At 62.4% G+C, this 42,860-nt stretch carries 39 protein-coding genes and 3 pseudogenes; 16 read left to right on the forward strand and 26 right to left on the reverse strand.

Translation table 11 applies throughout. From position 1 onward, the window contains the following. Positions 1-4 precede the first annotated feature (4 nt). The 3 genes from BJQ17_RS22995 to csiR all read right to left on the reverse strand — a co-directional run bounded on the left by BJQ17_RS22995 (position 5) and on the right by csiR (position 2,824). The gene (locus BJQ17_RS22995; protein WP_014859286.1) at positions 5-1,396 is read right to left on the reverse strand and encodes a HAMP domain-containing sensor histidine kinase; all 1,392 of its coding nucleotides are present in this window, start codon (positions 1,394-1,396) and stop codon (positions 5-7) included. Next, positions 1,374-2,054 (reverse strand): response regulator transcription factor, encoded by a 681-nt coding sequence (locus tag BJQ17_RS23000; protein WP_003248078.1) that lies wholly within the window; start codon positions 2,052-2,054, stop codon positions 1,374-1,376. Before BJQ17_RS23000 ends, BJQ17_RS22995 begins: the two co-directional genes overlap by 23 nt. Before the next feature lie 74 nt (positions 2,055-2,128). After that, entirely contained in the window at positions 2,129-2,824 is a 696-nt protein-coding gene (csiR, locus tag BJQ17_RS23005) for a DNA-binding transcriptional regulator CsiR (protein WP_003248079.1), read from the reverse strand. 195 nt (positions 2,825-3,019) lie between these two features. Here csiR and glaH point away from each other — a divergent pair, with 195 nt between their 5' ends. From glaH to proP, 6 genes are all read left to right on the forward strand, one after another. Beyond that, positions 3,020-3,997 (forward strand): glutarate dioxygenase GlaH, encoded by a 978-nt coding sequence (gene glaH / locus BJQ17_RS23010; protein WP_003248080.1) that lies wholly within the window; start codon positions 3,020-3,022, stop codon positions 3,995-3,997. 114 nt (positions 3,998-4,111) lie between these two features. Further along, positions 4,112-5,362: an L-2-hydroxyglutarate oxidase gene (gene lhgO, locus BJQ17_RS23015; protein ID WP_003248081.1), complete on the forward strand. Its 1,251-nt coding sequence runs from the start codon at positions 4,112-4,114 to the stop codon at positions 5,360-5,362. Positions 5,363-5,512: 150 nt separating this feature from the next. Continuing rightward, positions 5,513-6,904 (forward strand): GABA permease, encoded by a 1,392-nt coding sequence (gene gabP / locus BJQ17_RS23020; protein WP_012052530.1) that lies wholly within the window; start codon positions 5,513-5,515, stop codon positions 6,902-6,904. Between the two features lie 87 nt (positions 6,905-6,991). After that, the gene (locus BJQ17_RS23025) at positions 6,992-7,885 is read left to right on the forward strand and encodes a PA4780 family RIO1-like protein kinase (protein ID WP_054888994.1); all 894 of its coding nucleotides are present in this window, start codon (positions 6,992-6,994) and stop codon (positions 7,883-7,885) included. Positions 7,886-8,080: 195 nt separating this feature from the next. Beyond that, positions 8,081-9,055 carry a porphobilinogen synthase gene (hemB, locus tag BJQ17_RS23030; protein WP_010953815.1) on the forward strand — a complete coding sequence of 325 codons (975 nt, stop codon included), beginning with the start codon at positions 8,081-8,083 and terminating at the stop codon, positions 9,053-9,055. 158 nt (positions 9,056-9,213) lie between these two features. After that, on the forward strand, positions 9,214-10,716 hold the full coding sequence (proP, locus tag BJQ17_RS23035; RefSeq protein WP_060544962.1) for a glycine betaine/L-proline transporter ProP: 1,503 nt from the start codon (positions 9,214-9,216) through the stop codon (positions 10,714-10,716). Here the strand turns inward: proP and BJQ17_RS23040 are convergent, their stop codons facing one another. The 4 genes from BJQ17_RS23040 to BJQ17_RS23055 all read right to left on the reverse strand — a co-directional run bounded on the left by BJQ17_RS23040 (position 10,717) and on the right by BJQ17_RS23055 (position 15,344). Further along, a complete protein-coding gene (locus tag BJQ17_RS23040; RefSeq protein WP_003248091.1) occupies positions 10,717-11,418 on the reverse strand; it encodes a YoaK family protein in 702 nt (233 codons plus the stop codon). Positions 11,419-11,427: 9 nt separating this feature from the next. Next, complete coding sequence (locus tag BJQ17_RS23045; protein ID WP_003248093.1) at positions 11,428-12,057, reverse strand: riboflavin synthase; 630 nt, start codon at positions 12,055-12,057, stop codon at positions 11,428-11,430. A gap of 172 nt (positions 12,058-12,229) precedes the next feature. Continuing rightward, positions 12,230-14,296 (reverse strand): maltose alpha-D-glucosyltransferase, encoded by a 2,067-nt coding sequence (gene treS, locus BJQ17_RS23050; RefSeq protein WP_004576705.1) that lies wholly within the window; start codon positions 14,294-14,296, stop codon positions 12,230-12,232. A 130-nt stretch (positions 14,297-14,426) separates the two neighbouring features. Next, positions 14,427-15,344: a LysR family transcriptional regulator gene (locus tag BJQ17_RS23055; RefSeq protein ID WP_004576704.1), complete on the reverse strand. Its 918-nt coding sequence runs from the start codon at positions 15,342-15,344 to the stop codon at positions 14,427-14,429. Between the two features lie 120 nt (positions 15,345-15,464). Between BJQ17_RS23055 and BJQ17_RS23060 the strand changes: the two genes are divergently transcribed. From BJQ17_RS23060 to BJQ17_RS23070, 3 genes are all read left to right on the forward strand, one after another. After that, on the forward strand, positions 15,465-16,223 hold the full coding sequence (locus BJQ17_RS23060; RefSeq protein ID WP_004576703.1) for a 5-oxoprolinase subunit PxpA: 759 nt from the start codon (positions 15,465-15,467) through the stop codon (positions 16,221-16,223). A gap of 92 nt (positions 16,224-16,315) precedes the next feature. Then, complete coding sequence (locus BJQ17_RS23065; protein ID WP_003248100.1) at positions 16,316-17,203, forward strand: allophanate hydrolase subunit 1; 888 nt, start codon at positions 16,316-16,318, stop codon at positions 17,201-17,203. Beyond that, positions 17,200-18,171, forward strand: a complete 972-nt coding sequence (locus BJQ17_RS23070) for a biotin-dependent carboxyltransferase family protein (protein WP_003248102.1) — start codon at positions 17,200-17,202, stop codon at positions 18,169-18,171. The genes BJQ17_RS23065 and BJQ17_RS23070 overlap by 4 nt, the downstream gene beginning before the upstream one ends. 61 nt (positions 18,172-18,232) lie before the next feature. On the opposite strand, the gene BJQ17_RS23075 is transcribed toward BJQ17_RS23070, so the two are convergent. The 7 genes from BJQ17_RS23075 to BJQ17_RS23105 all read right to left on the reverse strand — a co-directional run bounded on the left by BJQ17_RS23075 (position 18,233) and on the right by BJQ17_RS23105 (position 25,386). After that, positions 18,233-19,081 carry a TIGR03915 family putative DNA repair protein gene (locus BJQ17_RS23075; protein ID WP_003248104.1) on the reverse strand — a complete coding sequence of 283 codons (849 nt, stop codon included), beginning with the start codon at positions 19,079-19,081 and terminating at the stop codon, positions 18,233-18,235. Beyond that, entirely contained in the window at positions 19,072-20,307 is a 1,236-nt protein-coding gene (locus BJQ17_RS23080; protein WP_070096698.1) for a putative DNA modification/repair radical SAM protein, read from the reverse strand. Before BJQ17_RS23080 ends, BJQ17_RS23075 begins: the two co-directional genes overlap by 10 nt. Before the next feature lie 171 nt (positions 20,308-20,478). Next, entirely contained in the window at positions 20,479-22,035 is a 1,557-nt protein-coding gene (locus BJQ17_RS23085) for a glycosyltransferase family 39 protein (RefSeq protein WP_003248108.1), read from the reverse strand. A 4-nt stretch (positions 22,036-22,039) separates the two neighbouring features. After that, positions 22,040-22,312 (reverse strand): lipid-A-disaccharide synthase N-terminal domain-containing protein, encoded by a 273-nt coding sequence (locus tag BJQ17_RS23090; protein WP_003248111.1) that lies wholly within the window; start codon positions 22,310-22,312, stop codon positions 22,040-22,042. Next, on the reverse strand, positions 22,309-23,052 hold the full coding sequence (locus tag BJQ17_RS23095; RefSeq protein WP_003248113.1) for a glycosyltransferase family 2 protein: 744 nt from the start codon (positions 23,050-23,052) through the stop codon (positions 22,309-22,311). The genes BJQ17_RS23090 and BJQ17_RS23095 overlap by 4 nt, the downstream gene beginning before the upstream one ends. Before the next feature lie 34 nt (positions 23,053-23,086). Then, positions 23,087-24,061: an NAD-dependent epimerase/dehydratase family protein gene (locus BJQ17_RS23100; protein WP_003248114.1), complete on the reverse strand. Its 975-nt coding sequence runs from the start codon at positions 24,059-24,061 to the stop codon at positions 23,087-23,089. Next, positions 24,049-25,386: a UDP-glucose/GDP-mannose dehydrogenase family protein gene (locus tag BJQ17_RS23105; RefSeq protein WP_070096699.1), complete on the reverse strand. Its 1,338-nt coding sequence runs from the start codon at positions 25,384-25,386 to the stop codon at positions 24,049-24,051. Before BJQ17_RS23105 ends, BJQ17_RS23100 begins: the two co-directional genes overlap by 13 nt. A 244-nt stretch (positions 25,387-25,630) precedes the next feature. Between BJQ17_RS23105 and BJQ17_RS23110 the strand changes: the two genes are divergently transcribed. Then, positions 25,631-26,677 carry a class I SAM-dependent methyltransferase gene (locus tag BJQ17_RS23110; RefSeq protein WP_003248119.1) on the forward strand — a complete coding sequence of 349 codons (1,047 nt, stop codon included), beginning with the start codon at positions 25,631-25,633 and terminating at the stop codon, positions 26,675-26,677. A 146-nt stretch (positions 26,678-26,823) separates the two neighbouring features. Here BJQ17_RS23110 and BJQ17_RS23115 read toward each other — a convergent pair whose 3' ends face one another. The 6 genes from BJQ17_RS23115 to yghU form a co-directional block, all read right to left on the reverse strand. Further along, positions 26,824-28,068: a saccharopine dehydrogenase family protein gene (locus tag BJQ17_RS23115; protein ID WP_003248123.1), complete on the reverse strand. Its 1,245-nt coding sequence runs from the start codon at positions 28,066-28,068 to the stop codon at positions 26,824-26,826. A 32-nt stretch (positions 28,069-28,100) separates the two neighbouring features. Then, positions 28,101-29,198, reverse strand: coding sequence for a carboxynorspermidine decarboxylase (gene nspC, locus BJQ17_RS23120; protein WP_003248125.1), 1,098 nt, complete (start codon positions 29,196-29,198; stop codon positions 28,101-28,103). Between the two features lie 185 nt (positions 29,199-29,383). Then, positions 29,384-30,301 (reverse strand): pyridoxal-phosphate dependent enzyme, encoded by a 918-nt coding sequence (locus BJQ17_RS23125; protein WP_003248127.1) that lies wholly within the window; start codon positions 30,299-30,301, stop codon positions 29,384-29,386. Then, positions 30,298-30,972, reverse strand: a complete 675-nt coding sequence (locus tag BJQ17_RS23130) for a transcriptional regulator (protein ID WP_003248128.1) — start codon at positions 30,970-30,972, stop codon at positions 30,298-30,300. Before BJQ17_RS23130 ends, BJQ17_RS23125 begins: the two co-directional genes overlap by 4 nt. 82 nt (positions 30,973-31,054) lie before the next feature. Then, on the reverse strand, positions 31,055-32,758 hold the full coding sequence (locus BJQ17_RS23135; protein ID WP_070096700.1) for an amidase: 1,704 nt from the start codon (positions 32,756-32,758) through the stop codon (positions 31,055-31,057). A gap of 190 nt (positions 32,759-32,948) precedes the next feature. Further along, positions 32,949-33,791, reverse strand: coding sequence for a glutathione-dependent disulfide-bond oxidoreductase (gene yghU / locus BJQ17_RS23140; protein WP_070096701.1), 843 nt, complete (start codon positions 33,789-33,791; stop codon positions 32,949-32,951). Between the two features lie 201 nt (positions 33,792-33,992). Between yghU and BJQ17_RS23145 the strand changes: the two genes are divergently transcribed. Next, positions 33,993-35,039 carry a dienelactone hydrolase gene (locus BJQ17_RS23145; protein ID WP_070096702.1) on the forward strand — a complete coding sequence of 349 codons (1,047 nt, stop codon included), beginning with the start codon at positions 33,993-33,995 and terminating at the stop codon, positions 35,037-35,039. On the opposite strand, the gene BJQ17_RS23150 is transcribed toward BJQ17_RS23145, so the two are convergent. The 5 genes and pseudogenes from BJQ17_RS23150 to BJQ17_RS23165 form a co-directional block, all read right to left on the reverse strand. Continuing rightward, positions 35,001-36,194, reverse strand: a complete 1,194-nt coding sequence (locus BJQ17_RS23150) for an MFS transporter (RefSeq protein WP_070096703.1) — start codon at positions 36,192-36,194, stop codon at positions 35,001-35,003. The two genes, BJQ17_RS23145 and BJQ17_RS23150, sit on opposite strands and share 39 nt — an antisense overlap. 175 nt (positions 36,195-36,369) lie before the next feature. Beyond that, positions 36,370-37,956 (reverse strand): ABC-F family ATPase, encoded by a 1,587-nt coding sequence (locus BJQ17_RS23155; protein WP_003248141.1) that lies wholly within the window; start codon positions 37,954-37,956, stop codon positions 36,370-36,372. 39 nt (positions 37,957-37,995) lie between these two features. Beyond that, a pseudogene (locus tag BJQ17_RS32235) lies at positions 37,996-38,282 on the reverse strand (site-specific integrase); the annotation flags it as partial. A 159-nt stretch (positions 38,283-38,441) separates the two neighbouring features. Beyond that, on the reverse strand, positions 38,442-38,750 hold the full coding sequence (locus BJQ17_RS23160; protein ID WP_070096704.1) for a Txe/YoeB family addiction module toxin: 309 nt from the start codon (positions 38,748-38,750) through the stop codon (positions 38,442-38,444). Next, entirely contained in the window at positions 38,716-39,000 is a 285-nt protein-coding gene (locus BJQ17_RS23165) for a type II toxin-antitoxin system Phd/YefM family antitoxin (protein WP_070096705.1), read from the reverse strand. Before BJQ17_RS23165 ends, BJQ17_RS23160 begins: the two co-directional genes overlap by 35 nt. 310 nt (positions 39,001-39,310) lie before the next feature. Between BJQ17_RS23165 and BJQ17_RS32635 the strand changes: the two genes are divergently transcribed. The 3 genes from BJQ17_RS32635 to BJQ17_RS23175 all read left to right on the forward strand — a co-directional run bounded on the left by BJQ17_RS32635 (position 39,311) and on the right by BJQ17_RS23175 (position 41,015). Then, a complete protein-coding gene (locus tag BJQ17_RS32635) occupies positions 39,311-39,478 on the forward strand; it encodes a DUF2199 domain-containing protein (RefSeq protein ID WP_375135885.1) in 168 nt (55 codons plus the stop codon). 401 nt (positions 39,479-39,879) lie between these two features. Beyond that, positions 39,880-40,422, forward strand: coding sequence for an AAA family ATPase (locus tag BJQ17_RS23170; RefSeq protein ID WP_028697204.1), 543 nt, complete (start codon positions 39,880-39,882; stop codon positions 40,420-40,422). Positions 40,423-40,502: 80 nt separating this feature from the next. Continuing rightward, the gene (locus BJQ17_RS23175; protein WP_070096706.1) at positions 40,503-41,015 is read left to right on the forward strand and encodes a GrpB family protein; all 513 of its coding nucleotides are present in this window, start codon (positions 40,503-40,505) and stop codon (positions 41,013-41,015) included. Between the two features lie 46 nt (positions 41,016-41,061). Here BJQ17_RS23175 and BJQ17_RS23180 read toward each other — a convergent pair whose 3' ends face one another. After that, positions 41,062-41,547, reverse strand: a complete 486-nt coding sequence (locus BJQ17_RS23180) for an ATP-binding protein (RefSeq protein ID WP_070096707.1) — start codon at positions 41,545-41,547, stop codon at positions 41,062-41,064. 151 nt (positions 41,548-41,698) lie between these two features. Between BJQ17_RS23180 and BJQ17_RS23185 the strand changes: the two are divergent. After that, positions 41,699-42,494: pseudogene (locus tag BJQ17_RS23185) on the forward strand (transposase); the annotation flags it as partial. A 126-nt stretch (positions 42,495-42,620) separates the two neighbouring features. Beyond that, positions 42,621-42,860, forward strand: a pseudogene (locus BJQ17_RS31910) (hypothetical protein); the annotation flags it as partial.

The following is a 42,860-nucleotide window of genomic DNA, read 5'->3' on the forward strand; positions in this document are numbered from 1 at the left end:
GCTTTTACTTCGCTAGGCCCGCAAGCGGGCAGTGCAATACCAGCCTGGCCCCACCCAATTCGCTTTCGCCAATCTCCAGCCCGAACCCATGCAGGTCGACGATTGCCGCCACGATCGACAACCCCAGCCCGAAGCCGGCATGGCGGTGGCCTTCATCGCTGCGATAGAACCGTTTCAGTACGGCCGTCCGCTCTTCTTCGGGAATACCTGGCCCGCTATCCTCGATCGCCATGTGCACGCCGTTGTCATCCAGCGTGGCGCTTATGCGCACCCGACCACCCTCGGGCGTAAACTTGATCGCGTTGCCCACCAGATTCGCCAACGCCTCGAACAGAAGCTCGCGATCGCCGTGCAGTGCCGGTAGCTGCGCAGGTTGGTGCAATTGCAGATGAATGCCGCCATCTTCGGCCAATGGCAGGTAAAAATCGTGCAGTTCTACCAGCAGTTCATGCGGGTCAAGCTGGACGAAGCCGGCGCGGCGCTGGCGGTCTTCCAGCTCGCTGATGCGTAACAACCCGCGAAAGCGCGCCATCAAGGTGTCGGTTTCGCCGATGGCCTGGTCCAGCGCTTCGGCTTGCGCAGAATCCACGTCGCTTTGCTGGCGAATACGGTACAGCTGGGCGCGCAGACGGGTCAGCGGTGTGCGCAGGTCATGGGCAATGTTGTCGCATACACCCTTGACCTCATGCATCAGCCGTTCGATACGGTCGAGCATGGCATTGACGATCGCCGCAAGCATGTCCAGTTCGTCGCGGCGGGCCGACAGTGGCAGGCGGTGGGTCAGGTCGCCGGCGACGATCAGTTCGGCCTGGGCCTGGATCGCCCGTATACGCTTGAGCGGCCTGCGCCGTAGCAGGTACCAACCGGCAAAACCCGGGATCAGGGTCAGCGAGATGCCCCAGAGCAGGGCGTGCAGGATGATCCGGGTAACCACGAACAACGAGCCATTGTCACGCACCAGCACCAGCCACCGGCCATCCTGTACCTTGATTGCCACCGCGTCGCAGCTGTCGCGGGGCATGCGTGGGTCGTCGGCATCCAGGCAGCGTTCCAATTCATGGATCTTGCCGTCCAGTCTGAGCTCTGGGGGCAAGGCCCGCACGGTGCCGCCAATCGGGTTGAGCTGGCTATCGAACAGGCCGTAGGCGTCAAAGCTGCGCTCCTCGAAGGCCTGGCTGGCAATCAGGGCGTCGTCCAGTTGCTTGCCGCTCATGTGGGCGAACAGGTGCTGGCGTTGCAGCATGGAGTGACGGGTGAGTTTGTTCAGGTAGCTGGATACCTCGAAGTACAGCACCCCCATGAGGATGCTGCTCCAGGCCACGAACAGAAAGCTGTACAGCGCCAGCAGGCGGCTGGTCGAAGAGCTCCAGCCTTTAGACGGGTTCAGCAATGGCATAGCCGGAGCCCCGTACCGTACGGATCAGCGGCGACTGGCCGGGTGAGTCGATCTTTTTGCGCAGGCGGCCAATGTGCACGTCGATCAGGTTGGTGCCCGGGTCGAAGTGATAGCCCCAGACCTCCTCGAAAATCATCATCCGCGTGATCACCTGGCCGCTGTGGCGCATCAGGTACTCCAGCAGCTTGTATTCGGTGGGCAACAGGTTGAGGGTGTTGTCACCGCGGCGCGCTTCGTGGCTGATCAGGTCCAGCTGCAGATCGGCAACCTGCAAGCGGGTCTGGGTCATGGGGACGCTGTTACGGCGCAGCAGTACCTCGACTCGCGCAGCCATTTCGTCGGAGGCGAACGGCTTGGTCAGGTAGTCGTCCCCGCCAGCACGCAGGCCGCGCACCCGCTCATCGACGTCGGAGAGGGCGCTGATCATCAGGATCGGCGTAGCGATCTTGAGGTTGCGCAGGGTGGTGACGATGGTCAGGCCGTCGACCTCGGGCAGCATGCGGTCCAGGGTGATCAGGTCGTAGCCGCCCGCAATGGCTTTGGCCAGGCCTTCACGGCCATTGTCGGCCCAATCCACTTCCAGGCCGTGGCTGGTAAGTTCGGCGACGATTTCCTGGCCGGTGACGGCGTCGTCTTCGATGGTCAGTACGCGAGGCATGCTGGTTCCTGGGCATCTAATGGAGATCTGATTGTGCCAAAGAATAGACAACCGGCGATTTAAGAAAAATTCATCTAGCGGGCACCGATGCCTTCGGCATGCATGATCTGCGCAATGATCGGTACCGGTGTCATCAGGTGCGAGCGCATCATGGCGCTGGCAGTTTTGGCATCCCGGGCGAGGATCACCTCGACCAGTGCCGCATGCTCCTGGCGCTTGAGCGCCAGCGCCTGTTCGGAAAACACCGTCTGCGTCAGCCACAGGTGGCGGTAGCGCTCGGCCTGGTCGAACAGGTAGGTGCGTGCCTGCAGCAGGTGCTTGGAGCCGCAGCCCGAGGCAATGGCAGTATGGAACGCCTTGTGCCGCTCGTCCCACACATCCAGCCGCTGCTCGCGGGTTTTCACTTCCACCACCTTGGCCAAGGTATGCGAGTGGGCCAGCACCGACGCCTCCCAGGCGTCGTCGCCGCGCTCGATGGCCAAGGCAATGATCATCGCTTCCAGGTTGGCGCGGGCGTCGTAGATGTCGTTCATCTCATCCAGCGACATGGGCGCTACCCGGTAGCCTTTCTGGCTGATCGCGTTGACCAGGTGCTCGGCCACCAGTTGCGACAGTGCTTCGCGCAGCGGGCCCACACCCAGGTCGTAGCGTTCCTTGAGGGCGCTCATCAATAGCTTTTCACCGGGCTTGAACACCCCGCGGATGATGTCCTTCTTGAGCCTCTCATACCCGCTGAATGCTGAGTTTTGTCGGGGGGCGAGCGCTTCCAAGATCCTGTTCCTCAAAACGTTTTGCCGATCATACCGAAACCCTCTGCCGACGAAAAACAATGGACAAACGCGGTTAGTGTCGCTGAAACATAAAAATGTAGACATTTTTAGTTAGTGGCGATATTTTTACCTCGCCCGCACTGATCCAGGTCATGACCGGACGGCGCCACCAACTTTTTTAGCCAGGACACTGCCATGAACGCCTTTACGCAGATCGACGAACTTGTCATGCCACTGCCGCTCGAACCGCAGGGCTACACCATCGCCCCCTCGAAACAGTCGCCGCGCCTGCTTGAACTGACCTTTGCCCGGGAAACCGTCGAAGCGTTCGTGCAGGCCGTTGCCCAATGGCCGGTGCAGGCATTGGAGTACAAGTCGTTCCTGCGTTTTCGCGTAGGCGAAATCCTTGACGAGCTGTGCCAGGGCACGCTGCGCCCGGTGCTGCTCAACACCATCCTCGACCGCGCCACAGGTGGCATGCTGATTACCCCGATCGGCCTGGACGACGTGAGCCAGGCCGAAGACATGGTCAAGTTCACCACCGCCTGTGCACACCTGATCGGCCGTTCCAACTATGACGCCATGAGTGGCCAGTTCTATGCGCGCTTCGTGGTGGTCAACAGCGACAACTCCGACAGCTACCTGCGCCAGCCGCACCGTGTGATGGAGCTGCACAACGACGGTACGTTCGTGAACCAGATCACCGACTATGTGCTGATGCTGAAGATCGACGAAAAGAACATGGAAGGCGGCAACTCGCTGCTGCTGCACCTGGACGACTGGGAGCAGTGCGAGGCGTTCTTCCGTCACCCGATGGCCCGTCGCGAAATGCGCTGGACCGCACCGCCGAGCAAAAAGGTTGCCGAAGATGTGTTCCATTCGGTATTCGACACCGATACCGAAGGCCGGCCGACCATGCGCTACATTGACCAGTTCGTGCAGCCGGAAAACTACGAGGAAGGTATCTGGCTGAACGCCTTGTCCGAGTCGCTGGAAGGCAGCGGCAAGAAGGTCTCGGTACCGGTAGGCGTAGGCAGTTTCTTGCTGATCAACAACCTGTTCTGGCTGCATGGCCGCGATCGCTTCACCCCGCACGAGGGCCTGCGCCGCGAACTGATGCGCCAGCGTGGTTACGTCGCCTTCCCCAAGCCGCTGTACCAGCGCGGGCAATAATGACAGGGCGCGGGGCGGGCGCTCGCCCACGCGTTTTTGCACAAAACAATGCCACCAGGCCCCGTGCGGGCCTTGGTGAGCCTGCCAGGCAATGCCTGCGTGTGAGGTAAGGCTGTGTACGATTTCATCATTATTGGCGGCGGGATTGTGGGCATGTCCACGGCCATGCACCTGATCAAGGTCTACCCGGACGCGAAGATTCTCCTGCTGGAGAAAGAGTCCGGCCCGGCCCGCCATCAGACCGGCCATAACAGTGGCGTGATCCACGCCGGCGTGTATTACACCCCCGGCAGCCTCAAGGCGCGCTTCTGCCTGGAAGGCAACAAGGCGACCAAAGCCTTCTGCACCCGGCACGGCATTCATTTCGATGAGTGCGGCAAGCTGCTGGTCGCCACCAACGATCTGGAAATGCAACGCATGAAGGCGCTGTGGGAGCGCACGGCGGCCAATGGCCTGGAACGCTACTGGCTGTCGGCTGCCGAGTTGCGCGAGCGTGAGCCCAACATCGTCGGTATGGGGGGCATCTTCGTGCCGTCCAGCGGCATCGTCAACTACGCCCAGGTCACCGCTGCGATGGGCGCAGAGTTCCAGCGTGCCGGCGGCGAAATCCGCTATGGCGCAGAAGTGGTTGGCCTGCAGGAACAGGCAAATGAAGTGATCGTGCGCACCCAGCGCGATGAATTGCGCAGCCGTTTCCTGGTGACCTGCTCGGGGCTGATGGCCGACCGCGTGGTGAGCATGCTCGGTCTGCGTACCGAATTCGTGATCTGCCCGTTCCGTGGCGAATACTACCTGCTGCCCAAGCAGCACAATCAGATCGTCAACCACCTGATCTACCCGATTCCCGACCCGTCGATGCCCTTCCTGGGGGTGCACCTGACCCGCATGATCGACGGCACCGTCACCGTAGGCCCCAACGCCGTGCTGGCGATGAAGCGCGAGGGCTACCGCAAGACCGATGTCAGCCCCAGCGACCTGTTCCAGACCCTGACCACGCCCGGCATCCTCAAGGTGCTGGCGAAGAACTTCCGCCCGGGCCTGATCGAGATGAAGAACTCGCTGTTCAAGGGCGGGTACCTCAAGCAGGTGCAGAAGTACTGCCCGAGCATTACCAAAGCCGACCTCACACCTTACCCGGCCGGCGTGCGTGCCCAGGCGGTGTCGCGCGACGGCAAGCTGATCGACGATTTCCTGTTCGTCAACACCGCACGCAGTGTCAACGTGTGCAACGCACCGTCGCCAGCTGCTACCTCGGCCATCCCGATCGGCGCCTACATCGTCGAGAAGGTGTGCGAGCAGGTCGGCCTGCAGGGCGGCAGCTTCCCCAAGGCCGACCTGTCGGCCAACCAGAGGGCTGCCAGCTGACACCCCGGTAACACCTCCTGCGGTTTCGTTTTACTCAACCCGTACTGCCCTGCTCACCATTCAGGGCAGGGCGGGCTTTTTCGCGCCTGCGTCGGTGACGTGCAGCCGGCGGCCCCCGCGTGGGCATGACAAAAACAACAAGGTAGCACCATGCAAACCCACAAGAACAATTTGAGTCATGGATTGAAATCACGGCATGTCACCATGCTGTCCATTGCCGGCGTGATCGGCGCCGGGCTGTTTGTCGGCTCTGGCCGCGCCATCGCCGAAGCGGGGCCTGCCACCATCCTGGCCTATATCCTGGCGGGCGGCCTGGTGGTGCTGGTGATGCGCATGCTGGCCGAAATGGCGGTTGCCTCCCCGGACACCGGCTCGTTCTCAACCTACGCTGACCTCGCCATCGGCAAATGGGCCGGTTACACCATCGGTTGGCTGTACTGGTGGTTCTGGGTGCTGATCATTCCGATCGAGGCCAATATCGCCGCTACCATCATCAACTCCTGGGTCCCGCAGATGGAGATCTGGGTGTTGTCGTTGGTGATCACGTTGCTGCTGACGGCCACCAACCTGTTCAGCGTGAAGAATTACGGTGAGTTCGAGTTCTGGTTGGCACTGGTCAAGGTGGTGGCCATCGTCAGCTTCATCGCCCTGGGTGTTTGCGCCATTTTCGGCCTGTTGCCGGGGTCCGGCGTCAGCGGCGTCTCGCGCCTGTGGGATACGGGGGGCTTCATGCCCAACGGCTTTGGTGCGGTGCTGAGCGCGATGCTGATCACCATGTTCTCGTTCCTCGGGGCCGAGGTGGTGACCATCGCTGCGGCTGAATCCGACGAGGCGGGCAAGCATATTTCCAAGGCCACCAATTCGGTGATCTGGCGGATAACGCTGTTCTACATCCTGTCGATCTTCATCGTCATCGCATTGGTACCGTGGACCGACCCACGCCTGGCGACCGAAGGCTCTTATGTCACGGTGCTGGACACCCTCGGCGTGCCAAATGCCAAGGCCATCATCGACTTCGTGGTGCTGACGTCGGTGACCAGTTGCCTCAATTCGTCGCTGTACACCGCCTCGCGCATGGTCTATTCGCTTAGCCGCCGGGGTGATGCCCCGGCCTGTGCCCAGATAACCAGCCGCAGTGGTACACCCGTGGTGGCAGTCTTGTTGTCGACGGGGGCTGCCTTCCTGGCGGTGATCGCCAACTACCTGGTGCCGGCTCAGGTGTTTGGCTTCCTCATGGCCAGCTCCGGTGCCATTGCCTTGCTGGTGTATCTGGTCATCGCCATTTCCCAGCTGCGCCTGCGCCAGCGCCTGACGGCACAGGGCAAGACACTGGGTTACCGCATGTGGCTGTTCCCGTGGCTGACCTGGGGCGTGATCCTGTTCATCAGCGGCGTACTGGTATTGATGCTGTTCCGTCCGGATCATCGCCTGGAAGTGGTCTCGACGATGGTGCTGGCGGTGTTGGTGGTGTGCTCGGGGGTGCTGGTGACCCGGCGCCGGGCACGCGGCGGGGCCGTGGCTGGCGTAGGGCAGGGCGCCTGATTCGTCCGGCCTGAAGACAGACGAGCAAGTCGCATCAGGCTGTGAGAGGATGTCCGCCAACAAAGCCAGGACCCTGAACGCAGCCTGATGAAGACACCTAAAAGAATCGAACCGTTGATCGAAGACGGCCTTGTCGACGAAGTACTACGGCCGTTGATGAGTGGCAAGGAAGCCGCTGTGTACGTGGTGCGCTGTGGCAGCGAGGTACGCTGCGCCAAGGTCTATAAAGAAGCCAACAAGCGCAGTTTCCGCCAGGCCGCCGAATACCAGGAGGGCCGCAAGGTACGCAACAGCCGTCAGGCCCGGGCCATGGCCAAGGGCAGCAAGTACGGCCGCAAAGAAGCTGAAGATGCCTGGCAGAACGCCGAAGTGGCAGCGCTGTTCCGTTTGGCCGCCGCAGGTGTGAGGGTGCCCAAGCCTTACGACTTCCAGGACGGTGTGCTCCTGATGGAGCTGGTCACCGATGCCGATGGCGATGCGGCCCCGAGGCTGAACGACGTACACCTGGAAGCGGAGGATGCCCGCGCGTTCCACGCCTTCGTCATTCGCCAGGTCGTGCTGATGCTGTGCGCCGGAATGGTGCATGGCGACCTGTCCGAGTTCAACGTGCTGCTCGGCCCGGACGGGCCGGTGATCATCGACCTGCCGCAGGCAGTGGATGCAGCCGCCAACAACCACGCCTTCAGCATGCTGCAGCGCGATGTGGACAACATGGCCCATTATTTCGGGCGCTTTGCCCCGGAGCTGAAAAGCACCCGCTATGCGCAGGAGATGTGGGCGTTGTACGAGGCCGGCGAGTTGCTGCCCGACAGCCCGTTGACCGGGGTGTTCGAGGATGATGAACATGAAGCTGACGTAACCGGGGTGATGCGCGAGATCGACGCCGCCCGGATGGACGACGCTCGCCGCCGTGCAGCACGCGCCGAGGCCGAGCATGGGCCGGCCAAGGTAGAGGAGGTGACACCGCCCTGGCTGCAGTAATTTATTCCTGTACCGGCCTCTTCTCGGGTAAACCCGCACCTACGGGATTTGTGGGCGCGGTTTTGCCCGCGAAGAGGCCAACACAGGCAAACCCCGGCCGTTGCCATTGACGCAAGACACAATCTCGTCATTTAGCCTTTTCACTGGCGCGCGACAGGCATAAGGTATACGCCGTTCAAATTCCCTGGAGCTGTCATGTCCAACCAATTCCCGTCCGTTCGTCCCCGCCGCCTGCGCCAGAACGAGTCCCTGCGCACGATCTTCCAGGAAACCGAGTTCCGTCTTGAAGACCTGATCCTGCCGATCTTCGTCGAAGAGGGCATCGATGATTTCGTGCCGATCACCAGCATGCCCGGTGTCAATCGTATCCCCGAGAAACTGTTGGCCCAGGAAATCGAGCGCTATGCCCGCGCCGGTATCAAGTCGGTGATGACCTTTGGCGTATCGCACCACCTGGATGCCGATGGCAGCGACACCTGGAACGAAAACGGCCTGGTTGCGCGCATGTCGCGTATCTGCAAGGACACCGTGCCGGAAATGGTGGTGATGTCCGACACCTGCTTCTGCGAATACACCAGCCACGGTCACTGCGGCGTGCTGCATGACCATGGCGTGGACAACGACGCCACCCTGGCCAACCTGGGCAAGCAGGCCGTCATCGCCGCTGCTGCCGGTGCCGACTTCATTGCCCCCTCGGCGGCGATGGACGGCCAGGTGCAGGCTATCCGCAGCGCGCTGGACGGTGCCGGCTTCCACGACACCGCGATCATGGCCTACTCGACCAAGTTCGCCTCGTCGTTGTATGGCCCGTTCCGTGAGGCCGGTGGCACTGCACTGAAGGGTGACCGCAAAAGCTACCAGATGAACCCGATGAACCGCCGCGAAGCGGTGCGCGAATCGCTGCTCGACGAGCAGGAAGGCGCGGACGTGCTGATGGTCAAGCCGGCCGGTGCCTACCTTGATGTGATCGCCGACATCCGCGCCGCTTCGCGCCTGCCACTGGCGGCGTACCAGGTGAGTGGCGAGTATGCGATGATCAAGTTCGGTGGCCTGGCCGGTGCCATCGACGAAGGCCGGGTGGTGCGCGAAAGCATTGGCGCAATCAAGCGTGCCGGTGCCGACCTGATCCTGACCTACTTCGCCATGGACCTGGCGCGCGAAGGTATCTGAAGCCAGGCCTTGGGCATGAAAGCCGCTGCCATTGCAGCGGCTTTTCTTTGGGCGCCGTTGGGGGGTGCCGCAAACACACAAAAAAACAGTAAGCGCTGAATTATTTAGTGTCCCGTTGTATCTGATCCCTTAGAGCATTCATCGACAGGGATACGGGTATGAAACCTCGCAAGAAAAGCGTCCAGCCAATCGGCCTGAAGGACATCACCATCGTCGACGACGCCAAGATGAAGAAGGCGATCACGGCCGCCGCGCTGGGCAACGCCATGGAGTGGTTCGACTTTGGGGTATATGGCTTCGTCGCTTATGCCTTGGGCAAGGTGTTTTTCCCCAACGCCGACCCCAGCGTGCAAATGATCGCGGCCTTGGCCACCTTCTCGGTGCCGTTCCTGATCCGGCCCCTTGGCGGGTTGTTCTTCGGCGCCTTGGGCGACAGGTTCGGGCGGCAGAAAATCCTCGCCGCGACCATCGTGATCATGTCCCTGAGCACCTTCGCCATCGGCCTGATACCGTCCTATGCAAGCATTGGTATCTGGGCGCCCATCCTGTTGCTGCTGGCCAAGATGGCCCAGGGCTTTTCGGTGGGTGGTGAATACACCGGTGCCTCGATCTTCGTTGCCGAGTACGCGCCAGACCGCAAGCGCGGCTTTCTCGGCAGCTGGCTGGATTTCGGTTCGATTGCCGGCTTTGTGCTGGGCGCAGGGGTGGTGGTGCTCATTTCCACGGTGCTGGGTGAAGAACAATTCCTCGAATGGGGCTGGCGCCTGCCGTTCTTCCTGGCCCTGCCGCTGGGCATCATCGGCCTCTACCTGCGCCATGCGCTGGAAGAAACCCCTGCGTTCCAGCAGCACGTCGACAAGCTGGAACAGGGCGATCGTGAAGGCCTGGCCTCCGGGCCCAAGGTGTCGTTCAAGGAGGTGGCCACCCAGCACTGGCGCAGCCTGGTGACCTGCATCGGCGTGGTAATCGCCACCAACGTCACCTACTACATGCTGCTTACCTACATGCCCAGCTACCTGTCGCACAACCTGCACTACAGCGAAGACCATGGCGTGCTGATCATCATCGCGATCATGGTCGGCATGCTGTTCGTGCAGCCGATCATCGGTCTGCTCAGCGACAAGTTTGGCCGACGGCCGTTCATCATCGTCGGCAGTGTCGGGCTGTTGGCCTTGGCCATTCCGGCATTCATGCTGATCAACAGTGGGGTGCTTGGGCTTATTTTCGCCGGCCTGCTGATCATTGCCGTGCTGCTGAACTTCTTCATCGGCGTCATGGCCTCGACGCTGCCGGCCATGTTCCCCACGCACATCCGTTACAGCGCCCTGGCCAGCGCCTTCAATATCTCGGTGCTGATCGCCGGCCTTACCCCAACCCTCGCTGCGTGGCTGGTGGAGACCACAAACGACCTGTACATGCCGGCCTATTACCTGATGGTGATCGCTGCTGTCGGCCTGGTCACCGGCCTGACCATGAAGGAAACCGCCAACAAGCCCCTGCGCGGCGCCGCCCCTGCGGCGTCAGACATCGCAGAGGCGCGTGAACTGCTGCAGGAGCACCACGACAACATCGAGCAGAAGATCGAGGACATCGATGCGCAGATCGCCGAGTTGGAAGCCAAGCGCGAAAAACTGGCACAGCAGCACCCGCGTATCGAATGATCAGCGCGGCATGTAGCCACGCTGCCAGGAACGCGGTATGAACCGCGATACCAATGCCAGCACGCAGGCCAGCGCACAACTGCCGGCCAGCGCCTGCAGGCCCAGGTGTTGTTGCAACCAGGCGCCGAGCGCGGCGCCCAGCAACATCCCGGCCCAAGGTATCAACTGGACCCGCCAGCCATTGCGCCGCTCGCCCAGCAGCCAACGCCCCAGGCCGCGGCCGAAACGCGACAGGGCGCCCGTCACGTAAGTCAGGCCAATGGGCAGGCCATTCACCTGTTCCACGACCGCATTGATCATGCCCATGGCCAGCGTGGCCGCCAACAGCGCAGGGAAGGTGGCCGGCAACGGCCACGCTGCCGCGAAAGCCAGCAGTGCGGCAACCACCAACAGCACCGGCCAGGCTCGACGGCGCAATCCGCGAGCCAGGAGCACACCCAGCGCATTGCCCGCAACGAAGCCCAGTACGGCGCCACTGAGGCGTAGCACAAGGGCCAGGTCAGCTTCACTGATGGCCACCGCCAGGCGTGTGGTGTTACCACTCATGAACGACACGAAATCGCCCAGTGCCAGCAAGCCGATGGCATCGGTCATGCCGGCCAGCACCGACAGGGCGGCGACCAGGCCAAGGCCGACGCGACCGCGCATTACCTGCAGGCGCAAACGCCTGGCTGTGCGCGCGGGGAGGGCGTTAGGGAGCATGTGCAGGCCTCAGGGCAACAGGTTTTCGCGGGCCAGGGTACCTTTGATGGTGCGCTCTACCACATCGACCAGCACCATGGTCTGGTGGTCGACCTCGATGTTGAGCAGTTCACCTGTGTGGTAGCTGGCGAAGGTAGTCTGACGCAGGGTTTCCGGGATCAGGTTGATGGTGATCACGTTATCCTCCACGTCAGCGACCGTCAGGCTGCAGCCATTGACCCCGATGAAACCGCGCGGGAACACGTACTTGCCCCATCGCGGCGGCATGCGGAACTTGATGAAGGCGCCGGTTTCCTTGATCGACAGCTCGACGATCTCGGCGGTGGTGGCGATGTGGCCGGCCATCAGGTGGCCGCCGACTTCGGCGTTCATCTTCGCTGAGCGTTCGATGTTCACGCTCCGGCCAGGCTTGAAGCTGCTCAGATTGGTGCGTTCGAGGGTAGCGGTCATGGCGTCGAACCTGACCTGGCTGCCATCGATTTCGGTCACGGACAGGCAGGTACCTTCGACACTGACGCTGGCACCGATTTTCAGTTCGTCGAGCAGTTCCGGGGTGAGGTCGATGGTGAATTGGTTGTGGCCCGGGTAGGTGGTCACATCAAGCAGAGGGCGGACGGCCTGGACGATGCCGGTGTACATGGAGTTGCTCCTGGGCACGGAAAAGAAAACTTCCGAACGCTATGCCCGTAGCGCCGTAAATGCAAGACCGGCTTCTTGGCTGGCAAGCCGGCTTGCGAGTCTGGCGCCTGCGCGGGGCAGGCGGCGTGCTTGCGGGCGAAACCGGTTTGCCGACGGCAGGGCCACGCCAGATTCAAACATGCCCGCTGCTGTTGACGATCCGCAGGCACAGCGCCTCGTAGGGGTCCAGGTTCACCATCAGGCGCCCGTCCTCGGTCAAATCGCCTTCGACCGTCTCGTTGATCATGTCGACCACCGGCCCAGGTGTGAAGCCGGTCAACAGCAGTTCCTCGGCAATTGCCTCCTGGCCGAAGTTCAGCGCAGTGATCTGGATACCGCGCCCGGCTGGCAACTCATGCACCATCACCAGCAGCCCTGGGCTGCGTACCTCAGGTACCAGCACCTGACGGCTGGTGGCGATGCCGTAGGCCTGGCGCACAGCCAGCAGTTTCTTCACCTGGCAGGCAAATGAATCACCCTCGTCCAGCTGGCTGTCGAGGCTGCCGTAAAGCGACCGGGCACGCGGCATGCCACGCACCGAAGCCGCCGCCTGTGGGTCAAGCCCGGCCAGGTCATAGCCGCCTCGGTGAATCCAGCGGGTATCGCCGTCGAGCATGCGTTCGGCCACCGCTTCGGCGGGCAAGGGCAGGGCACCGACCAGGTCCCAGCCGGACAAGGCGACTACCCCCGGCTGCATGGCGTTGTACATGACCAGCAGCAGGTGCACCTTCTTGATCAATTCGATATCCGCTACGCCAATCTGTTCAAGGTCGCGGATACCCAGTGCAGCGGCGATCAGGCTGGCGGTGGTGCAGGCAATGCCGTTGGTCACGAAGCGCAGGTTGTACGGAGCATGCTCGCCCGACAGCCGTTCGTAGATTTCTTCGCGGATATGTTCCCGCAGAATGCTGCCTGGCAGGGTCTGGCCCTTGTACAGGTACATGTCGTGAGCATGCAGGGTCCAGAAATGCACCAGCTCCACGGTCAGCTCGTCGTGGTTCTGCAGGGCATGGATCAGCGAGGCCGGGTCGATGCCGAAGGCGTGCATCTCCTTGAGCATCAGGCGCAGGAACTCGGTGTCGCCGGTCAGCAGCGCATGCTGGTAGGCCGGCCGGGTAATGAAATCGTAGGACAGGTCGGCACCGCCCCTGGACATCTGCGCAATGTCATCGAGGGTCAGGTTCAGCTCCTGGAAGCTGAAACCGCCGGCCTTGCGGATCATGCCACCGATCAGCTGGTTGCCGACGAGCGACAGCGGGTGGCTTTCCGACCAGGCGGTGCCGCTGGCGCGGGTTTCCACGCCGAGAAAGCCGTTGGCGTCCAGGCGCAGGCCGCGTGCACCCAGGCAGTCCAGCGCGTGCAGCGCGTCACCAATGATCATTTGTTGGGCGGCGAAGGTAGGGTCCAGCCAGTTCAGCGAGGGCTGGCCTTCCTTGAAGTAATGCAGGTACACCCAGCGGCGGGTCTTGCCGTCGACGCCTGTGATCGGCGGCGTGGCGCTCCAGTCGGTTTCCTTCACGCCCGGCTCGAAGAAGATTACCCGCTGCAGTTGGCCAACGATGTAATGGCGCGCCTTCAGCTCGTCACACTGAGCTGGCAGTAAATTGACCGCATCGCGCCCGGCGGGCACCTCGGGCAGCAGCGTCCAGTCTTCTTCGCGGATCTCGACCATGTGGTACAGCCCCGGGTAGGGGCCATGGGCGATCTCGGCCAGGCGGAAGTCGGCGCCCTTGCCGGTGTGCGAGGGGATCAGGTCGTCGATGGTCACGGCATTGTGCGCAGCGGCCATGCGGCTCATCTGGATCAGTTCCTGCTCGCTGCCGTACAGCGGGTCGATGTCGAAGCTGATGCGGTCGAAGTTGCCGTCCACACTGGGGGTGAGTTCGCGGCCGCGGATGCCACCGGACAGTTTGATCGGGCCCGTGTGCAGGCCCTGTACGCCGATCTCCGACAGGCGCTTCCACAACGCTTCGTGGGCCAGGGCACCGAGTACCGAGCAGCCCTCGGGCGCGATGATGGCGTCGGGGTAGACGGTCAGCCACACCGAGGCGATTTCGGTGGCGCGGCGGGGCTGGGCCTCGGCGTACGGTTGTTGCCACAGGCGCGACTGGCCTGAGTACAGGCTGGCGCGCGCCTGGGAGGCCTTGAGCATGGCGCGGTCTTCGAGCCATTTGACGTACGACGGGTCGGGCTGGGTCATTTCGCGTCCTCTTTGCGTGTCGGCACCGGCTCAGGTTATGACGGCGTCGCGGCGCGAACGTTCGGCTCGAGATGGGGGTTGGTTTCTTCGCGGGCTTGCCCGCGAAGAGGCCGGGCCTGCAAAGGCAGGATCAACGCCTTGCCGACAACTGCTGCGGTGCCAGAAACGCATCATGAAAGTAATTGCGCACCGCCTGCATCGCCGGGCTGAATGCCCGTTCCCGGTGCCAGGCCAACCCCACGCTCATCGGTGTGACCGGGTCGCTGATGGTCACCGTCTCGATGCGCTTGCCCTCCAGCGACCACGGCCGGTGCACCAGGTCCGACAGGATCGCCACACCGCTGCCATTGGCGACCATGCTGCGCACGGCCTCCACCGAGCTGGTCCGCACCCTTACGCTTGGCCGTTGCCCGGCCTGCTCCCAGTAGCGCATGGCACTGTGCTCGGCCTCGTCCACGGTCAACAGAATGAACGGCTCACAGGCCACATCGGCCAGGCTCACGGCCGAGCGCTCGCACAGTGGGTGATGCCCGGGCAGCCAGAGCCGGCGCTCGGAGTTGAACAGGGTTTCCGAGACGATGTCGGGGTGGGTGAGGTTGGCGGTGAGCACCACCGCCATGTCGAAACGCCCCTCCAGCAGGCCTTGCTCGATGGCGCTGCGCTCCTGCTCGTACAGCTCCAGGGTCACGTCCGGATGCCAGTGCTCCAGGCGCTGCAAGTGGTGCGGCAGGAAGTAGCCGATCACCGTGTAACTCGCCGCCAGGCGCAACAGGCCACTGGCGCGCACGTCCGGAAGCGGGCTGTTCAACGCATCGTCGACACTGCGCAGGATGACGTAGGCACGGTTCAAGAAGTGCCGGCCGGCTTCGGTCAGGCTCATGCCTTGGGCCGAGCGCTGGAACAACAGCACGCCGAGCATCGCTTCCAGCTCCTTGATGGCCGTGGTCACTGCCGACTGGGAGATGTTCAGGTGGATTGCCGCTTGGGAGATCTGGCCGATTTCAGCGGTGGCAACGAAGTAGCGGACCTGGCGCAAGGTGAGTGACACGGTAGGCTCCCGGGGTATCTGATTTTCAGAAGGTACCCCATCTGTTTATAGATCTTCCCAAGGGGGTGTAGAGAATCTAACGTGGCTTGCATGCAGTCACAAGTGCCAGGAGACGCGGTCATGCAAGCAGTGGATTTCAACTCGGACATGGGTGAGGGCTTTGGCCCGTGGACGATTGGCGACGGCGTCGATCACGAACTGATGGGCTACATCAGCAGCGCCAACATCGCCACCGGTTTCCACGCCGGCGACCCCGGCACCATGCGCCGCACCGTCGAGCGCGCCAAGGCCCTTGGGGTTGCGGTGGGAGCACACCCGGGTTTCCGCGACCTGGTCGGCTTTGGCCGCCGGCACATCAATGCCTCGGCGCAGGAACTGGTGGACGACATGCTCTATCAATTGGGCGCGCTGCGTGAAATCGCTCGTGCCCAGGGCGTGCGCCTGCAGCACATCAAGCCGCATGGGGCGCTGTACATGCACTTGGCGCGTGACGAAGAAGCGGCGCGCTTGCTGGTGCAGAACCTGCGGGTGATCGAGCCCGAGTTGCTGCTGTACTGCATGCCGGGTTCGGTGATCTGCCGCATTGCCCAGGAAATGGGGCAGCCGGTGATTCGCGAGTTCTATGCCGACCGCGAGTACGACCTGAGCGGGTCGATCGTGTTTACCCGCAATGTGCGTGGCTATGAGCCCCAAGCCGTCGCCGAGCGGGTGCTGCGTGCTTGCCGCCAAGGCGTGGTGCGCACGGTCGAAGGCCAGGACCTGGCGATCGAATTCGATTCCATTTGCCTGCACAGTGACACCCCGGGCGCGCTGGACCTGGTCGAGGCCACGCGCAAGGCACTGGATGCGGCCGGCATCGTGGTGCGTGCACCGCGCTGAACCCGTCAGGCATCCGGCAAACAGACACGCCGGAGCCCGTGCATTTTGTTTTCGCCTGCCTTTCTATAAAGATTCCAAGAAAAGGAACTGTCATGGCCGAACCGCTTGCTACAACCCCGATCCGTTACAGCTTCGGCGCCGACGAGCACCTGTTTGCCGAAGTCAGCGAAAGCATGTCGCTGGAGGCCTTTTTCAAGGGTATGGCCGTCACCCGTGCGGTGGAGCGCATGGCCCTGGATGGCGTGCTTGATGTGTGCCTGGCCAACGCGTCCTTCCAGGTCCGCTTCGACCCGGACCGTATCGCCCCCGAGGCACTGCTCGAAGCCGTGCGCGGCGCCGAAGCGCAGGCGGTGGCCGAGCGTTCGTTGCAGACGCGGATCATCGAGATCCCGGTGCTGTACAACGACCCCTGGACCCATGAAACCCTGATGCGCTTTCGGGATCGCCACCAGGACCCCACCAGCACAGACCTGGAGTACGCTGCGCGCATCAACGGCCTGGCCGATGTCGAGGCCTTCATCGCCGCCCACAGTGGCGCGCCATGGTTCGTGTCGATGGTCGGCTTTGTTGCCGGCCTGCCGTTCATGTTCCAGATGGTCGAGCGCCAGCGGCAGCTGCAGGTGCCCAAGTACCTGCGCCCCCGTACCGACACGCCCAAGCTCACCCTGGGCCATGGCGGCTGCTTTGGTTGCATCTACTCGGTGCGCGGGGCCGGGGGCTACCAGATGTTTGGCGTCACCCCGGCACCGATCTACGACCCGCAGCAGACCTTGAATTACCTGAAAGAGCACATGGTGTTCTTCCGCCCGGGTGACATCGTGCAGTTCAAGCCTATCGACCGCCGCACCTACGACCGGGCGGTGGCGGAGGTGGAGGATGGCTGCTTCGACCTGCGCATTCGCCCGGTGACGTTTTCCCTGGACGCCTTCCTCGCCGACCCGGTCGGCTACCCCAAATCGTTGCAGGAGGTGCTGGCATGATCAAGGTACTCAAACCGGGCTTGGCCACTTCTGTACAGGACCTGGGCCGCGAAGGTTACTACCACCTGGGCATTCCACCGTCCGGCGCACTCGACCAGTACGCCTTGAGCGCAGCCAACCACCTGGTGGGCAACCCGGCCGGCGCTGCGGGCCTGGAGTGCGCGCTGGTGGGGCCGGAGCTGGAGTTCCGGCAGGACGCACTGGTCGCTGTGTGCGGCGCGCAGATGCCAGCGTTGCTCGATGGCCGCGAGCAGCGCCCGGACACGGCGTTCGCCGTGCGGGCCGGGCAAGTGTTGCGTTTCGGCTTTCCAACAGCGGGCGCCCGGGCCTACCTGGCAGTGGCCGGAGGCATCGATGTGCCCGAGGTACTGGGTAGCCGGTCCACCTACGCGCTGGGCGCGTTGGGTGGCTTTCATGGGCGCAAACTGATGGCGGGCGACCTGCTGCCGGTCGGCGTGCCCAGCGGCAAGACCCGTGCCGGTGCAAGCTTGCCCATGGCCCTGCGTCAGGCCTTGGGGGGCGAGGTGGTGTTGCGGGTGGTGCCTGGGCTGTACTTTCACCGCCTGACCGAAGCTGCAGCGCAACGTTTCTTCACCGACGCCTGGACCGTTGGCTCCGAAGCGGACCGCATCGGTTATCGCTACAAAGGCGGCAGCGCCTTGAGTTTCCAACCGCGCGAGCAGCCGTTCGGTGCGGGGTCGGACCCGTCCAATATCGTCGACAGCTGCTACCCGATCGGATCGATCCAGGTGCCGGCAGGGTTGGAACCGATCATCCTGCATCGCGATGCAGTGTCGGGGGGCGGCTACGCCATGATCGGCACGGTGATCAGTGCCGACCTCGACCTGATCGGGCAGATGCAGCCCAACCAGCAGGCGCGGTTCCTGCCGGTGAGCCTGGAGCAGGCACTGGAGGCGCGGCGTTCGTACAAGAAGAAGCTGGCCTGCCTGGCCAGGCTCTTCAGTTGAGCATGATGTTTTCGCTGTAGCAGCGGCCTTGTGCCCGACGGGGCCGCAACGGGCTCCGCGGCTACGCCGAGCGCGCAGGTTTGCTGATGGTCTTGCCGGTTTGCGCGGCCACCTCAAGGGCTTGGCCGTCCCGCTGTTTGCCTTGGCGCGCCAGGCCTTCAAGTTGCGGTATCAGCATGCCTTCCGGCAAATGCCGCCAGAACCGCCCAGGCATGTGCAGGCGCAAGGCGTCCGGGTTGAGGCGGGCCGGGTTGAAGGTGTGGCGGTAGTAGGTGCGCCAGAGTTCGGCGCCGGGGTCTTCGGCGTTGCGGGCCCACTGGCGCCAGGGCTCGGGGCACTGTCGCTGGTAGTCGAAGGACTGGCCGTCGAAGCGAATGCCATCCTGTGGCGTGGCAATCAACCAGCGCAAACGCCCCAGGCGGTCGGCAAAATGCGCGCTGGCACTGTGCAGAATGTCGTGTGCCGGTTCGTGATAGGCCACCAGCTCCAGTTGCAAGTGCTCAGCCAGTTCATCAGGCAGCGGCACGAAGCGTACAAACGCGTGCAAGTGATGTGCCTCGCGGGTTACCTGCTTGATGCGCCGTTGCAGCTCACTGCCCAGCCGGTCACCGGCCAGCATTGCCGTGCGGTCGCCATGGGCGACGCGCCACAGCACTTCATACAGCAGGTTCCAGCGCTGTTCGCCACGGTAGCGAGAGGCCTGCTCCAACTGGCTCAGCAGTGCGGCCGGGACTTTGGCCCGGAAAGGGCCAGGCCCTTCAGGCGGCGCTGCCGGCACGGCCAGCAGGTCCGCCATCGGGCCTTGCGACCAGGTGACTTCCGACGGGTCGATGCCATGGCTCAACAACACCCGGGCCTGGTCGCGCCAGGTGGCGAACAGGTCGTCGCAGTCGAGTGCGATCACCCCCATAACCCCATCTGCACGGGCGCTGGCGGCTCACTCAAGCGCGCGCGCAGCAAGCCGCTGCGCAGCAAGCCGCTGCGCAGCTCAGCCTGGGCGGGGCGGTAGTCGCTGGTGACGATGAACGGCCGTGCCTTGTCCAGCACGCAGCGCAGCTGGATCAAGTCGTCATAACGGATGCGCCGCTCCCGCCGCAGGGCGACCAGGCGCTGTACGCTGCGCAGGCCGATGCCGGGGATACGCGCCAGTAGCGCAGGTTCCGCGCGGTTCACGTCCAGCGGGAAGACTTCGCGGTTGGCCAGCGCCCAGGCCAGCTTGGGGTCGATGTCCAGTGCCAGGTTACCGCTGTGGCCCAGCAACTCGCCAGCCTTGTAGCCATAGCCACGCAGCAGAAAGTCGGCCTGATACAGGCGGTGTTCGCGCAGCAGCGGTGGTGCGGCGAGGGGCACGCTGCCGGGGCTGTCGGGGATCGGGCTGAAGGCGGAGTAGTACACGCGCTTGAGGCCGTAGCCCTGGTACAGCGACTCGGCATTGCGCAGCAAGGTACTGTCGTCGGTGCTGTCGGCGCCGACGATGACTTGGGTGCTCTGCCCGGCCGGGGTAAAGCGCGGCGCCCTGGGCTCGTTGGCCACGGCCTGCTGGCCCTGATGAATCACGCCCATGGCCTGGCGAATGGTGCGCCCTTGCTTTTCCGGCGCCAGGCGCTTGAGGCTGGCGTCGGTGGGCAGTTCGATGTTGACGCTGAGGCGGTCGGCCAGGCGCCCGGCCTCTTCGATCAGCAGCGGGTCGGCATCGGGGATGGCCTTGAGGTGGATGTAGCCGCGGAAGCTGTGCTCTTCGCGCAACAGCCGGGCCACACGGATCAGCTGCTCCATGGTGTAGTCCGCCGAGCGGATGATGCCGGAGCTGAGGAACAGGCCGCTGATGCAGTTGCGCCGGTAGAAGTCCAGGGTCAGGCGTACCACTTCCTCGGGGCTGAAGCGCGCGCGTGGCACGTTGCTGGAGCGGCGGTTGACGCAGTACTGGCAGTCATACAGGCAGAAGTTGGTCAGCAGTACCTTGAGCAGTGATACGCAGCGGCCGTCGGGGGTGTAGCTGTGACAGATACCCATGCCATTGGTAGCACCCAGGCCGTCAGCGCCGCGCGAGTTACGCTTGGGCGCGCCGCTGCTGGCGCAAGATGCGTCGTACTTGGCGGCATCGGCCAGGATGCCGAGTTTGGCGATGAGTTGCATGGCGCGGTCTCGCTATACTGAATATTCATACAGTATTTTGAGATTTGATGGATTGCAAGCGATATGGATAGGGGAGCGCGAGTTTGACCTGGAGCAGTACCTGATCGGGCAGGCGCTGTAGTTCGGCGGGCATTCGCCTAAGCGCCCACCGGACCGGCAGGGTCTGGTGGGTCATTTCCCTGCGTGTTCCTCAACGACCAGCGGGTTGCGCCAGGTATCGGCCCAGGCGAAGTGGTAGACGTCGTTGGGGGCACTGGCCTGGCACTGACCGTTGTCGGCATCTGCACCGACGACATACCATTTGGCCCGCGAGGTTTCACCCAGCTTGCGTGCCTTGTCGACGTTGAAGCACTGGCCCAGTTCGGTGGCTGGAACCAGGGCGAAGGCGGTGGGGTGCTGGCGCAGCCAGTAGACCGCTGCATCCACTTTGGATTGGCCGGTGAAGCCGAAGTGCACGATGGGTTGCCGGGCAAATAGCCAATGCCCCTCGCGCCAGTTGACCAGCACCAGTTCGGCACCGGCAGTGGCCTGTGCGGCGTCGCTCATCAGCGTCTCATGCGGGTTGCGGCCCTCCTTCACGGGTTCGACGAAACCACGCGCGAACCACAGGGCGAACCATACCAGGGCTGCTGTGGTGAATGCCTTGTGCCAGCCCGGCCGACGCTGCCACCAGCGCTTGAGCAGCCACGGCACAAGCGGCGCCATGGCCAGAATCAGGCCTGGCAGCGCCGGGAAAATATACAGCTTGCGCTTGCCGGTGCTCAGGCTGAAGAACAGCAGCACCAATGCCACCCAGCCTAGCAGCAGCAGGAAGCGGCCATCGTGCTTTTGCAGTTGCCGGCGCCAGGCCGGTACCAGCCAGGGCAGGGCCAGGATCAGAGGCAGCCAGTACTTGGGGATGACCTTGACGAAGAAGTACCAGAACGGCTCGCGATGGTCCCAGGCATTGGCGTAGCGGCTGGCGGTCTGGCGCAGCAGGATTTCCTTCAGGTAGGCCAGCTCTGCCGCGCCGCCGCCATGGGCGATCGACACCAGCAGCGGCAGCAGCCATACGGCGCAACCGGCGAGTAACCACAGTAGCCCCAGGCTCCAGCGCCATCCCTGGCCGGGCATGGCGACTACGCCGCGCCAGCGATGGCGCACTGCCCAGGCATAAGGCAGCAATATCAGCGCCGGAACAAAACCCACCCCCTTGCTGATAATGCCCAGGCCCATGGATGCGCAAGCCAGGTAGAACCAGCCCCAGGCGGGCCCCAGTAGCAGGTGGCGCAGCATGCCGTAGAGGCCCAGCGCAACCCAAAGGCACAGGAAACTGTCGATCTGCCCGGTGCGCAGGATGCTGTAGGTCTGGTAGGTGGCCAGGAACAACAAGGCCGCGATCACGCCGGTGCGCCGGTTCCACAGGCGCCGCCCGAGGTCATGCAGCACCCAGGTGATGGTCGCCGCCGACAGCAGCCCGGGCAGGTACAGGGCAACGTTGGGCGCGCCGGTCAGGTAGCTGAACAGCGCCACGGTCCACATGAACAACGGTGGCTTGTCGCCATAGATCTCTGCTGCACGGTGTGGGATGAACCAGTTGCCGCTCTGCAGCATTTCCAGGGCCACGCCGAGAAAGCGTTCTTCATCGACATTCATCGGCTGACGCCAGCCGATTCCCGCGCCCACCAGCAACACGGCGAGGGCGATCAGGGCCAGGCGTTCGGCCCCGATTGTCTTGAACTTAGGCAAAGGGCTATTCCTTCAGTTGCTGGTGGCGGGCAATCAGTTGCAGGTTGCGCAGGTAGACCAGAAAGCCGAAGCTTTGGCCGATAATGAAGACCGGGTCCTGGCGGTAGATGGCGTAAGTCAGCAGTAGCGCGCTGCCGAGCATGCTCAGGTACCAGAAGCCTACCGGGATCACGCTGCGGCGCTTGAGTTCGCTGTACAGCCACTGCAGCACGAAGCGCCCGGTGAAAACGGCCTGACCCGCGAAGCCGATGATCAACCAGAGGGTTTCGCGGGTCATCCTTCAAGCTCCTGCGGGCGGCTGTGCAGGCGGGTGCGGCGGATTAGCCACCACACCCCGAACAAGTCGAGGATGCCGACCAGGGCGCGGTCCAGGTTGCCATACTTGGAGACACCGGCGTGGCGTGGCCGGTGGTTGACCGGGTGCACCAGCATGCGGCCGTTGTGGCGCAGGATCAGTGCCGGAATGTAGCGGTGCATGTGGTCGAAGTAGGGCAGGTGCAGGAAGGCTGCCCGCTCGATCAGCTTCAGCCCGCAGCCGGTGTCGGGCGTGGCATCCTTGAGCAGGCGGCTGCGCAGGCCGTTGGCTACGCGCGAGGCCCAGCGCTTGCTGGCGCTGTCACGCCGGTTGACCCGGTGCCCGGCCACCAGCTTGACGCCGCCGGCCAGGTTCTGGTTGGCGCGCACCAGGGCTAGCATGCCGGGGATGTCTGCCGGGTCGTTCTGGCCATCGCCATCCAAGGTCGCCAGCCAGTGGCCGCGGGCCGCCTGGGCGGCATGCCACAGCGAGGTGCTCTGGCCCAGCGAACGGTCGTGACGCAGGATGCGCAATTGCCTGTAGCCCTGGCTTTTCAGGTGTTGCAGTACGCTCAGGGTGCCGTCGCTGCTGCCGTCGTCGACCACCAGCACTTCGTAGTGTTCGGCCGTGAGTGCAGTGCGTATCTCCATCAGCAGTGATGGCAGGTTGTCGACCTCATTCTTGGCGGGGATCAGTACCGAGAGGTCAAGTGGATCGCTCATGAGGCTACCTGTGATCGTGTTGTGATTGCGTGGATCAAACCCGGTAGAAATCCCGGTACCAGCCAATGAAGGCGTTGACGCCATGTTCCAGCGATGTGCCTGGGGAGAAGTCGATCCAGCGTGCCAGTGAGCTGACGTCGGCCCAGGTTTCCAGCACGTCCCCCGCTTGCAGCGGCAGGTAGTCGCGTTGGGCCTTGATACCCAAGGCGTCCTCCAGGCATTCGACAAAATGCAGCAGCCTTACCGGCTGACCGCGGCCAATATTGAACAGTTGGCAGGGTGGTTTCCCCTCGGCTGGCCGGGGCGGTTTCAGGCGCAGGCGCACGATGCTTTCGACGATGTCGTCGATGTAGGTGAAGTCGCGGCCCATCAGGCCGTTGTTGTAAAGCGCTATCGGCCGGCCCTCGAGCATGGCGCGGGTGAATTTGAACAGCGCCATGTCGGGGCGGCCCCAGGGGCCGTAGACCGTGAAAAAGCGCAGGCCGGTGGTCGGCAGGCGGTACAGGTGGGCGTAGCTGTGCGCCATCAGTTCATTGGCGCGCTTGCTGGCGGCATAGAGCGACACGGGCTGGTCGACCGGGTCGTCGATGCTGAACGGCAGCTTGGCATTGGCCCCGTACACGGAGCTGCTGGAGGCGTAGATCAAGTGGCGTGGTGGCTGCGCTCTGCAGGCCTCGAGAACATTGAGGAAACCAACCAGGTTGGCCTGGCCGTAGGCACCCGGGTTGTCCAGTGAATAGCGCACGCCGGCCTGGGCCGCCAGGTGGATCACCTCGCTGAACGCCTGCCTGGCGAACAGCGGTTGCAAATCGGCAGGGTTGGCGATGTCGAGGGCATGGAAGTGGAAGCTGGAAAAACCGAACAACGCCTGCAGGCGTGCCCGCTTGAGCTCGACGCTGTAGTAGGCATTAAGGTTGTCGATACCGACCACTTCGATGCCGGCCTCGCACAGGCGCCGCGCCACGTGGTAGCCAATGAAACCTGCCACACCGGTAATCAGTACGGGCATACTGGCTGCACCTGGCCACGGCCGATCCCGTAATAAGTCAGGCCGGCGGCGGCCATGTGCTCGGGCTCGAACAGGTTGCGCCCGTCGAACACCACCCGGTCGGTCAACTGCTGCGGCACCTTGTCCAGATTGAGTACGCGGTAGTCCTGCCACTCGGTGACGATCACCAAGGCATCTGCGCCCTTTAATGCATCGTCCTTGCAGGGCACCAGTTGCAAGTCGGCACGCGGGCCGTAGTGGCGCCGGATTTCTTCCATGGCCTGAGGGTCGTGAGCCTGCACCCGCGCGCCCGCGGCCCACAGTGCTTCCAGCAGGACCCGGCTGGAGGCTTCGCGGATATCATTGGTATTGGGCTTGAACGACAACCCCCACAGGGCAAACACCTTGCCCCGCAGGCCGCCGGGGTAGTGGCGCTGGATCTTGCTGAACAGCCGTCCCTTCTGCTGCTCGTTGACCGACTCTACTGCGCGCAGCAACTGTGTCTCGAAGCCTTCCGACTCGGCACTGTGGCGCAGGGCTTGCAGGTCTTTGGGGAAGCACGAGCCGCCAAAACCGCAGCCGGCGTAGATGAAGTCATAACCGATGCGCGGGTCCGAGCCGATGCCACGGCGCACCATTTCGATGTCGGCCCCCAGGTGCTCGGCCAGGTTGGCGATTTCGTTGATGAAGGAAATCTTGGTTGCCAGCATGCAGTTGGCCGCGTACTTGGTCAGCTCGGCGCTGCGCGCATCCATGACCATAAGCTTCTCGCGGTTGCGGCTGAACGGCAGGTAAAGCTCGCGTAGCAACTCCACTTCGGCCGCATCTGCGCCGCCGATGATGATGCGCTCGGGGCGCATGCAGTCATCCACCGCTGAGCCTTCCTTGAGAAACTCCGGGTTGCTGATCACCTGGAAGCGGCTGGTATCGGCCACGGCCTGGGCGATACGTGCCTTGATGCGGTGTACCGTACCCACCGGCACGGTGGACTTGTTGACGATTACTTTGGGCCCGTCAGCGTGTTCGAGGATGCTGTCGACCACGGCGAAAACGTGTTTCAGGTCGGCGCTACCATCGGCTTGCGGCGGAGTACCGACGGCAATGAACTGCAACCTGGCATAGTTGGCAGCGACTGCGGCATCCGTGGTAAAGCGCAGCCGACCGCAGGCGAGGTTCTTCTCCAGCAGCGGCGCAAGGCCGGGCTCGAAGATCGGGCAATGGCCTTCACTCAGGCTGGCCACCCGATCGGCATCGACATCCATGCACAACACCGAATGGCCCACCTGGGCCAGGCACACCGCCTGGGTCAGGCCGACATAGCCGGTTCCGAAAACCGTGACCTTCATTTGACAGCTCCTTGATAGGAAAGCTGAAAAAAAATGTCACATCCTTGTTTAGGAATTGTTACCTGAAGGATGTTTTCGTGGGCCATGAGGCCTTTATTCCACTTCGCCCAGGCAGAGCATCTAAACTTAATGACAGCTCGCGTTAGCGCGTTGTACCGCGAACGAAAACCCTTGAACCGACCACCGCCTTCCCGGAGCGGATGTCCCTCGTTGGCGATGGCCTTCTTGCAGAGGAGGGCAGGTCATGGACGAGGCAAGGCTTCACGATTTCATGGGCAAGCTGGTGGGCGACATGGGCGCGGCGGCGACGCTGGCCAATGTCATTCTCGGCGATGAACTGGGGCTGTACCGGGCCATGGCCGACAGCCAGGCGGTCACCCCTGAGCAACTGGCGGAAAAGACCGGCTGCCACCCGCGGCTGGTGCGAGAATGGTTGAATGCCCAGGCGGCATCGGGCTACATGGTCCATGACAAGGGCCGTTTTGTGCTGCCTGAAGAACAGGCCATGGCCCTGGCGCTGGAGGATTCTCCGGCCTACATGGCCGGCGGCGCGTCCGTGGTGGCGGCGCTGTTCCATGACAAGGACAAGCTGGTAGCCGCCATGCGCGGCGATGGCGGGTTGGCCTGGGGCGATCACCACCCGTGCATGTTCAGCGGTACCGAGCGGTTTTTCCGGCCGGGGTATCGCACCTTCCTGGTAGCGGATTGGCTGCCGGCACTGGAGGGTGTGGTGGCCAAGCTGCAGGCGGGCGCCAAGGTGGCGGATGTGGGGTGCGGTCATGGTGCCTCGACGCTGGTGATGGCGCAGGCGTTTCCGGCGTCGACCTTCGTGGGGTACGACTATCATCAGCCTTCGATCGTCACCGCCAACGCGCGTGCGCGTGAAGCGGGGTTGGAGTCGCGGGTGAGCTTCCAGCAGGCCAGCGCCAAGGAGTACCCGGGGCATGACCATGACCTGGTGTGCTTCTTCGATTGCCTGCACGACATGGGTGACCCGGTCGGGGCAGCCAGGCATGCCTACCATGCTTTGAAAGCGGATGGCACGGTCATGCTGGTGGAGCCTTATGCCGAGGACTCGCTGGAGGGTAACCTGACACCGGTCGGGCGCTTGTTCTATGCGGCGTCGACGTTTATCTGCACGCCCAATTCGTTGTCGCAGGAAGTGGGGCTGGGGTTGGGTGCGCAGGCCGGGGAGGCGCGATTGCGGGCGGTCTTCGAGGAGGCAGGGTTCAGCAGGTTCCGGCGGGCGACGCAGACGCCGTTCAACCTGATTCTGGAGGCCCGCAAGTAGAGCGTGATCCTGCACCGGCCTCTTCGCGGGCTCGCCCACACAGGTTACGTGCTTGTTTCAGGCCTGTGGAGCGCCTGGGCTGCCCGCGAAGTGGCTGGGCCTGGAAAGCAGAAGGGGCGCCATGTGGCGCCCCTTCTGTTTGTTGCTTAGGCTTCAGCGTCCCAAGGACGATCGCCTTTTTCATCTTTGACGCGGGTCGGCAGGCCCATCACGTCCAGCGCCTTGAGGAACGGCTCGGCTGGCAGCTCCTCGACGTTGACCATGCGCTTGGCATCCCACTCGCCACGGGCAACCAGCAGGGCGGCAGCCACTGGCGGTACGCCGGCGGTGTAGGAAATGCCCTGGCTGTCGGTCTCGGCGTAGGCTTCTTCGTGGTCGGCCACGTTGTAGATGAACACTTCGCGCGGCTGGCCATCCTTGGTGCCTTTGACCAGGTCGCCGATGCAGGTCTTGCCGGTGTAGCCAGGGGCCAGCGAGGCCGGGTCTGGCAGTACAGCCTTGACCACTTTCAGCGGTACCACTTCCAGGCCTTCGGCGGTTTTCACCGGTTGCTCGCTGAGCAGGCCCAGGTTTTTCAGAACCGTGAACACGTTGATGTAGTGCTCGCCGAAGCTCATCCAGAAGCGCACGTTCGGGACGTTGAGGTTCTTCGAAATCGAGTGAACTTCATCGTGGCCGGTCAGGTACAGGTTTTGCGAGCCTACCACTGGCAGGTCGTCGGTACGCTTGACCTCGAACATGGTGTTGCTGGTCCACTGGCTGTTCTGCCAGCTCCACACTTGTCCGGTGAACTCGCGGAAGTTGATTTCCGGGTCGAAGTTGGTGGCAAAGTACTTGCCATGTGAACCGGCATTGACGTCGAGAATATCGATCGAATCAATGCTGTCGAAATACTGTTGCTGCGCCAGCTTGGCGTAGCTGTTCACCACACCCGGGTCGAAACCGACGCCGAGAATGGCGGTAATGTTCTTTGCCTGGCACTCTTCGAGGTGTTTCCACTCGTAGTTGCCGTACCACGGTGGGGTCTCGCAGATCTTGCCCGGCTCTTCGTGGATGGCGGTGTCCAGATAGGCGACACCCGTATCGATGCAAGCACGCAGCACCGACATGTTGAGGAAGGCGGAACCCACATTGATCACGATCTGCGATTCGGTTTCGCGGATCAGCGCCTTGGTTGCCTCGACATCGAGGGCATTGAGCGAGAAGGCCTGGATGTCGGCGGGTACCTTGAGGCTACCCTTGGCCTTGACGCTGTCGATGATGGCCTGGCATTTGGAGATGTTCCGTGACGCGATGGCGATACGACCCAGTTCGTCGTTATGCTGCGCGCACTTGTGGGCCACCACCTTGGCGACACCTCCTGCACCAATGATAAGAACGTTCTTCTTCAATTTACCCTTTGCTCCTTACTTGAAAGCCGGTCTTACGACAGGCTGGAAACGTAGTCTTCGAAACCGAACTCGCGGACGACTTCGACGCTGCCGTCGAGCTGCTTGACCACGATGGAAGGCATCTTCAGCCCGTTGAACCAGTTTTTCTTGACCATGGTGTAACCCGCCGTGTCGATGAACGACAGGCGATCGCCAATGGCCAGCGGACGGTCGAATTGGTACTCGCCGAAGATGTCACCGGCCAGGCATGACTTGCCGCAGACCATGTAGGTATGCTCGCCGTCATTGGGGGCCATCTTGGCGTTGAGGCGGTAGATCAGCAAGTCGAGCAGGTGCGCTTCGATCGAGCTGTCGACCACGGCCAGGTGCTTGCCGTTGTACAGGGTATCGAGCACGGTCACTTCCAGCGAGGCGCTGTTGGTGATGGCGGCTTCGCCCGGCTCCAGGTAAACCTGCACGCCGTATTTTTCCGAGAACGCCTTCAGGCGCGCGCAGAAGGCGTCTACTGCATAGTCTTCACCGGTGAAGTGAATGCCGCCACCCAGGCTGACCCACTCGACCTTGTGCAGCAGGTGGCCGAATCGCTCTTCGATGTGCGTGAGCATCTTGTCGAACAGGCCGAAGTCACCGTTCTCGCAGTTGTTGTGGAACATGAAACCGGAGATCTGTTCGATCACCTGCTCGATCTTGGCCGGGTCCCATTCGCCCAGGCGGCTGAACGGGCGGGCCGGGTCGGCCAGCAGGTAGTCGGAGCTGCTGACCTGCGGGTTGACGCGCAGACCACGCACCTTGCCTTCGGACTGTTCGGCAAAGCGTTGCAGCTGGCCGATCGAGTTGAAGATGATCTTGTCGCAGTTCTCAAGCATCTCCTCGACCTCGTCGTCGGCCCAGGCCACGCTATAGGCATGGGTTTCGCCGGCGAACTTCTGGCGGCCGAGCTTGAGCTCGAACAGGGAGGACGAGGTGGTACCGTCCATGTACTGCTGCATCAGGTCGAACACCGACCAGGTGGCGAAGCATTTGAGGGCGAGCAGCGCCTTGGCACCGGAGTGTTCGCGCACGTAGGCGATCTTCTCCATGTTGCTGAGCAGCTTGGTTTTATCGATGAGGTAATACGGCGTCTTGATCATTTAAAGGCCCCCGGCCAGGCCGGCCAAAAAAAGGACACGCATTGTGCCTTCACTTGCCGCAGACCGAAAGGGCGGGATACGCATTTCGTCAGGGTTGACGCTATTGCGAGGGCTTTTTCGGTTGCGGCGAGCCTAGTAGATCAGGTGCATGTGACTGTCGTAATCACCCCCGACAGATGGCAGCTTCAGTCTGCCTGCTGCAGCCAGGCCTGGATCTGCTCCAGTGTTGCGGTAGCGCCGCCACAGACCACCACCAGTACATTGCGCAAGGCGCCCAGTGCCTTGGCATCATAGGCCACTGCCAACGCCGCCCCGCACGCGGGCTCGACCAGCACACGGTGGTCCAGCAAGAACCGCTCACAGGCCTCCAGCGCTGCGCGATCGCTGACCAGATGGCTGTGCACCGGATGCTGCTGCACGCACGTCAGCGCCTGATCAGCCACACGCTTGGCCCCCAGCGACGTGGCCACCGAGGCGATGCGCTCCAGCTCCACCGAATGCCCGGCCTGCATGGCCGCATGCAGCGACGCCGCGCCCTCGGTTTCTACTGCCAGCACCGGCACATCGCCCCAGCCATTGCGCTTGAGCCCCTCTACCACGCCACTGAGCAAGCCGCCCCCGCCGACTGACAACACCACCGCGTCCGGCTTCAGGCCGGCTTCGGCCACCTCATCCACCAGGCTGGCATGCCCGGCCCACAGCAGTGGGTCGTCGAATGGGTGGATGAAGGCATCGTTCGGGCCTACCAGTGTCTGTGCCAGGGCGTTGGCCTCTTGCCAGGAACTGCCGTGCACCACCACCTTGGCGTCTTCCAGGTGCAGCAGCTGCTTGGCCCGTTCGGTGGTGGTTTCGGGTACCACCACGGTCACCGGCACCCCCAGCTTGCGTCCGGCGTAGGCGACTGCCAAACCGGCATTGCCACCTGACGAGGACACAAAGTGCCGGGCGCCACGCGCGTGGTGTACCTCGCAGGCGTAGCCTACACCGCGCAGTTTGAACGAACCGCAGGGTTGCAGGGCGTCGAGCTTGAGCCAGATATTACGACCGGCCGCCAACGACAGCGGGCGCGACTCGATCAGGGGGGTATGAATGTGCAAGGTCATTGGCTGGCTCCGCGTAGTTGCTCGAGGTAGTTGTAAATGGTGTAGCGCGTCACGCCTAGAGCGCTGGCAGCCTTCTCGACGCCGCCCTTGACGATGAACAGGCCGCGCTCCTGCATGACGCGCACGGCCTCGACCTTGGCCTGTTTGTTCATCCGCCCCTGGCCGCTGCGCTGCAGGGCAGCCTGGATGATCTCGCTCATCAGCAGCTCCATGTCGGCCGGTTCGTTGACCGCCGGTATGGCCCCCAGCGGCTGCAACTGCTGGAGAAAGCTCATGGCAGCATCCAGGCCGGTGACGTCGGTGTTGACGCACAGGCTGGCGAAGGGGTGGCCGCTGCTGTCACGGAAGATTGCCGTGGCACTCCGTAGCGTGCGGCCTTTGAGCGTAGTGGGGTAATCGGGCAGCACCACCGGCTCACAGCCGTGCTGGTCGGCCGAGGCCTGCATCAGTGCCTTGAAACCCTGGTCCTGCTCCGGTGCGGCGAGGATCGGGCTGCCCACGCTGCGGCCGGAAAGATGACCGTTGACGATCGCCACCACCGAGTGTTCGGGGTGGTCAAGGTCGTGCAGGAGTATTTCCATGTTGCGCGCGGCAACGCTGCCCAGGGCCTGGATCGCGGCCTTGAGCACGGTGAGGGTGAGTTGGCGTTCTTCGCTGGGGGTGATAGGCATGGCAGACCGCAAAATCAACTGTTTGTGCATTTTTACACATAAGGTTGAAATTCGCGATCTGCTTTTGCGGGCCCTGTAAGACTCAGCCGAGCGCCGGCGTGCGCGGCGGAATCATTCGGCGCGAGCCGGTGGCCTCGAACGCGGCAGCACAACTCAGCAGCGCGTTGTCGCTATAGGCCTTCCCGGCAAAGGTCAGCCCCACCGGCATACCGATATCGGCCATCACGCCCATCGGCACGGTCACGGTCGGCACGCCCAGGTGACGGATTGCCAGGTTGCCGTTGGCTACCCAGACACCGTTGCTCCAGGCGATGTCCGCCGATACCGGGTTGATATCGGCATCGGCCGGGCCAACGTCGGCTACGGTGGGGAACAGCACCGCGTCCAGGCCCAGCTCGTCCATCCAGTCTTCCAGGTCCAGCTTGCGGGTCTGCTCCAGCCCGCGCAGGCCGTCGGGCAGGGTCTCGATCTGGTCCCAGGTCTTCAGGCCACGTTTGGCCATGTTGACGTACTCGTCCATGCCGGCAGCCAGGTCATCTTCACGGTTGGGCAGGGTGCCCGGGTCGTGGGGGAAGATCTTCAGCCCGTCGACATCGGCCAGGCGGTTAAGCTTGGGGTCATCGTTGGCGCGCAGGAAGTCGTCAAAGGCCCAGCCCGACAGTTCCCACAGTTCGTCATGCAGGAATGCCTTGCTGACGATGCCACGGTTGTACACGGTCGGCGCGCCTGGGCGGTCGCCTTCGCAGTTGGACACCAACGGGAAGTCCACTTCCAGCACTTCGGCACCCGCCGCTTCCAGGGCCTGGCGTGCTTGTTGCCACAGGTCGATCACCGTGGCGCGGGTGTTGATGCGTTGGCCGGTCGGCCCGCCGATGCCTGGTTTCTCGGCGGTGCCCGCTTCGGGATCGGCATTTATATACATGCGTGGTACGCCAAAGCGCTTGCCCTTGAGCGCGCTGGCATCTACCGCCAGTTCAAGGTACGACGCCGGACGTACCGTCGAGGCAGCGGGGATTGGCACCCACGGCTGCAGGCGCCACAGGTCGCCGCGCTTGTCGGCGTCATCGGCGACCACCACGTCGAGGATTTCCAGCAGGTCGGCCATGGTGCGGGCGTAGGGCACCACCACGTCCATGGTCGGCGTCAGCGGCCAGTTGCCACGCACCGAAATCACCCCGCGCGACGGGGTATAGGCGCACAGGCCGTTGTTGGACGCCGGGCCACGGCCGCTGGACCAGGTTTCTTCGGCCAGGCCAAAGGCGCTGAAGCTGGCGGCGGTGGCGGTACCGGCACCGTTGGACGAGCCCGAGGCGAAGGGCGCGGTCAGGTAGTTGGCGTTGTACGGGCTTTCGGCGCGGCCATAGACGCCGCGCTGCATGCCACCGTTAGCCATGGGCGGCATGTTGGTCTTGCCCAGGCACACGGCACCGGCGGCGCGCAGGCGCTCGATGGTGAAGGCATCGCGCTGGGCGACCAGGTCCTTGAAGGCAGGGCTGCCGGAGGCAGCAGTCAAGCCTTTGACCAGGTAGCTGTCCTTGGCGGTGTAGGGGATGCCGTCCAGCGGGCTAAGCACCTGGCCCTTGGCACGACGGGCATCGGAGGCCTCGGCCTCTTTGAGCGCCTCCGGGTTGCGTACCACTACGGCGTTAAGGGCTGTGGCCGTGTCGGCGCCATCGTAGGCGTCGATGCGCGCCAGGTAGGCCTTGACCAGCTCGACCGCTGTCGTGCGGCCCGACTCGAGCGCGTCGCGCAGCTCGGCAATGGAAACCTCGGTTACCTCGATCATGCGTTCACCAAAAAATGTGCAGGTGGGGGCTAATGCGAGGAGTGTACAAGAAGGGCTTGGCGGACGCAGGTTTGCGCAGGGGCAAATGGTTTTATGCAGGGGGGCATTGTCGGGGGCATTCACAGGCATTCCCCGGCCCATTGTGGGGGCGGCCTTTTGTTGTCAAAGGGCCGCTCCCACACGGTCTGCGTCAACCTTCCAGGTCGGCGGCGCTATGGCGCTCCGGCACCTGGCTGTGTTCATCTCCCCAGGTACGGTTCACGCGTGTACCGCGCTGCACAGCAGGGCGCTGGGCGATGTCCTCGGCCCAGCGCTGTACGTTCGGGTACTCGTCAACCGCCAGGAACTGCGCCGCGTCATACAGGTTGCCGCGTACCAGCTGGCCATACCACGGCCACACGGCAATATCAGCAATACTGTATGCCTCGCCGCCCAGATAACGGCTTTCGGCCAAGCGACGATCAAGTACGTCCAGCTGACGCTTGGCCTCCATGGTGAAGCGGTTGATGGCGTACTCGAACTTTTCCGGTGCATACACGTAGAAGTGGCCAAAACCACCGCCCAGGTAAGGCGCCGCACCCATCTGCCAGAACAACCAGTTCAGGCATTCGGTGCGCGCAGCCGGCGATTTAGGCAGCAACGCTCCAAATTTTTCTGCCAGGTACAGCAGGATCGAACCTGATTCGAACACCCGCACCGGCGGCTCCACGCTGCGGTCGAGCAGGGCGGGAATCTTCGAGTTGGGGTTGACCTGGACGAAGCCACTGGAAAACTGATCACCCTCGCCGATGCGGATCAGCCAGGCATCGTATTCGGCACCGGCGTGGTCCAGGGCAAGCAGCTCTTCAAGGGCAATGGTGACCTTGACGCCGTTGGGCGTAGCCAGGGAATACAGCTGCAGCGGGTGTTTGCCCAGCGGCAGGTCCTTGTCGTGAGTCGGGCCGGCGACCGGGCGGTTGATGCTGGCGAACTGGCCGCCGGAGGCTGCGTCGTTGCGCCAGACTTTGGGTGGCACGTAGGCAGGCTTGCTCATGCATGAATCTCCTTCAAAGGCGCGAAAACGGTCACGTGAAAACGTTGACCTGCATCTATGCCATGGGTTCGACGCAATGCGCAAATGCACAGGGTGCAGGCGCAGCTTGCATGACGGCGGTTTCATCCAGTTTTCATCCGGCACAACGCCGGCCGGTTTTATGCTGGGTTATCCCTTCGTCCTGCAAGGAACCGCTGGCCGATGACCCTTGCACGCTGCGTGTTGGCGCTGGTCCTGCTCGGCGGCCTGTTGGCCCGCGCCGAGGCCGCGCCGTGGGTTGCCGGCCTGCACCTTATGACCTTGACCGACCCGGTCGATAGCCGCCCGATGCAAGCGCTGGCGTTCTACCCGGCCGTTGGCAAAACCCGTATCAGCCGTATAGACGGGTATCCCGTCGACGTGGCCGAAGAGGCGCCCGTCGCCATGGGGCGATTCCCGTTGCTGGTGCTGTCTCACGGCAATACGGGCAGCCCATTGGCCTTGCATTACCTGGCCACGTCGCTGGCGCGGCAAGGGTTCGTGGTGGTGGCGGTGGTGCACCCGGGGGACAACGTGCGCGACCACAGTCGCCTTGGCACCCTGAGCAATCTTTATGGGCGGCCGCTGCAAGTCAGCGCGGCGATCACCGCAGCGCGTGATGATGCAGTGGTCGGGCCTTATCTGAGTGAAGGCAAGGTGGGCGTGATTGGCTACTCGGCCGGCGGAGAAACTGCGTTGATCCTGTCTGGCGCACGCCCCGACCTGGACCGTCTGCGTCAGTACTGCCTGGAGCGCCCGCATGACACAGACGCCTGCAAGACCCACGGCATCCTGATTGCCGACCGTAGCGAACTGGCGCCCGAGACCGACCCGCGAGTGGGGGCGGTCATGTTGATGGCGCCGCTGAGCCTGTTGTTCGGGCGCCATGCGCTGACCGGGGTGCAGGTTCCCGCACTGATCTACAGTGGCGACAGCGATCAGCTTGTGGCCGTAGACCGTAATGCTGAGGCCCTGGCCCGCAAACTGCCGGTCACACCGGACTACCGCCTGTTGGCCGGTGCCGGGCATTTCGTGTTCATGGCCCACTGCGATGCCGAGCAGTACGCGCGAATGCCGGCGCTGTGCAAGGACGCCGACGGCGTCGACCGCCGGCATATCCATCATTCGCTGCAGCGAGAAACGGCAGCGTTCTTCAGCCAGGCGCTGGGCGCGCCAGCGCCGGCTGAGCGTTCAGCTACGGCGGGCGCGCCGCGCCAGCCACAACGTTAGGCCGACGCCGGCCAAGGCGAGCAGGGCCGCCACGCAGAAGATCGAGGCATACCCCAGGTGTACCGCCACGGCGCCCATCACCGGGCCGGCAATGGCCAAGGCCATGTCGAAGAACACAGCATAGGCACCCAGCCCTGCGCCGCGGCTGCTGCTGGGGACGTGCTTGATCGCCTCCACGCCCAATGCCGGGTACACCAGCGACAGCCCGAAACCGGTCAGCCCGGCACCAACCAGCGCCCAGGGCGGCGAGGGCGCCAGCCACAGAAGGCCCAGGCCCAGCACTTCGGTGGCCATGCAGGCGACCGCCACGTTGTAGCCACCAAAGCGGTTGACCGCGTTGACGAACAGCAGCCGCGAAATGATGAAGCACACACCAAACGCACTCAGGCACCAGGCCGCACCGGCCCAGCCGCGCTCGAGGTAGTACAGGGTGACGAAGGTGGTCAAGGTGCCGTAGCCGATCGAGGCCAGGGTCAAACCCAGGCCACACGGGGCAACCCGGCCGAACGCCGACCAGAAGGGCAGGCGCTCGCCGCGCACCACGACCACGTCGGGGCGCTTGCGAAGCACCAGCAGGGCAAGGGTTGCCAGCACCAGCAAAGCCGGCCCCAGTACGCTGAAGTCCAGCCCGTCCACGGCCAGCACGCCGATCGGCGCACCGATGGCAATCGCGCCATAGGAGGCGATGCCGTTCCACGAGATCACCCTGGCAGTGTGTTCGGGGCCGACCTGGCTGATGCCCCAGCTCAAAGTGGCCACACCGATCAGCCCTTGGGCGATGCCCAGCAGCAAACGTCCACCGAGCAGCAGTGCCAGGCTCAGCAGCGGTAAGGTGAGGGTCCAGGCTGACAGCAACGTCAACACCCCGCAACCGGCAATCCCCAGCAAGCCAAAGCGGATGGCCTGTTTCCCTCCCAAGGTGTCCGCCACCTTGCCTGCAAACGGGCGGCTCAGCAGCGTGGCCAGGTACTGCAGGCCAATGGTTACACCGGCGATCACTGCGCCAAAGCCGAGCTGGTCGTGCACATAGCTGGGCAGCACCGCAATCGGCAGGCCGATGCAGAGGAAGGCAATGAAGGTATAGAAAACGATCGACAGGATCTGCAGGGTGATGTGCAGCGTGTGACTGGCGGGGGCAGGTTGTTGCGCGGTCATGGGCTCTTTCGCGGGCGGGCGGTTGGGCGTGGTCCCATCATGGCCGTTGCGCAAAGGAAAAGAAAGCAGGCTAACGAATTATTCGTCGGGCAGTGTCAGTCGGTGGGAGGGGGGCTTCGCGGGCAAGCCCGCGAAGAGGCCCAGCCACACAAGGTAGCCAGGCCTTGGCCTTCAATCAGACCAGCACACCCTGGCTACGCAGGTAGTCATCGTAAGTACCGCTGAAGTCCACCACACCATCGGCCGACAGCTCGATGATGCGCGTGGCCAGCGACGACACGAACTCGCGGTCGTGGCTGACGAACAGCAGGGTGCCCGGGTAGTTTTCCAGCGCCAGGTTCAGCGCTTCGATCGATTCCATGTCCAGGTGGTTGGTCGGCTCGTCCATCACCAGCACGTTCGGTTTCTGCAGGATCAGCTTGCCGAACAGCATGCGACCTTGTTCACCACCGGAAATCACCTTCACCGACTTGAGGATTTCGTCGTTGGAGAACAGCATGCGCCCCAGGGTGCCGCGGATCACCTGCTCGCCAGAGGTCCACTGGCCCATCCAGTCGAACAGGCTCATGTCGTCTTCGAAGTCGTGGGCGTGGTCCTGGGCGTAGTAGCCCACTTCGGCGCTGTCGGTCCACTTTACCGAGCCGGCATCCGGGGTCATCTCGCCGACCAGGGTGCGCAGCAGGGTGGTCTTGCCAATACCGTTGGGGCCGATGATCGCAACGCGCTCGCCCGCTTCGACGGTGATGTCGAAGTTCTTGAACAGCACCTTGTCGTCGAAGGCTTTGGCCATTTTTTCGACGACCACGGCCTGGCGGTGCAGTTTTTTCGTCTGTTCGAAGCGAATGAACGGGCTGACGCGGCTGGACGGCTTGACCTCGGCCAGCTGGATCTTGTCGATCTGCTTGGCACGAGAAGTGGCCTGCTTGGCTTTGGAGGCGTTGGCCGAGAAGCGGCTGACAAAGGTCTGCAGCTCGGCGATCTGGGCTTTCTTCTTGGCGTTGTCCGACAGCAGCTGCTCACGCGACTGGGTGGCTGCGGTCATGTACTCGTCATAGTTGCCCGGGAACAGGCGCAGCTCACCGTAATCCAGGTCAGCCATGTGGGTGCAGACGCTGTTGAGGAAGTGCCGGTCGTGGGAAATGATGATCATGGTGCTGTTACGCGCCGTGAGGATCGTTTCCAGCCAGCGGATGGTGTTGATGTCCAGGTGGTTGGTCGGTTCGTCGAGCAGCAGCACGTCCGGGTCCGAGAACAGCGCCTGGGCCAGGAGGACACGCAGCTTCCAGCCCGGTGCCACTTCGCTCATCGGGCCGAAGTGCTGGTCCAGCGGAATACCCAGGCCCAGCAGCAGTTCACCGGCGCGCGACTCGGCGGTGTAGCCGTCCATTTCGGCGAATTCGGTTTCCAGCTCGGCGACGGCCATGCCGTCTTCTTCGGTCATTTCCGGCAGCGAGTAGATACGGTCACGCTCGGCTTTGACTTTCCACAGCTGGCCGTGGCCCATGATCACCGTGTCGATCACGGTGAATTCCTCGTAGGCGAACTGGTCCTGGCGCAGCTTGCCCAGGCGGGTGTTCGGCTCAAGCATGACCTGGCCTGCGGACGGCTCCAGGTCACCGCCGAGGATTTTCATGAAGGTCGACTTGCCGCAACCGTTGGCGCCGATCAGGCCGTAGCGGTTGCCGTTGTTGAATTTGACGGAAACGTTTTCGAACAGCGGCTTGGAGCCGAACTGCATGGTGATGTTAGCGGTGGAGATCAAGGAGCTTACCTATCAATAACTTACGTGGCTTCTTCGCAGCTACGGACCAAATTGGAGCTTATCCAGCTCCTGCCAGTCGTTAGACGAGTTAATCCAGCGCGCATAAGTCGATAAGAGCATCTGCACGCCTTGCCCGAGCTGTTGGGCGATAAATGCGGGGTTGAGACCAGACATTGAGCATATTGTCGCATAGGTGTGGCGGCAGTTATACGGGGGCGGTACCTGATGCCCAAACCTTTCAGGATTGGCCGCCACTGGTGGTGCAGGTCCGACGTCTGCTTGACGTGCTCCCCATTCTTGCCGGGCGGCAAGACGAACGGCGATTCCCGTGCAGCGTGGTAGTGCGCCTCTGCATGAGCCTGCGGATAGCCTATCCCTAAGAACTGGACACCAAGCGCCAAACGACCGCGCGCGTGATTTCGTTCACCGACCGCCCCTTTTACGGGGGGGGGGGAGGCAGCTCGCGCACAGCACAGTACAGTGCTTTAGTCGTCGTAGTGGTAGCGGCATTGCAGAACGGTGAGCATACCGGCCTCGAAGAAGTAGACCAGACGGTGCTCACGGGTGATGCGGCGGGACCACAAGCCAGATAAATCGCCTTTCAGCGGCTCAGGCTTGCCAATACCCGTGAAGGGGGTGCGTAGACACGCGTCAATCAGGCGGTTGACGTTGCCAAGTATGGTGAGGTCGGCACTCTGCCAGTGACAGTAATCCTCCCAGCCCTCTTTGGTGAACTTCACGCTTACCTTGTCGCGGGCTTCATCCTTGTTCCGCTGCTTCTGGTTCTTGCTCATTGAGGTCCAGTTCCTTCGTCAAGGCCTGGCCGTCCCGGAGCTGAGCGATGGATGAGCGCAAGCGCGAAGCGTTTTTGGACGATCCCAACAGGTGAATGGTCTCGTTCATCCCGTTGTAGTCCTCCAGGGACATCATTACTACGGGTTCGCCACGCTGTCGCGTGATTACGGCGGGCTCATGGTCCCGGCAAACATCATCCATTGTCTGCTTCAGTTCGGCGCGAGCCTGGCTAAAAGTCAGTACGTGCATTTGTCCATCCTCCGGGCTCTGCCCGGGTAAGGGTTGCTCTTTGGACCGCCACAGGCGACGCCCAAAGTTCTAAGAAAGTGAAGCCAGTCGGCCCGCACAGCGGCTCCGTAGTGACTCACAGTGTTCTCTCATCTGGATCAGAATCAGAATCGTCATTCCAGTAGCCACAGGCCACAGGTGTCCAGATGGATCCAGCCGTCGCTGGCAACCGCGGCCATTGTACCTAACGTTGTACAAGGCAGTAAACCGGTAGATGCAACGGGAGCTTTTAAGATGATCTGCAATGAGTGCGGAATGGAACACGCCAGCGATGACATTGAGCTTGTTTTCCGCCGAACGATTCTTTGTCCGGGCAACGCTACCTCTTCCCGTATTTCAGCGTGATGAGCCCTATAGCGTGGGGGTATGGGTTGAACTCATGCAACCAGATTTTGAACGTATCTACGAGCGGTGGGATGACCCCCCATCAGTTCTCTGAACCACCGTTTTCCGTATCCCTTGCCAACGCCATACCGACTTTTGGTGACACCAACGGCCTTCATGCTCAATTGCGGCTGACAGGGCCGACTACCAGGCCCCAGGCAGTCTCTCTGCGGCGATCCGCGTGCAGAACTACGCGTGGCGCATGCAAAGACGCTACATGCAATTGGAGGCTTTCGAGGCGGTCAGGGATAATACTCAAGCCAAGCTGTCGGCCGTGATCACCCAAACGGCGAACTCAGTGGCCAGCGCCATGATGAGTTACACCACTTGAGCAGTGATCAGCTGCCGACTTGCGAAGGACGCCCAGAGCATGAGTGCGCTTGCAGTTGACCGCGTCGCCCATTGTCGTAGAATCGCGCGCCCAAAATTCAGCAGGCATGGCGAGAGGGAGCTTGAATGCAGCGGGTGATGATCATTGGTCAGCCAGGGGCTGGGAAAAGTACCCTGGCGCGCAAGCTTGGCGAGCGCACAGGCTTGCCGGTCGTGCACATCGACACGATTCATTGGCAGCCAGGGTGGGTCGAGCGGAGCCGGGACGAGAAGACGCGTCTTTGTCATGAGGTCGAGGCCCGTGAGCGCTGGATCTTCGAAGGCGGGCATTCGACCACATGGAACAACCGGTTGGCCCGCGCAGACATGTTGATATGGATTGATCGTTCGGCTCCGCTTCGATTCTGGCGCGTGCTCCTCAGAACGGTGTTGAACCGCGGCCGATCCCGGCCTGACTTGCCGGACAACTGCCCGGAGTTGCTGGCCAACCTTCCGGAGTTTTTCAGGTTCATGTGGCGGACGAAAACCTCGTCTCGGGAGGCGATAAAGCGATTCGTGGCGACGGCCCCGTCGGGCTGTCGCGTGGTCTGCCTGCGGACCAATCGGGATACCGATGTTTTTCTCGCGAGTATGGGCACGCAGCCTGATCAGGTTGTGCAAGGTCATTAGATGCCAGATCGCGCTTGATTGGCGGCAGGTGTCTGCGGAGTAGGCGCATCAGAACGTTTTCACTTGCCCAAGGAGGCCCCATGGCGCTGACCAGCAAGATCACGGCTTACGACTCTGCATGGCCGCAACGGTATGAGGCGGTCAAAGTGCTGCTCGCCTCGGTATTAGGCGGTGAGCTTCTCGCCATTCACCATGTAGGCAGCACGGCTGTACCGCAACTTGCAGCAAAGCCTGAGATCGATGTGCTGGTCGAGGTTTCAGAGCATCGCAATGAGGCAGCGCGAGACGAGGTGTTGCTGACGCTGAGCTATGTACGCGGCAGTGACCTGTCGGAAGGACACCACTTCTATCGCCGCAATGTTGGCGAGATGCGGACCCACAAGATTCACATTTGCAGGCGTGGTCACCACTCAGTCATTCAGATGCTGACGTTCAGAGATCTGCTCAGGAACGACGCCTCCCTTCGGAAGCGATATCAAGACCTCAAGATTGAACTGGAAGCCACCAATATCGGCGGTATGGCTGAGTATCTGGAGAAAAAGGGGCCGTTCATTGTTGCGGCGTTGCTTGAGGTCGCTAATAGACGAAGGTGATGGTGCGCTCTGGTTCGGTAGCGGCCCAAATCCGCACTAGAGATCGTCAATGTCGGTGAATTTTAATCTGAAGCCCTTCATCCTTATGTGGCGCTCGAAAGTAGCTAGTGATCAGATCGAACTCCGCGTCAGTCGCCGCAAACTCATGCTCACCACGGTGGTTGCGAAGATGCAACCTGTCTCGACAGGTGTCATCGTCCACCTCGATGTAGTGGACGCAATGTGAAACCTCGGCTGCGTCAGCCAGGTTGCGCAGCCATAGTCGATCTTGAGGAGTATTTGCAGGAAAATCCAAAACGACAGTCACTCCAGCCCGAAGGATATCGATGACGAGCGGGCCCAGCACCTGCCGAATCTGGTGCGCAAGACGCACATAGTCGTTTACTGACTTGATCTGTTCAGGGTATAGCCGTGAGAGCCAATGATCCTCACTCAGCAGAACCGTCGATCCTTCAACTGCCAAGCTTTTGGCTAGCGTTGACTTACCGGATGCAATTTTTCCTGAGATGAGATGCAGCAATGGTTTGGGCATAGAGACGTCTCCTTGTCGAACCCCGATGATGCTCATTGAAAAGCACCGAAGCAATCACCGAGCATTCAAACGTTCGCTATGGGTCCAGGCTGTGTGAAAACGCCTGCGATTTTCTAACCTTCTGATCGTCGAGATCGTGGCGGGGACGATCATGAAGCGATTCATAGAAGGTGAATCTCGGACGCAAGTCACGTTGCTGCCGGAGTGCCTGGACGACTACATCACCGAAGAAAACCCAGTTCGGGTAGTCGATGTTTTTGTCGATGAACTTGACCTTGGAACACTCGGTTTCGAGGGTGTGGATCCTGCGGCAACGGGGCGTCCGGCGTAACATCCAGCAGTGCTGCTGAAAATCTACATCTACGGCTATCTCAACCGGGTTCAGTCCAGCCGTCGGCTTGAGCGCGAGGCAGAGCGCGATGTCGAGCTGATGTGGTTAACGGGCCGGTTGGCTCCTGACTTCAAAACGATTGCCGACTTTCGCCGAGACAACGGTAAAGCCATTCGCAGCGTCTGCCGGCAATTCGTAGTGCTTTGCCGCAACCTCAATCTCTTCACCCAGTCGATCATCGCCATTGACGGCAGCAAATTCAAAGCCGTGAATAACCGCGACCGCAACTTTACCCAGGGCAAGATCAAGGCGCGCATGCAGCAGATCGAGCAGAGCATTGACCGCTATCTTGCGGCGATGGATTCGGCGGTTCGGGCAGCGCCCGAGGTCGCCGAGGCCAAGGTTGAACGACTGAGCGAAAAAATAGAAAAACCGAAACAGCAGATGACGAAGCTCAAGGACATTGAAACGCAGCTTCACGCCAGCCCAGATCAGCAAATCTCTTTTACCGATCCTGATGCACGCTCAATGGCCACGAGTGGCCGACGAAGAGATCGGCGCTGAGTCGCTGACAGTGGTAGCCGACCGAGGCTATTACAAAGGTCCGGAAATCCTTACAGGCTGCACCAGCTTCTTTCGCTACTCGACGTACTTACTTGCGTTTTCACACAGCCTGGACCCAAAGCGGTCGGCCACGGTCTATCTTTTAAGACTTGAGTCAGATTGATCGAGGCCTTGATGCATGAATTCTCTCTGGATCGCAGTGGCTATTTTGGGGTGCTTGGTTGCCGCCTCGCTTCTCATGATGCAGTGGTACCCAAAGCTGGCATCCCACCATAGAGACGAAGACACAAATACAGTGATTCGCCTGGTAGCTAACATTTTTGTGGTTATGACATCGCTGGTCTTTGGATTGATGATCAATTCTGCCAAAAATACCTTCGAGTCCATTGACGCTAACTTTCATGGGTATGCAACCAGC

Origin of the sequence: Pseudomonas sp. NBRC 111139, from assembly GCF_001753955.1 — a bacterium.
Taxonomy (GTDB): Bacteria; Pseudomonadota; Gammaproteobacteria; order Pseudomonadales; family Pseudomonadaceae; genus Aquipseudomonas; species Aquipseudomonas alloputida.

What these genes read in the sequence shown, in the direction of transcription:
- BJQ17_RS23025 (WP_054888994.1), top strand. Translation starts at nt 6,992, where the DNA reads ATGAAGACACCTAAAAGAATCGAACCGTTGATCGAAGACGGCCTTGTC.
- BJQ17_RS23090 (WP_003248111.1), bottom strand. Translation starts at nt 22,312, where the DNA reads ATGACCCGCGAAACCCTCTGGTTGATCATCGGCTTCGCGGGTCAGGCC.
- BJQ17_RS23065 (WP_003248100.1), top strand. Translation starts at nt 16,316, where the DNA reads ATGGCCGAACCGCTTGCTACAACCCCGATCCGTTACAGCTTCGGCGCC.
- yghU (WP_070096701.1), bottom strand. Translation starts at nt 33,791, where the DNA reads ATGAGCAAGCCTGCCTACGTGCCACCCAAAGTCTGGCGCAACGACGCA.
- BJQ17_RS23170 (WP_028697204.1), top strand. Translation starts at nt 39,880, where the DNA reads ATGCAGCGGGTGATGATCATTGGTCAGCCAGGGGCTGGGAAAAGTACC.
- BJQ17_RS23130 (WP_003248128.1), bottom strand. Translation starts at nt 30,972, where the DNA reads ATGCCTATCACCCCCAGCGAAGAACGCCAACTCACCCTCACCGTGCTC.
- BJQ17_RS23160 (WP_070096704.1), bottom strand. Translation starts at nt 38,750, where the DNA reads ATGAGCAAGAACCAGAAGCAGCGGAACAAGGATGAAGCCCGCGACAAG.
- BJQ17_RS23180 (WP_070096707.1), bottom strand. Translation starts at nt 41,547, where the DNA reads ATGCCCAAACCATTGCTGCATCTCATCTCAGGAAAAATTGCATCCGGT.
- BJQ17_RS23040 (WP_003248091.1), bottom strand. Translation starts at nt 11,418, where the DNA reads ATGCTCCCTAACGCCCTCCCCGCGCGCACAGCCAGGCGTTTGCGCCTG.
- BJQ17_RS23100 (WP_003248114.1), bottom strand. Translation starts at nt 24,061, where the DNA reads ATGCCCGTACTGATTACCGGTGTGGCAGGTTTCATTGGCTACCACGTG.
- BJQ17_RS23105 (WP_070096699.1), bottom strand. Translation starts at nt 25,386, where the DNA reads ATGAAGGTCACGGTTTTCGGAACCGGCTATGTCGGCCTGACCCAGGCG.
- BJQ17_RS22995 (WP_014859286.1), bottom strand. Translation starts at nt 1,396, where the DNA reads ATGCCATTGCTGAACCCGTCTAAAGGCTGGAGCTCTTCGACCAGCCGC.
- treS (WP_004576705.1), bottom strand. Translation starts at nt 14,296, where the DNA reads ATGACCCAGCCCGACCCGTCGTACGTCAAATGGCTCGAAGACCGCGCC.
- BJQ17_RS23145 (WP_070096702.1), top strand. Translation starts at nt 33,993, where the DNA reads ATGACCCTTGCACGCTGCGTGTTGGCGCTGGTCCTGCTCGGCGGCCTG.
- BJQ17_RS23125 (WP_003248127.1), bottom strand. Translation starts at nt 30,301, where the DNA reads ATGACCTTGCACATTCATACCCCCCTGATCGAGTCGCGCCCGCTGTCG.
- BJQ17_RS32635 (WP_375135885.1), top strand. Translation starts at nt 39,311, where the DNA reads ATGACATTGAGCTTGTTTTCCGCCGAACGATTCTTTGTCCGGGCAACG.
- BJQ17_RS23150 (WP_070096703.1), bottom strand. Translation starts at nt 36,194, where the DNA reads ATGACCGCGCAACAACCTGCCCCCGCCAGTCACACGCTGCACATCACC.
- BJQ17_RS23045 (WP_003248093.1), bottom strand. Translation starts at nt 12,057, where the DNA reads ATGTACACCGGCATCGTCCAGGCCGTCCGCCCTCTGCTTGATGTGACC.
- BJQ17_RS23070 (WP_003248102.1), top strand. Translation starts at nt 17,200, where the DNA reads ATGATCAAGGTACTCAAACCGGGCTTGGCCACTTCTGTACAGGACCTG.
- BJQ17_RS23110 (WP_003248119.1), top strand. Translation starts at nt 25,631, where the DNA reads ATGGACGAGGCAAGGCTTCACGATTTCATGGGCAAGCTGGTGGGCGAC.
- nspC (WP_003248125.1), bottom strand. Translation starts at nt 29,198, where the DNA reads ATGATCAAGACGCCGTATTACCTCATCGATAAAACCAAGCTGCTCAGC.
- BJQ17_RS23000 (WP_003248078.1), bottom strand. Translation starts at nt 2,054, where the DNA reads ATGCCTCGCGTACTGACCATCGAAGACGACGCCGTCACCGGCCAGGAA.
- BJQ17_RS23135 (WP_070096700.1), bottom strand. Translation starts at nt 32,758, where the DNA reads ATGATCGAGGTAACCGAGGTTTCCATTGCCGAGCTGCGCGACGCGCTC.
- BJQ17_RS23165 (WP_070096705.1), bottom strand. Translation starts at nt 39,000, where the DNA reads ATGCACGTACTGACTTTTAGCCAGGCTCGCGCCGAACTGAAGCAGACA.
- glaH (WP_003248080.1), top strand. Translation starts at nt 3,020, where the DNA reads ATGAACGCCTTTACGCAGATCGACGAACTTGTCATGCCACTGCCGCTC.
- BJQ17_RS23175 (WP_070096706.1), top strand. Translation starts at nt 40,503, where the DNA reads ATGGCGCTGACCAGCAAGATCACGGCTTACGACTCTGCATGGCCGCAA.
- BJQ17_RS23095 (WP_003248113.1), bottom strand. Translation starts at nt 23,052, where the DNA reads ATGAGCGATCCACTTGACCTCTCGGTACTGATCCCCGCCAAGAATGAG.
- proP (WP_060544962.1), top strand. Translation starts at nt 9,214, where the DNA reads ATGAAACCTCGCAAGAAAAGCGTCCAGCCAATCGGCCTGAAGGACATC.
- BJQ17_RS23060 (WP_004576703.1), top strand. Translation starts at nt 15,465, where the DNA reads ATGCAAGCAGTGGATTTCAACTCGGACATGGGTGAGGGCTTTGGCCCG.
- gabP (WP_012052530.1), top strand. Translation starts at nt 5,513, where the DNA reads ATGCAAACCCACAAGAACAATTTGAGTCATGGATTGAAATCACGGCAT.
- BJQ17_RS23080 (WP_070096698.1), bottom strand. Translation starts at nt 20,307, where the DNA reads ATGCAACTCATCGCCAAACTCGGCATCCTGGCCGATGCCGCCAAGTAC.
- BJQ17_RS23075 (WP_003248104.1), bottom strand. Translation starts at nt 19,081, where the DNA reads ATGGGGGTGATCGCACTCGACTGCGACGACCTGTTCGCCACCTGGCGC.
- hemB (WP_010953815.1), top strand. Translation starts at nt 8,081, where the DNA reads ATGTCCAACCAATTCCCGTCCGTTCGTCCCCGCCGCCTGCGCCAGAAC.